The sequence below is a fragment of the Janthinobacterium sp. CG3 genome, from assembly GCF_000344615.1.
Taxonomy (GTDB): domain Bacteria; phylum Pseudomonadota; class Gammaproteobacteria; order Burkholderiales; family Burkholderiaceae_D; genus Janthinobacterium.
Genome location: NZ_KB467824.1, coordinates 4,205,760 through 4,263,430, shown reverse-complemented (window position 1 = coordinate 4,263,430; position 57,671 = coordinate 4,205,760). Strand labels below are relative to the sequence as shown.

The window sequence follows — 57,671 nt, the reverse complement described above, 5'->3', positions numbered from 1 at the left end:
TACTTCCGCCGCCAGCTCGACCTGCTGGGCGTGACGCTCAAGCTGGGCCAACGCGTCACGCGCGACGAATTGCTGGCCGGCGGCTACGACGACGTCATCGTCGCCACCGGCATCAAGGTGCGCAAGCCGCCGATTCCCGGCATCGACCATCCCAAGGTGCTGTCCTACCTGGACGTGTTGCTGCACAAGGTCGCGGTCGGCAAACGCGTCGCCATCATCGGCGCCGGCGGCATCGGCTTCGACGTCGGCGAATACCTGTTGCACAACCCGGGCCACGCGCTGCCGGTGGCGCTCGCCGACTGGACCGCGGAATGGGGCGTCGACCTGAACGCCAGCAGCGGCGGCGGCCTGGTGGCGCAGCAGCCGTTCGAGCCGCAGCGGCAGATTTTCCTGCTGCAGCGCAAAACCACGAAGGTCGGCGCCGGGCTGGGCAAGACCTCCGGCTGGGTCCACCGCGCCACCCTGGGCCGCAACGGCGTGCTGATGATGAGCGGGGTCCAGTACGACAGGATCGACGACCACGGCTTGCACATCACCGTCGGCGGCGAACAGCGCCTGCTGTCGGTCGACCATGTCGTCGTCTGCGCCGGCCAGGACAGCCTGACGGAGCTGATGCCGGCCGAGCCGCCGGCCGGCGGCCCGCGCTTCCACAAAATCGGCGGCGCCGCGCTGGCGGCCGAGCTGGACGCCAAGCGCGCCATCCGCGAGGGCGCCGAGCTGGCCGCCAGTCTGTAAGGCCGGCGGCGGATTTGTAAACCAGAGGCGTCACCCGGCGCGCGGCCGGTTCAGGCTCAATGCGCGTTGCCGTCCTTCTTGTTCGCCTCGAACACGTCGAGCACGTGCTGCGCCATGCCGTTGGCCAGTTCCTGCTCGCCGATGAAGACCTTGCCGGCGCGCTCGCTGCGCAGCAGCTCGGCCTCTTCCTCGTTGTCGGTCCGCACCACGCTGTGGATCCGCGGATTGAGCGCGCGCGCCGTCTCGATCATCGCGCGCACGTGGAAGCTGTCCGGCGTGGCGATCACCAGCATCGTCGCGTGCGTGATGTGGGCCTGGATCAGCACCGACGGCTCGCCGGCGTTGCCGGCCACCGCCGGTATGCCCTGCTTGCGCAACTGGTCGACGATGTCGCGGTTTTGCTCGGCCACCACGAAGTGGATGCCGCGCGCCGTCAGCGTTTCGGCGATGCGCCGGCCGACCCGGCCGTAACCGACCAGCACCACCTGGCCCGACAGCTTGCTCTGGTCGACCGATATCGGCAGCTCGGCCAGCGGGTCGGCCGGGCGCTCGAACTTGCGCGCCGTGTCGCCGCCGCCGATCCAGCGCAGCAGCGGCCGGGTGGCGGTAAACAGCAGCGGGTTGAGGGCGATCGACAGGATCGCGCCGGCCAGGATCAGGCTCTGGCCCTCGTGCGGCATCAGGCCCAGGGAAATGCCCAGCGCCGCCAGGATGAAGGAAAATTCGCCGATTTGCGCCAGGCTGGCCGAGACGACCAGCGCGGTCTTGAGGGGGTAGCGCAGCGCCACCACCAGCAGGAAGGCGGCGATGGATTTGCCGAAGATGATAATGGCGCACACCAGCAGCACGCGCAGCGGCTGCTCGACCAGGATGGACGGCTCGAACAGCATGCCGACCGAGACGAAGAACAGCACCGCGAAGGCGTCGCGCAGCGGCAGCGATTCCTGCGCGGCGCGGTGGCTCAACTCCGATTCGCGCAGCACCATGCCGGCGAAGAAGGCGCCCAGCGCGAAGGACACGCCGAACAACTCGGTCGAGGCGTAGGCGATGCCGACGGCGGCGGCCACCACGCACAGCGTGAACAGCTCGCGCGAGCCGGTGCGCGCGACCTGCCACAAAATCCACGGGAACAGGCGGCGCCCGACCACCAGCATGAAGACGACGAAGCCGGCCACCTGGCCGAAGGTGACGGCCAGCGTCTGCCACAGGCTGACGCCGGCGTTGGCCGGATCGACGCTGCCGCCCAGCGCGCCGGCCAGCGGCGGCAGCAGCACCAGCACCAGCACCGTGACCAGGTCCTCGACCACCAGCCAGCCGACCGCGATGCGGCCGTTGAGAGAATCGAGGATGCCGCGCTCCTCCAGCGCCCGCAGCAGCACCACCGTGCTGGCGACCGACAGCGCCAGGCCGAATACCAGCCCGCCGCCTATGCTCCAGCCCCAGAAATGGGCCATGCCCATGCCCATCGCGGTGGCCACGCCGATCTGCAGGATGGCGCCGGGCAGGGCGATGCGGCGCACGTCCCACAGGTCGTCGAGCGAGAAGTGCAGGCCGACGCCGAACATCATCAGCATCACGCCGATCTCCGCCAGTTGCCCGGCCAGCGCGGTGTCGGCGACGAAGCCCGGCGTGGCCGGCCCGATGACGATGCCGGCGGCCAGATAACCTACCAGCGCCGGCAATTTCATGCGCGTGGCGATGAAGCCGAAAACGAGGCCAAACCCGAGGGCGGCGGCGATGGTGGTGATCAGGCTGATGTTGTGGGGCATGCGTGGGCGGATCCCTATATGGCGATGGATGGGCGAACGGGAAGGCTGGCAAATGCCTAGCCGGCTTAGTATAAACCGCACCGCCCGGGGGCTCGGAGGCGCCGGCGACGTCGAACATCAAGCCAAGGCCGGACCCCGCCGGCGCCGCTTGCAGCCTTACAGCCTTACAGCTTGCGCACCACCACGCAGCCGATCGAATAGCCGGCGCCGAAGGAGCAGATCACGCCCAGCGCGCCGGCGGCCAGGTCGTCCTGGTGCTTGTGGAAGGCGATGATGGAGCCGGCCGACGAGGTGTTGGCGTAGCTGTCGAGGATCACCGGCGCCTCCAGCGGCTCGGCGTCGCGGCCCAGCACCATGCGCGAAATCAGCAGGTTCATGTTCAGGTTGGCCTGGTGCAACCAGTAGCGGCTCACCTGCGGCACTTCCAGGCCGGCCTTGGCGATGGTCGCCTTGATCATCTCGGCGGCCATCGGGCAGACGTCCTTGAAGACCTTGCGGCCCTGCTGGCGGAACAGCTTGTCGGCCTTGCCGTTGCCGGACTCGTCGAAGCGGTTCAGGAAGCCGAAGTTGTTGCGGATGTTGTTCGAGAAGCTGGTTTTCAGCGCCGTCTCGACGATTTCAAACTGGTGGTGCGAGCTCGCCGCGTCCTTGGCCTCGACGATAATCGCGGTGCAGGCGTCGCCGAAAATGAAGTGGCTGTCGCGGTCGCGCCAGTTCAGGTGGCCGCTGGTGATTTCCGGGTTCAGCACCAGCACCGCGCGGGCCTGGCCGCTTTTCACGGCCGCCACCGCGGTCTGGATGCCGAAGGTGGCCGACGAGCAGGCCACGTTCATGTCGAAGCCGTAGCCGTCGATGCCCAGCGCCTGCTGCACCTCGACCGCCAGCGCCGGGTAGGCGCGCTGCATATTGCTGCAGGCCACCAGCACCATGTCGATGTCGGCGGCGCTGCGGCCGGCGCGGTCGAGCGCGTGGCGGGCGGCGGCCACGGCCATTTCGGCCTGCAGCGACAACTCGTCGTCGCCGCGTTCGGCGATGCGCGAGACCATGCGCGCCGGGTCGAGGATGCCTTCCTTCTCCATCACGTAGCGGGCCTTGATGCCGGAGGCCTTTTCGATGAAGCCCACGCTCGACCCTTCGATCCCGGTAAGCTCGCCGGCGGCGATGGCGGCGGCGTTGTCGGCGTTGAATTGCGCCGCGTAGGTGTTGAAGCAGGTGACCAGCTCTTCATTGGAGATCGAAAATGGCGGCGTGTACAGTCCGGTGCCGCTGATGACGACTTGTTTCATGGATAAGCTTTCAAATTAGGTGGTAATGCACTGCCGATAAGTGAGACAAATTCTACACAAACCTGTTCGATCATAGAGATATTCATGGGACGGACCCTGTTTATTTCAATGTTGTACGTCGATTATAGGTGCTGGCCGCAGACGCAAACGAAACCAGGGGCTTCACCCCGGGGCCAGACCTGATGGTCTGGTCCCGGCTCGTTGCCGCTGGTTTTTTTGATTGTGGCGGCGCGCCAACGGCGCCGTCCATAAAAAACGGCGCCTCGAAGGCGCCGTCGTCACTTATTTTTTTCCGGGAATCTTCTTCGGATCGCTGACCTGCACGATCGCCGAGTCCGACTTGGCCAGTTGTACCGGCAAGCCCTTCAAATGGTTCAGCGCCTGGCCCAGCTGGAAGTCGTCCTTGCTGCCGTATTCCAGCGGCTTGCGTTTCTTCTCCATCGCGACGATGCGCATCTGCTCCTCCAGCTCGTCGCGCCCGCCCTTGACCGTTTCCTTGTCGCGGTCGTTGCTCAGGTGCTTTTCCAGGTCGGCTTCGCGGGTGCGCAGGCTGTTCAAGCCGTCGCCGTCGGCGTTCTCGTCAACCAGCAGGTCGGGCGAGATGCCCTTGGCCTGGATCGACCGCCCCTTCGGCGTGTAGTAGCGCGCCGTGGTCAGCTTGACGGCGGTGTCGGCCGTCAGTTGGCGGATGGTTTGCACCGAACCCTTGCCGAAAGTCTGGCTGCCGATGATGGTGGCGCGCTTGTAGTCCTGCAGCGCGCCGGCGACGATTTCCGAGGCCGAGGCCGAGCCGGTGTTGACCAGCACCACCATCGGCACGCTCTTGACCGCCTCCGGCAGCTTGGCCAGCGCGTCGGCCTCGCTGCGCAGCGCGTAATATTCGGCGCGGCCGTAGAAAATCTGTTTCGAGTCGGGCAACTGGCCGTTGGTCGAGACGATCGCCGCGTCCTTCGGCAGGAACGCCGCCGACACGCCGATGGCGCCCTGCAGTACGCCGCCGGGATCGTTGCGCAGGTCCAGCACCAGGCCCTTCAGGTTCGGGTCCTGCTGGTACAGTTCGGTGATCTTGGCGGCCATGTCGTCCACCGTCGGCTCCTGGAACTGCGCCACGCGCAGCCAGGCGTAGCCGGGTTCGACGATTTTCGCCTTCACGCTCTTCTGGTGGATTTCCTCGCGCGCGATGATGAACACCAGCGGCTGCGGCTCGTCCTTGCGGGCGATCGTCAGCGTCACCTTGCTGCCCGGCTCGCCGCGCATTTTCTTGACCGAGTCGTCCAGGCTCATGCCCTTGACCGGCGTGGCGTCGAGCCGGGTGATCAGGTCGCCCGCCTTGATGCCGGCGCGGTAGGCCGGCGAATCCTCGATGGGGGCGACGATCTTGATGTAGCCGTCCTCGCTCAGGCCGATTTCAATGCCCAGGCCGACGAACTTGCCCTGCGACCCCTCGCGCAGTTCGGCGTAGGCCTTCTTGTCGAGGTAGGCGGAGTGCGGGTCGAGCGACGCGACCATGCCGGTAATGGCCTCGGTCAACAGTTTCTTGTCCTCGACCTGCTCGACATAGTCCGACTTGATCAGGCCGAACACGTCGGCCAGCTGGCGCAACTCTTCGAGCGGCAGCACCGGCTCGACCTGCTTTTGCGCCATCGCGGAAAACTGCAGCGAGACGGCGACGCCGGCAATGACGCCCAGGCCCACCAGGCCGGTATTTTTGAGTTTGCCCATGTTTCACCTGTCGATGCTAAAAATACACGCCGGTCCGGAAGGAGCGGCGCTACGATCCAGTATAGCCCCGAATCTTTGCTAGCGTAATGGGCGCTACGATTTTGCTGACGCAACCCTACTGTACGCCGATTTGGCGCCGTCGCAAGACTGTTTTGCCGCTGTTTTGTCAGCGCCGCGGCGGCCGTGTAATGTTTTTGTTGAAGACCGTAAGAAATTGTAAATAGCCGCGCCGCGCGCCGGCCGCCGCCCTATAGTCGGCTTGCAACTTCCCTGTACTTGTAATGGTTTTTCGCCTGCGCCGATACCGACGCAGGCTTTTTTTTCGAATGATTTCCTAGCGCCGGGAGGGCGCCGCCGTGGCGCGGCATCCGCGCCAATGTCGATGGCGATGTCGATGTCGATGGCGATGTCGATGTCGATGTGTATCGTAAAGTAAAAAACGCCGCCCCGGGCCGCCGTTGCGCCGCCCTGGCGCATAGAATACGGCCATTGACAGTCCCAGCCGCCGCCATGACTTGGCACGGCGCCACCTCCTAATTCCACGACCCCATGAGTCCATTGATCCCCGCCGCCTGCTTGATTTTGCTGGGCGCCAGCGTCGGCGCGGCGCAAGCGGCCGGCCAGAGCGCGCCGGCCGCCGGCGCCGATCCGACGCCCGCCAGCCAGAGCGCGCCACCGCCCGCGCCCGCCGCCGACGCCAAGACGCCCGCGCCGGCGCAGGTGATCGTCAACGGCAGCCGCGCCAGCGACATGGACGCGCGCCGGCAGTCGACCGCCGGCAAGCAGATCTACGGCCGCGAGGAACTCGACCGCAACGGCGACAGCAACCTGGGCGACATCCTCAAGCGCCTGCCGGGCGTGACGATGGGCGGGCGGCCCGGGCGCGGCGGCGAAATCCGCATGCGCGGCCTGGGCAGCGGCTACACCCAGGTGCTGCTGAACGGCGAGCGCGCGCCGCCGGGCTTTTCGATGGATACGCTGTCGCCCGACCAGGTCGAACGCATCGAGGTGATGCGCGGCCCGGTCGCCGAGCACAGCACCCGCGCCATCGCCGGCACCATCAACATCGTGCTGCGCGACGGTTACCAGCAGCGCGACAAGCAACTCAAGCTGAGCGACACGATCGAGCAGGGCCTGCACGCGCCCAACGTTTCGCTGCTGGTGCCGGGCAAGGTTGGCGCGCTGACCTACACGCTGTCGGCGTCGGTGTTTGAAAACCGCCAGCAAGACGGCAGCGCCACGCACAACCGCGACACCGAGGCCGACGGCGACGTCGTGAAACAGCAGGACCTGTTCGAGCGGAGCGAACGGCGTGGCCGCGGCATCCACCTGACGCCGCGGCTGTCGTATAAATTCGACGGCGGCGACACGCTGAACTTCCAGCCTTTTTTAATGAGTTCGCGCAGCGACGGCGCCAGTAGCAGCGCGCTGACGCAAAGCATCGGGCCGCTGCCGCCCGAATACGCCGACGCGCGGGCGCGCTCGCAGGCGTCGAGCACCTTCCTGCGCGGCTTCGGCAACTGGCTCCACAAGTTCGAGGGCGCCTCCAAGCTGGACGTCAAGTTCGGCTTTGGCCGCGGCCGCAGCGCCAGCGAGGCCCAGCGCGAGCAGTTCGGCGACGGCGGCGCGCTGCTGAACCGCATCGTCGACAGCGACGCCACCCGCGACCGCAGCGCCAACACCGGCGGCAAATACACCACGCCGCTGGGCCGGGGCCACTTGCTGGCGGCCGGCTGGGACGCCGAATGGAACCAGCGCGAGCAAAGCCGCGTGTCGCTCGACAACGGCGCGCCGCAGTTCGCCGACTCGGGCGACAACCTGCAGGCCGACACGCGCCGCTTCGCCGGCTTCGTGCAGGACGAGTGGGACATCACGCCGCAATGGTCGGCCTACTTCGGCCTGCGCTGGGAAGGCATCCGCACCACCAGCAGCCGGGCCGGCGCCGACATCGCCAACCAGAGCCGGGTCTGGAGTCCCTTGCTGCACGGCGTCTGGCGCATTCCGGGCAGCGAAAAGGACCAGGTGCGCATGAGCCTGACGCACAGTTACAAGGCGCCGTCGCTGGCCGACCTGATCGCGCTGCCGTCGCTGTCGCGCCTGAACAGCGCGACCCGGCCCGACCGTACCGGCAACCCGAACCTGAAGCCGGAGCTGGCGACCGGCCTCGACGTGGCCTACGAACACTACCTGGGGCGCAGCGGCATCGTCAGCGTCAGCGGCTTCGTGCGCGACATCGACAATCTGATGCGGCGCGACACCACGCTGCAAAACACCGCGACCGGGCCGCGCTGGGTCTCGACGCCGACCAACATCGGCAAGGCGCGCACCAGCGGCATCGAACTGGAGGCCAAATTCCAGCTGGCCGAGTTTGTCGAGAACGCGCCGGCGATTGATTTCCGCAGCAACTACAGCCGCTTCTGGTCCGACGTCGACGGCATTCCCGGCCCCAACAACCGGCTCGACCAGCAGGCCAAGGCCAGCGCCAACGTCGGCCTCGACTACCGCATGAAGGATGTGCCGCTGACGCTGGGCGGCAGCTTCAACTGGAGCCCGGGCAGCACCGTCCGGACCAGCCTGAGCGAAACCGTGACCGGCGGCGCCAAGCGCGCGCTGGACCTGTACGGCCTGTGGAAGTTCAACCCGCGCACGCAATTGCGCGTTTCCGCGAGCAACCTGCTGGCCGACGACGCCGACAGCGGCCGGGTGGTCGACACCGGCGGCCTGGCGCAAATGGCGGAAACCAGCGCGCGCACCTACGCCGTCTGGAGCGTCCGGCTCGAAACCAAGTTCTAAGCGACAGCGCCGGGGTCAGACCAGCAGGTCCGACCCCGGGGTTACGCCCTTGGTTTGACGCGCAAGTTTGTCCCGCATCAATACGCCAAAAATCACCGCCACATCGAGACCTGGCCCCGCAGTGCAGGGGGCGTGCGCGTGGAAAATCGTCGGGGGCCGTGCTACATTGGCACCCGGCGCGCCCGGCCATTCCGCCCGGCGGCCTTTTCTTACCTGCCCCCTAAGGACACTTTGTGAAACGATATCTTTTGAGTGCGTTGACCATGACTCTGCTGACTACCTTGAGCCACGCCGCCGACACCGCGCAGTCCCAGCCGGCCGCCGCCGCGCCGCGTTCCGGCGTCGATGTGCAGTACATCGACGCCGGCGTGCGCGCGCAGGACGATTTTTTCGCCCATTTGAACGGCCAGTGGCTGAAAACGACCGAGATCCCCGCCGATAAGTCGAGCTGGGGCTCGTTCGCCAAGCTGCGCGACGATACGCTGCCGCAGTTGCGCGCCATTGTCGAGGCGGCCCAGCAGGCCGGGCAGGGCAGTGGCGCCAAGGCCGGCGCCGCCGCCGCCGAGCAGCAAAAAATCGGCGACCTGTACGCCAGTTATATGGACGAGAAGCGGCTCGACGCGCTGGGCGCCAAGCCGCTCGCCGGCGAGTTCAGCCGCATCCGCGCCTTGCGCGACAAGAAAGCGATTCCGGCGCTGGTCGCGCATCTGGCGCAGATCGGCGTGGCCGCGCCGTACGCCATCTATATCGGCCAGGACGCGCGCGCGTCGACCCGCTACGCCGTGTATGTCGGCCAGAGCGGGCTGGGCATGCCCGACCGTGATTATTACCTCGACGCCAAGCTGGCCGAGGTGAAGACGAAGTACCAGTTGCACGTCGAGAAGATGCTGGCCCTGGCCGGCGGCAAGCGCGCCGGCGCCGACGCCAAGGCGGTGGTGGCGCTGGAAACCGCGCTGGCCCAGGTACAGTGGACCAAGGTCGAGAACCGCGACCCGGTCAAGCGCTATAACAAGGTCGCGCTGGCCCAGCTCGACGCGCTCACGCCCGGCTACGATCTCCGCGGCGGCATGGCGGCGGCCGGCGTCGCCGCCAAGGTCGATTATGTGATCGCCAGCCAGCCCAGCTATCTGGGCGCCCTGCAAAAGATCGTCGAGCAGACCGACCTGGCGACTTGGCAGGCGTATTTCGAGTGGCAGTTGTTGCGCAGCTACGCGCCTTATCTGTCGAGCGATTTCGCCGACGCCCATTTCGCCTTTTACGGCACCACCATCACCGGTGTGACGGCGCAGCCGCCGCGCTGGAAGCGCGGCGTCGCGGCGGTCGAGGGCGCGCTGGGCGAGGCGGTCGGCAAGCTGTATGTGGCGCGGCATTTCCCGGCCGAGCGCAAGGCGCGCATGGAGACGCTGGTGCGCAACCTGATGCTGGCCTACCGCCAGAGCATCGACACGCTCGAGTGGATGAGCCCGGAGACCAAGCGCGAGGCGCAGGCCAAGCTGGCCAAGTTTACGCCGAAGATCGGTTATCCGAGCAAGTGGCGCGACTACGGCGCGCTGGCGATCGCCCGCGGCGAGCTGGTGGGCAATATGATGCGCGCCGCCGATTTCGGCTACAAACGCCAGTTGAACAAGCTGGGCATGCCGGTCGACCGCGAGGAGTGGGGCATGACGCCGCAGACGGTGAACGCCTATTACAGTTCGACGATGAACGAGATCGTGTTCCCGGCGTCGATCCTGCAGCCGCCGTTCTTCGACGCCGGCGCCGACGACGCCGTCAACTACGGCGCCATCGGCGCGGTGATCGGCCACGAGATCAGCCACGGCTTCGACGACAAGGGCAGCCAGTCCGACGGCGACGGCAATCTGCGCGACTGGTGGGGCGCGCAGGACCGCAAGAACTTCGCCGCCAAGACCGACGCGCTGGTCCGGCAGTACAGCCGCTACAGCCCGCTGCCGGGCTACCAGGTGAACGGCGAGCTGACGCTGGGCGAGAACATCGCCGACAACTCCGGCCTGGCGGTTGCCTACAAGGCTTACCGGCTGTCGCTGGGCGGCCAGGAGGCGCCGGTGATCGACGGCCTGAGCGGCGACCAGCGCTTCTACATGGGCTTTGGCCAGGTCTGGCGCAGCAAGATGCGCGAGCCGCAGCAGATCGTGCAGATCAAGTCCGATCCGCATTCGCCCGGCCAGTTCCGCGCCAACGGCACGGTGGTCAACCAGCCCGGCTTCTACGACGCGTTCGACGTCAAGGAAGGCGACAAGATGTATCTGGCGCCGGAGCAGCGCGTCATCATCTGGTAGGCCGAGGCGCCGGCGGCGCGCGCACGCGCTCGCGCGGCCCCTTGCCGGCGCCCAGCAGCAGCGCGAAGTCGTGCGGCGGCAGCGCCGCCGAAAACAGGAAGCCCTGGGCGTAGTCGCAGCCGGCGGTTTTCAGCCAGTGGCGCTGTTCGGCCGTTTCGACGCCTTCGGCGATCACTTTCAGGCCGAGTTTGTGCGCCATGACGATGATGGTTTCGGCAAAGACCCGGCTGTCGCCGTCGGCGGCCGTGTCCTGCACGAACGACTGGTCGATTTTCAGGTAGTCGACCTTGAATTTTTTCAGGTAGGCCAGCGACGAGTAGCCGGTGCCGAAGTCGTCGATGGCCAGTTCGATGCCGGCGCTGTGCAGGTCGTCGAGCTTGGTCCTGACCCACGGCAGGTCGCTGAGCAGCACCCCTTCGGTGATTTCCACGCTCAGGCAGTTGCTCTCGGGGCCGCTGCGCGCCAGGTAGGTGTCCCAATTCTTCATCCGCGCCTTGCTCATGAATTCCACCGGCGACTTGTTGACGCTGATTTGAAACGGCGCGCCCAGCCATTCGCCCCATTGGCGCGCGGTGGCCGCCGCCTGCCCCAGCACCCAGTCGCCGATTTCGCCGATCAGGCCGGTCTCCTCGGCCAGGCCGATGAATTTGTCCGGCAGCATGAGGCCGGTCTGCGGATGGCGCCAGCGCAGCAGCGCCTCGGCCTTAACGATGCCGCCGCGCGCCAGGTCGACGATGGGCTGGTAGTACACCGCCAGCTGCTGCTGCGACAGCGCGCGGCGCAGCTCGTCGATCATCTTCAGGCGCACCCAGGCCGCCTCGCGCATGCCGGCGGTGAAGAAGCTGAAGCGGTTGCGTCCGCTGTTCTTGGCCACGTACATGGCCTGGTCGGCGTTGCCGAGCAGGTTTTCGGGCTTGTGCGCGTCCTGCGGGTAGAGCGTGATGCCGATGCTGCAGGAAATTTGCACCTCCTTGTTGCGCACCTTGAAGGGCAGGGCCAGGGCGTCGAGGATGGCCTGGGCCAGGATTTCGACGTGGCCGATCCTGCTGACGTCGCCGAGGATGACGGTGAACTCGTCGCCGCCCAGGCGCGCCACCGTGTCGGTGTCGCGCACGCAGGCGCTGATGCGCTGCGCCACCTGCCGCAGCAACTGGTCGCCGGCGTCGTGGCCGAGGCGGTCGTTGACCTCCTTGAAGCCGTCCAGGTCGATGAAAAACAGCGCCAGCGGCAGGCCGCTGCGCCCGGCGCGTTTGACTTCTTGTTCGAGCCGGTCGCGGAACAGGCTGCGGTTCGGCAGGTTGGTCAGGAAGTCGTAGGTGGCGCTGCGGCGGATGCGCTGCTCGGTTTGCTTGCGCTCGGTGACGTCGCGCGCGCTGCCGGCGATGGCCTCGACCTTGCCCTGCCGGTTGGTCACCGGCACCAGCAGGAAGTCGTAGGTCGCGCAGGTCGCCCGGTCCCCGCCCTCGAGCGGATACGGCATTTCGTCGCGGTGGATGAGCTTGCCGTCGATGACGCGCCGGAAGTACTGGCGCAGGTCGGCCGCCGCCGGCGCGCCCAGCTCGGCCAGGGTCTTGCCGACGATTTGTTGCAGCGAGCGCTGGTACACATTGGTCAGCGCCTTGTTGGCGTAGATCAGCCTGCCGTCCAGGTCGAAAATATAGTTCAGGTCGGGCGACGACGACAGCAGCGTGTCGAACAGGCGGGTGAAGCGCTCGCTGTCGCTGGCGTAGCGCGCCAGCGACTCGCTCAGGGCCTGGTCGAGCGCCTCGTTGAAGCGGGTCAGCTCGGCGACGGCGGCGCGCTCGCCGGCCGCGACGGTGTTACGCCATAGCCGCAGCACGCTGGCGCGCAAGGCGCGGTATTCGGCCATCGCGTCGTTGATGCTGAAACCCTCGGCGACGCGCGCCGCGCCGTGCATTTCGGCCTCGCTGGCGGCCTTGCCGCGCGGTCCGCGGCCCTTGGATTTTTCATCCTGCTGCAGGTCGCTCTGCGCCTGGTCGAGGTCGTCGGCGATCGCGCCCAGGATACCCCGGGCGTGGTCGCGCAGCGCCTCGGTGTCCATGCCGCGCGCCGACGGGATTTGCTTGGCAAACTGTTCCCACTGCTCCAGGATGGAATCGGTCCGCGCGCGTATAAAGTCCGATAGTGTCATGTGCTTTGCGTGCCGTGGTCGTACCATCGTTAGACCGCGGTAGCGTAATTAGTTCGGGCGCCGCGCGGCGCGCGCCGTGGTCTTTTCGTCTTTATGGCAAGCTGGCTAACGGTATGGCGCGGCTCTATGATACAGTCGAAAAATCCGGCCAGCCGATCCGAACGCTGGTCAGGAATCTCAGGCGTTACCGCTGTTAAACTTGATAAGGAATGATGTGAAACGATATTTACTTAGCGCATTAACTTTGAGTCTGCTGGCCGGTGTTGCCGGCGCGGCCGACGTGGCCAAGCACGCCGTCGCCAAGAGCGCCCCGGGCGGCGCGGCGCCGGTGTCGGGCATTGCCGTCGAGTATGTCGACGCCGGCGTGCGCGCGCAGGACGATTTCTTCAACCATTTGAACGGCAAATGGCTGGCCGCGACGGAAATTCCGGCCGACAAGGCGAGCTGGGGCAGCTTCGCCAAACTGGCCGACGACACCCAGCCGCAGTTGCGCGGCATTATCGAGGCGGCGGCCGCCAACCCGAACCGCGCGGCCGGTTCCGACGCCCAGAAAATCGGCGATTTTTACGCCAGTTACATGAACGAGCAAAAACTTGAGCAACTGGGCCTGGCGCCGGTGGCGCCGTTCCTGGCCCGCGTCGCCGCGCTGAGCGACAAGAAGCAGATTCCGGCGCTGCTGGCGACCTTCAGCAAAATGGGCGTGGGCGCGCCGTACGACTTCGGCATCCACCAGGACGCCAAGGATTCGACCAAGTACGTGGCCGACTTCGCCCAGGGCGGCCTGGGCCTGCCCGACCGCGACTATTATCTGGAGGCCGACAAGGCCCCCCTGCGCGCCACCTACCTGAGCCACGTCGAGAAGATGCTGGCGCTGGGCGGCGACGGCAACGCCGCCGCCAACGCCAAGGACATCGTGGCGCTGGAAACGGCGTTGGCCAAGGTGCAGTGGAGCAACGTCGAGAACCGCGATCCGGTGAAGGCCTACAACAAGCTGGAACTGGCGCAACTGGCGGCGTTGACGCCGGGCCACGACTGGCAGCCGTATCTGGCCGAGGCCGGCATCAGCGGCAAGGTCAGCTACGTCATCGTCAGCCAGCCGAGCTACCTGAAGGGCTTCAACGCGGTGCTGGAAACCACCCCGCTGGCGGTGTGGAAGGCGTATTTCCAGTGGCACCTGCTGCACAGCACCGCGCCCTACCTGAGCAAGGCCTTCGTCGACGAGAACTTCGCCTTTTACGGCACGGCGCTGACCGGCGTGACCGAAATGCGGCCGCGCTGGAAGCGCGGCGTCGGCGCGGTCGAGGCGGCGCTGGGCGAGAGCGTCGGCAAGCTGTACGTCGAGCAATACTTCCCGGCCGAGCGCAAGGCGCGCATGGAGGTGCTGGTGAAGAACCTGATGGTGGCTTACAAGCAGAGCATCGACAAGCTCGACTGGATGAGCCCGGCCACCAAGAAGCAGGCGCAGGACAAGCTGTCCAAGTTCACCACCAAGATCGGCTATCCGAACAAGTGGCGCGACTACAGCGCGCTGACGGTGACGCAGGACGACTTGCTGGGCAACGTGCTGCGTTCGCGCGCGGTCAGCCACGCGCGCGAAGTCGACAAGCTGGGTAAGCCGATCGACCGCGACGAGTGGGGCATGACGCCGCAGACGGTGAACGCCTATTACAACCCGGAACTGAACGAGATCGTCTTCCCGGCCTCGATCCTGCAGCCGCCGTTCTTCGACGCCAACGCCGACGACGCGGTCAACTACGGCGCCATCGGCGCGGTGATCGGCCACGAGATCAGCCACGGCTTCGACGACCAGGGCGCGCAGTACGACGGCGACGGCAATCTGCGCGACTGGTGGAGCAAGGCCGACCACAAGAACTTCGCCGCCAAGACCAAGCAACTGGTGGCGCAGTACAACGCCTTCAGCCCGGTCAAGGGCCACCACGTCAACGGCGAGCTGACGCTGGGCGAGAACATCGCCGACAACTCCGGCGTGGCGATCGCCTACAAGGCCTACAAGCTGTCGCTGGCCGGCAAGAAGGCGCCGGTGCTTGACGGCTTCACCGGCGAGCAGCGCTTCTACGCCGGCTTCGCCCAGGTGTGGCGTATGAAGATGCGCGAGGCGCAGCAACTGGTGCTGCTGAAAACCGACCCGCATTCGCCCGGCCAGTTCCGCGCCAACGGCACCATGCGCAACCAGCCCGGCTTCTACAGCGCCTTCGGCGTCAAGCAGGGCGACAAGATGTACCTGCCGCCGAAAGAGCGCGTCATCATGTGGTAAGCCGGTTTCCGGTGTGAGGTAGAGCTGCCGCCCGGTTCGCGCCGGGCGGCATTTTTTATGGGCGCGCGATGTGTTGCGCCGGCAGGCGGTCTTGTTTCCTCGTTGACAGCGCGGATTGAAGCGATTATATCTATACGGCAACGTAAACAAGCGTCGCACCATCCACCGCGCGCCATTCGAGAGGAAGTATTTTGACAGACATGTTCCGCACCAGCCAATCCCGTTTCATCACCCTGTTCAGCCTGGTTTTCGTGGTGCTGCTGGTGATGACGCTGGCCGTCATCCATTTTTTCGTCACGCCGGACCTGAAGCGCACCGAGGGCATGGTGGTCGGCTTTGACGTGAGTAAAATTTCCACCAAGATCACCGAGCAACTGCGGCAGGTGGAGGCGCAGCAGCGCAGCATCACGCAGACGGTGGCGCTGATGGACAGCGCGGCCATCGACGTCTTGCTGCCGGGCCTGGTCGACCAGTACTCCGACCCGAACGTCTTCGGCGGCGGCATCTGGCCGCTGCCGAAGAAGCGCGATCCCGAGCGCGACAAGTTCAGCACCTTTTTCGCCCGCGACGCCGCCAACAAGCTGGTCGTCAACACCCATTGGAATTCGCCGGAGTCGCTGAAATACTTCGAGCAGAGCTGGTATTTGGGCGGGCTCAAGTCGGCCAAGGGCCATTGCGACTGGGCCAAGGCCTACAAGGACGACGCCAGCGCGCAGCCGCGCACCAACTGCGCCATGCCGATCTACAAAGACAACGAGCTGTACGGCGTGGCCACCATCGACGTCACGCTGGGCTTCTTCAACCGCCTGGTGGCCGACATGGAGGCGGCGATCCACGGCCAGATCCTGATCGTCGAGCGCGACGGCAAGATTGTCAGCAACAGCTCCCACATCAAGGGCGAGATCGTGCTCAAGAAGGTCGACGACCTGGCGGCCAGCTCGCCGATGGCGGCGGAAATCGCCCGCCTGCTGCCCAAGCTCGACGCCCAGGGCGCGGCGGAATCGGCCTACCGCGACGACGGCAGCCACCACACGCTGTTCCTGAAGGCGATTCCGGGCAGCCCGTGGGTGCTGGCGACCGGTTTGCCGACCAGCCAGCTGACCGAGCAAAGCGAGCGCATCCTGGGCAAGCTGGGCATGGTGCAAATTCCCATCGCGCTGCTGCTGCTGGCCATGTTCATCGGCTGCATCCGCCTGTTCATGGGCCGCCTGGGGGTGCTCAAGGCCAACATCGACGCGCTGTCGGCCGGCGACGCCGACCTGACGCGGCGCCTGCCGGGCGGCGGCGGCAGCGAGTTCAACGACGTTGCCGGCAGCTTCAACAATTTTATCGAACGGTTGCAGCAGATGATGCGCGAAATCGGCCGCAGCACCGGCTCGATCGCGCTGGCCTCGCGCGAAATCGCTAGCGGCAACCAGGACCTGTCGGCGCGCACCGAAGGGCAGGCCAGCGCGCTGGAGCAGACCGCCGCGTCGATGGAGGAGCTGACCGGCACCGTCAAGCAAAACGTCAGCAGCGGCCACGAGGCCAACCGGCTGGCGCTGGACGCCTCGAAGGTGGCGGCGCAGGGCGGCGCGGTGGTGGCGCAGGTGGTCGACACGATGGGCGCGATTGAACGCTCGTCGAAGAAAATCGCCGACATCATCAGCGTCATCGACGGCATCGCCTTCCAGACCAATATCTTGGCGCTGAACGCCGCCGTCGAGGCGGCCAGGGCCGGCGAGCAGGGCCGCGGCTTCGCGGTGGTGGCGTCGGAGGTGAGGAATTTGGCGCACCGCTCGGCGGCGGCGGCCAAGGAAATCGGCGCGCTGATCGTTGAATCGGTGCACAACGTCGATACCGGCACTAAACTGGTCGACCAGGCCGGCGCCACCATGCAGGACATCGTTGCCGGCACCAACAAGGTGGCCAACATCATCGGCGAAATCCTGCTGGCGAGCCAGGAGCAGGAAACCGGCATCGGCCAGGTCAACCAGGCCATCGTCCAGCTCGACGACACCACCCAGCAGAACGCCGCGCTGGTGGAGCAGGCGGCGGCGGCGGCGCAGTCGATGCAGCAGCAGACCAGCAAGCTCGAGCAGATTATCGGCGGTTTCAAGCTGTAACGCGCCGCGCGCGTCGGGCGCCGCCGCCGATTCGGGGTCAGACCCCAGGTGTAACGGCTCGCGTTTGAACGCGGTCGTGCTCGCATTCGCCGCCGTTTTCGGCTCACACTACCTGAAGATCGTCTCGTTAAAATCTAGACGACCAGGCGACAATGGCTCGGATATGCCGCATCTAGCCATTTGGGACGCACAAAACGTCTCATGTCGGCGTCACGCATCGGTAGACCAATACGCTACAATTCATCCGCCACGGTCGCTCATCAACCGGCCAGTGGCGGCCCGGTGTGTGACGAATGCAAGTCGACGCGGTTTCCAGGTGCAACATAATTCTGACATAAGGCGTTTCCATGGCCCTCACCCAATTTGCAATGATCATCAAAGGACCGGGTTACGACCCAGCTATCCATCGCGCCTCAATAAATTCGCCTCTATTTTCCACGACCATTGTCTGCGTTTCGTCGTTTGAAGAGGCCGTTGTTGCCGCGCAAAGCTTGACTGAGCAGGGTATCCAATTGATCGAGTTGTGCGGTGGGTTTTCCAAAGAACAAGCATCTGCTCTACACGTTTCTTTGGCGATTACAGTTCCAGTCGGTGTGGTGCAATACTCCTTCGAGGAGCAGCAAAGTCTTGCTAAGCTTTTTGGCAAGCCAGCGTCACCTCACTAAATGGGCAACGGTGAGCCCACTTCCGGGAAATCGCTACGTCCGCTCTGGGGCGGCTCATTTGCAGGTATTGCGAACCGTTAGACCTAGGGGTCCGGCCTCCGGCCCGTCACCCTTGGTCGGTGTTGGTATTCAGCCTCACAGCGCCGCAACAAACATAAAAAAAGCCGCCCGGTTGCCAGGGCGGCTTTTTTAGCAACGCGCCGGTTAAACCGGCGCCAATCGATTATTTCTTGACTTCAGCTGCTGGCGCTGCCGCGGCTGCGGACGCGTCGGCAGGGGCCGCCGCGGCGGCTGGTGCCGGAACCGCTGGCTCCTTGAACTTGGCGCCGGAACCGTTGGCCATGTACACCACGGCGCGCGCGACTTCAACATCGTCCAGATCCGGGTTGCCGCCTTTGGCTGGCATGGCGCGGATACCTTCGATAGCGTGCTTGAGCAGCGTGTCGTAACCTTGGGCAATGCGGCCCGACCAGGCGGCGTTGTCGCCCAGTTTCGGTGCGCCGGCGGCGCCGGTGGCGTGGCAGGCGGCGCAAATGGCGGTGTACACGGCCTCGGCGGCTTGCAATTGCTTCGGCGCGTTCGAATCCTTGAGCGTGAAGCCCTCGTCGGCAACCGGGCGCAGACGCTCGGCGACCACTTGCGGGTCTTGGCTGTCGGAACCGCGGCCGGTCAGTTTTTCAGCAGTGACGTATTGCACCAGCAAAACAATACCGATGACGGTGACGAGGAAGAAGCCTGCAACTGCAGCAACGAGTTGCTTAGGCGTTCTGATGGCGGATTCGTGTTCGTTGTGTGCGTCGCTCATGATTTCCTTACAATTTTCGAGGCTGGTGGCAGTGCGGCGTATCGTTTTTGCATGTCTCGATGCAAACCTTCGCCAAACCCGCGATTATAGACTCAAAGAATCCGCTTTGGAATGCAATTTCCCCGAGATACGACACTTTCCATGGACGGACGCGCAGAAAGGCGGTATCCTTCGGTTCACTTCAGATTTTCCCCAGCGCGGCTGTAGCTCAGTGGATAGAGTATTGGCCTCCGAAGCCAAGGGTCGTGGGTTCGATCCCCGCCAGCCGCACCAGTTTTAGCAGTGAAATCAATGGGTTACCGTATCGCTGGTGGACGGCATGCACCGTTGCGATGCGTCATTATACCGATTCGTTGCTCTCAAACTGCTCTCGCTATTGACCATCCCCGGAACGACATTTCCTTGTTCTTCAGGTGCATTTGAGTTAATGCATTAGTTTGTGTCTCCCAAGCCCATGGTGGGCGTGCAAGCCGTCCTAAGCGCCCTCTTGGCCGTGCTCAGCATTGCCGCACCCTACCCCCCCATGCCTTGATTTTGAAGCATTTCGGCCTGTTACAGTGTTCTTGGGTAGCGACCCACCGGGGGGGGACCTCTGGCGTATGGGAAAACACACTCACTCGTCAAATCTCCAACAACAGCAACAGAATCGGTCTTTACCCCTCATTTTTGAATGAACCGCAAAACGTTGATACCGGGGGTCTTTTTCTACGGCCAAAAGAATTTCCAAGGACCAGCGCACCAGTTGACCTCATTGCTGCACTTTGCTGTGGTCAGCACACCACCGCCAGCAGCACACAACCCAATGGTCCTTCAGAAATCCTGAGACCGTGTTACCAGCATTGCGCGACTGCTCATGCGATCGTGCTTTCGTTTTGTGTTGAGGCTGTGGTACGTTGTACTAGGCGACCACAATAATTGCTTCTATTAAGGACAGGACTATGGCGATGGATGAACCGAAAATTGATGCTAAAACTTATGGGGTTAAGCATGATGGTAAGGTCATCGGGTGGATACCGAATACAGGGGACGGAAAGACTGACGCTGCGGCTGCGATGAAGGTATTGAAGGACGCTGGTCTCTACGTACCGACAACTCCGTTTCAGGCCATGTTCCGGCAAGCGCTATCGTTCTGCACGACTGCAAGCTACCTTTACAAGAAAGACTTAAGTGGGCAGCCTGTGAATCACTACAGTGCTGTTCCGTTCGTCGTCAACGCCGCGCTAGCGATTGAGCTTTACCTGAAGACTCTCTCAGCGGTGCATGGCAAGCCGTTACGTGGACATGAACTGCTCAAGTTGTTCGACAATCTACCTGCGGTGGCTATCGCAGAAATAGAGGCCCTGTGCCCTGCTGCTGCCGTTGGGCACAAAGTTAAGAAAGGTAGGTCTTATCGTGACTGCCTTCACGCGATGAACGATGCGTTCGTTGATTGGCGCTACCTTTACGAAAAGCAATCGACGGATGAGATAGTCTTGAACGAGGTAATTTTTTTACTTGATGCTGCTCACCACGCGTGTAGCGCATATGACAAGCCTAGCGGCTCCCCTAATGCCACTTAGGTAGTGCAGCTAAGAAGCTTGGCGCAGCTTACTGAAAATTTCAATTCGCAATCAGAGCATGTCTTCCCTGTTGAGCGTGTCAGCATAGGGTGTACCTCAGCATCACACATTTACCTGACAGTCTGCATCACGATTTGTGTCAGTTTAGGATTGGCATAAGATTTAGTTGACACATTTGAGTCATGGTCTTAGAATCTATCCTGACACTAACGCACAGGAAGACACCATGAAGACCGCAACCAAGCTCACAGGACAGACCATCGGATACATTCGGGTTAGTTCGCTTGACCAGAACACAGAGCGCCAGCTTGACGGCCTTCAGTTAGACCAAGTTTTCACCGACAAGGCATCCGGCAAGGACACAGACAGGCCACAGCTTCAGGCCGCTATCAAGCACGCTAGAGCGGGTGACACGTTCGTGATTCATTCCATGGATCGTCTTGCTAGGAATTCCGAGGACATGCAACGCATCGTCAGGGAACTCAAGGCCAAGGGCGTTACCGTTCACTTCGTCAAGGAAAAGCTCACGTTCACCGCTGGCACAGACAACGCAATGGATGAACTCATGTTCTCGATGCTTGCGGCGTTCGCACAGTTTGAGCGGTCGCTGATCCGTGAGCGCCAGCGTGAGGGTATCGCTGTGGCAAAGGCTAAGGGTGATGTGTACCTTGGTCGGAAGCCTGCACTGAATGCTGAACAGGTCGCGGACCTTCAGGCTAAGGCCGCAACGGGTGCAAAGAAGACCGCGCTTGCTAAGGAATTCGGTATCAGCCGTGAGACCCTTTACCAATATCTTCGCCAAGCTGCATAAGGGCGCTCAGGGGCGTTAAACGGGGCTGCGCTAGGGTTGGGGCAGTCTCAAACATTGAAGCCCACCAAGGCCGCATAAGCCTGTCTGCGTATTCCGGTCAACGTGACCGCTCATTCCGGTCTATCGTGACCGCTGCGCATGAGTTGATGTTACGCGGTTAAATTGTAATGTCTGCGGTTACGATGGGTCGATATTTCTCTCCTTTTTAACTGTTTTTGGCCGTTCGGCGCGCAGCGAATCGCCGGTCAGCGTGAAGCGGTGGTTGCGCTGCATGATGCGGTCGAGCACGGCGTCGGCGATGGTGGCGTCGCCGATCCACGCGTGCCAGTGCTCGACCGGCAACTGGCTGGTGATGATGGTGGCCTTGTTGCCGGCGCGGTCGTCGAAAGAGGCACCGTGCGCCGTGCGCGACATTCCGTTCTTCGTCTTGTTCAGGAAGATCGACCGGCGTTCAATGTCAACGTCCTCCCAACGGATACCAAGGATTTCTGAACGACGCATTGCCGTTTCGACCGCCAGCGGAACAATGTGCTTCAACTCCATGGAATGACTCGCTTGTACGATCAGGTCTATTTGATTCGGTCTGATTCGAGCCCCATTACTTCGCGGCAGGGCAGGGCGTGCAGTCTTCGGAACACCATTGGGAAGCACAATCCCCCATTCGGTCGAGGCAATGACGAATGCACGGTGCAGCAGATTCAGTTCATGCGTGACGGTCTGTGGCGACCTCAGGACCAGCCTGTTGCGCTTGTAGTCAACACAGCAGGCAGACAGCGGCCATGCCGCCGTCGATCATGGCTGGCGGAACCGCAGCACCGGTGACGGTTTCGCACGCACGGCATGCGTGTTGCGGATAAACATTGGCGATGCACGAAGAGGCGCGCCAACTCCACGTCCAACTGCCCCGTGACGCTGTCTTGGCATTCTTACAATCCATAAGCTGAAGAGCATCCTCGTACCATGAGGTCGCCTTATTTTGTTGCGCGTTGAGCGAAATCGTCTATAATTGCATCTTTACACCATGTGTAAAGTTGTACATTTCGATAAATCCTGATACCATACTTAGAGACATGGAGACATGGAAGTTACGTTCAAGAACAATGTGCACGATCGACTGGAGACAGAGCTTACCTACACGGCAGGCTTCGCGACTCCAATTGTTACGATGTATCGAAAACGGATGCAGATCATTCGTGCCGCCCCTGACGAACGCACATTTTATGCGTTGAAATCGTTACATTTCGAGAAGTTGAAGGGCAACCGAGCCGGGCAGTATTCGATGCGCCTTAATGATCAATGGCGACTCATCATCGAATTTTCTGTTGACCCAACGGGCAAGAGAGTCGTGATCATTGATATTGCGGACTATCATTAAAGGAGAGGAGAGAAAAATGGGTGCACGCATCCCCGCCGAAATTTTCCCGCCTGGAGAGTTCTTAAAAGATGAACTAGAGGCGAGAGGGTGGACTCAAGTGGAGTTCGCTGAGATTATTGGAAAAGATACGCGTTTGATAAGCGAAGTGATCAGTGGAAAACGGTCAGTTACGCCAGAGACTGCCATGGCGCTTGGCGAGGCACTTGACACAGGCGCGGAATTTTGGATGAATTTAGAGAGCCAGTATCAGCTTTCGAAAGTTCGACCAACTCAGACTTCGATCGCAAGAAAAGCAGCGTTGCATGGAAAATTTCCGGTTCACGAGATGATAAAGCGAGGCTGGATTGAGGCCAATAAAAATATCGAAATATTGGAGAAGCAAGTATTTGATTTCTTTGGAGTTGCTGCCAATGATGAAATTCCGTCATTCATGCACGCGGCAAAGAAAACTTCTTATAGTGACGCATCAATGCTGCAAATTGCATGGCTATGCAGAGCACGAAGTGCCGCCATGTCGTCGCCTGCTGAGAAGTATTCGGAAAGCAAGTGGAGCGTAGTGTGGGCTGAACTGCGAGAACAATTGGAGTTCATCGATGGAGTACGGAATGTTGCGTCTATCTTGCAAAAAGCCGGAATTAAATTTGTAATAATCGAACCTCTTCCTGGGTGCAAGATCGACGGCGCATGTTTTTGGCTTAACAAAGATACCCCAGTAATTGCACTTTCCTTGCGGTTTGATCGGGTTGACAATTTTTGGCATTCTCTATTTCATGAACTTGACCATGTGAAGCATAAAGAGGGTATGTCGCAACCGGTGATAGATATCGATATATTTAGTACGGAGCTAGGAGGGATGCCACCTATCGAAGTCCGGGCGAATGAGGCAGCATCACAATTTTTAGTTCCCAAGAAAGACTTAGAGGGGTTTATCGCGCGCGTTAACCCATCGTTTTCTGACGACCAAATTGTCGGATTTTCGCGACGAATGCGCGTTCATCCCGGGATTGTGGTCGGTCAGTTACAAAACCGCAAGTTGATTCCATATAGTTTCCATAGAAAATATCTAGAAAAAGTTCGCGCATTAGTTACTAGATCGGCTGTTACAGACGGTTTTCGCCAAATGTTAAATGATTGATTGTAATTTCACTTTCGAGGTATGAATGACTACTAAGAACGAATATTTACAGCAACTGGTTCCGCAATATCAAGCGGCAGGGAATAAATGGCCCGCCTCAACTCGCGAAGTTGCCCGTTGGGCCATCAGCACCGGAAAATGGGCACCTCATGCTTCTGCGATAGAAAGCCAATGCGCCGAAGAAATCGGACGCGCTCTTCGCGATGAATATGTCACCGATGAACAGGGGCGGCGCGTACGCACAAAGCATGCTGCCATTTATAACGCTGGCCCGGAACAATTCGTCTTATGGGATGATATTCGAACAGCGTCGCCTAAGCATATGAAGTTGGCTTTTCAGCAGCGACGAGTGCAAATTTTGGGTGACTGTAAACAATTAAAAAATGACGTGGATAGTTACAACGAAAATCAAAATTCTGAATTGGCTATTCAAATCGTATTCGATTTTGGAATAGATTTGGAAGAGTTGCAGTATGCGCGAGAGATTCGCAAAGAACGGCGCGGTTACGCGAATTAATGCTTGATAAGGTGTTTTCGTCTGTTAAGTATTAATTTATGAGGAATTAAAATGAAAAACTATCACATTACTAAATCGGCGGACGGAAATGGTTGGGCGCTCAAGAAGGAGGGGGGCGAGCGCGCCAGCTTGAAAGCGAGTACTAAAGCTGATCTGGTAAAAGCCACAAGTGAATTCATGCGGGGTAAGGAAGTTTCAGTAAAGATTCATAAGCAAGATGGAACCATCCAGGAGGAGCGCACTTACCCTGGAACGTCTGATCCATCCATCACACCAGGTTGATCTCCTGCATGACTAGGTGAATGTCAATGAGCCAGAGACGATTGTGGGATGATTAAATTTATTGTAAGCTTATGAGCGAAAAATCACACCGCATAGCATTCTCTTATTTCCTTGAAAATTGGACATATTCGAGAAATTTGAAGGAGATTTTATTGGATAAGGGCGAACAAATTTCTCCGGAGGAATATCGTTCCGAAATGAAAGGCGCGGTTTTTTGTCCAGAATGTACCACTCCTCTGAGCCGCACCCCAGAAGAGAACGATATACTTTCGAATTCGCGGACAGCTCATTTTAAACACAAGAAGACCTACCGACATATATATTGCTCACTCCGAGTTTCTAAATCGTCGGGCTTGCAATACCACAGTGAGGAAGAGGTTCGGAGGGCAGTCCAGAATAAAGATCTTGTCCTGATCGGCGGCTGGGCTGAGAACCCACCTGAAATACAAGATGGCGACGACCTAAACGATCTAGAATTTCGTCAGACACAAATCGAAGACCCTGATGGCCCTTCCACGGAAGTGCCCCTTGCCAGGCACACGGGGAAAAAGGTTTTGTTACCTACGAAGATATCCAGTGTTCTAGCAATTTGTAGAAATTTTGATAGAAATATTCACCGTGCGTTCTTTTTTCCCGACAGTCAATACGCTTTGCACCTCAGGAGCGTGTTGTTCGACGTGGCTCGACTGAAAGAAGATAGCCTCCCAGCGAGAGGAAATCTCTACTTCGGAAGAATAGTTAAATATTCGCAATTGAGTAGCAGAAATATAATATATTTAAAGGTCGAAAATTTTCCGGAATTAAAAATTTATACGTGGCCGAAATTTGATGACCGAAAGAGAATACATTCTAGTTCGATTGGAAGAGTTTTGTTATTTTACGGTGTCGTGACTGAGAAGGGTGAGGGGATTCCTCGCTGTATGACCCAGTCGTGGGGGCAATACAGCTTGTTGCCCCCGCAGTATGAGAAATATCTGCCGTAGAGATAATGGTTATTTTAGCTTTTTAGCCAAGTCTTCTGCGCGAAGATGGGTGTAACGTTTGAGCATATCCAACGTCTTATGACCGGTGATGGCGGCCACCTCCATCACGTTTAATCCTTTTTCAAATAGCCGGCTGGTCGCTTCGTGGCGCAAATCATGAAAGCGAAGTCCGGCGATATCGGCTCGGTGGGTTGCGCAAGCCCGTTCGAACGCTTGACTCATCGATTCAGCTTGTAGCGCAAACACTCGGCCGTTCTTCTTTGTGCCGAAACTCTTTAGCGCCTTGATGGCAGCTTTGGACAAGGGAACCGTGCGAGGGACATCAGTCTTTGTTTTGGGCAGGTGTGCAATCTGCTTTTTTAGGTCTATTTCTTCCCATATTAGGGAGGCTAACTCGTTCCGCCGCATCCCCGTTTCGACCGCTAAGGTGACGATAGTTCGCAGTTCAGATGATTCGGTAGCATCGAGAATCTTGACGATTTCCGCCGTGGTCACTCGGCGGTCACGACCTCTCGGCTTGGCTGGCTTGCGGACTTGTGCGGTCGGTAGCCCACCAGGCAGCGCGATTCCCCAATCCATAGACGCGGTTTTTAGAACGCGGTTCAGCAGGCTTATTTCGTGAATGACCGATTGAGGACCAACGACTTGTAGTCGCTGGTCTCGGAACTTTGCCACCTAGCTAGAGGCATGTCGTTATACATAAGTCAGCCCAGCCCGTCGCGGAGCGAGCGTAGTGTCTCGGCGGCAGCGAACACTTGATCAAGCCCGCGCCAGATTGTCTTGGCGCCCGGCTCGCCGTCGCTCTTGCGGCCGAGGAATCCGCCCAGCTGCGCAATCAGTCGCACAACCTCATTCAATGTCGGTGGATTGGCGGGCATCTTTTTCTTGGTCAATAGGTAGGCGCCGCGGATCTCGTCGGGATCGAAGAACAGCGATGCGTCCAGGTCTGGGCACGTTCGTCCCTTGCGCATCAGATACGTCACGCGCCAAGCTACCACCATGAACAAGGCCAAGGCACGCTCGAGGCGCTCAAAGCTCGACAGCTGTAGCGCCTCGACTTCGCAGCCGTTTTTCAGAACATGGAAATAAATTTCTATTTCCCAGCGCGCCCGATACCAGTTGATCAGTTCGACCGCTTGTTCTTGCGACGCGACGGTGCGGTTCGTCAGCAAACGCCATTCGATTGGCTTGACGCCAGCGGGCGCCCCTACTTCGCGCGCCACGACACAGGTGACGGTGATGCGCCCCTTGTTCCCATCCTTGATCTCGACCTCGCGCGCCCACAGTTGCTGGCGCACGGCACGCCCCTTCTGGTTTTCCCGCGAGCCGACGGCGAACGCGATCTCGCCCAGCGGCGCCCCTGCCGTCGTCGCCTCCCACAATTTGGCGCCATCCTCGTCGGGCAGGCAGCGGTTATGCTTGGCCCGCACCAGCCAGTCGGCCGGGGTGCCCAGATCGCGGGCGCAGCGCATCATTTCCACCATGTCCGCTTCGCGGTCGGCCACGTACACCAGTCGCGTTTCCGGCATTTTCGCCGCTATCTCCGCCACGCGCTGGTAGCCTTCAACCCAGCGCTTGCTCTCGATCAGGCCCGACCTGACGCCATCGGCGCCGCGCTTCTCGCGCGCCCACATCCACGCGTCGAGCACGCCAAGGGGCTCGCGCTGCGCCGTGACCACGTAAGTCGGGTGCAGGTACATGCCGCGCCGCGCTTCGTAATTGAGCGGCCCGAGCCCGTCGATCTCCTGTCCGTTGAAATCGAGCTCCGTTGAATCCTGGATGCACAACACCACCGGCTGAGCGCGCATGCGCTCCTCGGTACGCTCCCAGTGCGGGGCAAGTATGGCTTCCCATTCCACTTCGGCATTGCCCAAGAAGCGGTAGGCCGCGCAGGTTTCGCCCCAGCTATCACACGCATCCGGGATGCTGGCCGTCGGATTGGCCGAAAATCGTTCCATCATTCGCTTCGCCCTCTTGTTGAGGCGGGCATCGCCAAGATCCAGTCCCGCGAATTCTTGTTCCGTCCACTGTTGTGCTACCTTGGTCACGCGTCCGCCGAAATTCCGAGAGTAAACGCGAATTCGGCAAAGTTTACAACCCCTCTGCGCAACCCATTGAATGTAAACGGTTTTTCGGGGGCGTGTTAGTCGGCGCGGGAGATGTGTATAACGCTATGACGTAGAGCGCGTCACCCTATGGCATGAGAATTTTCTACAGACGAAGCGTATGACGGCAGCTAGACGCTCGATATTATCCACTTAGATATTTCTCTCACCTCGCTCAACCTCCCCGATTTAGGTTTGGTACAAATTCGCCCTCGCTGCTAGCTCTTCTTGGGAAAGCTTAGATTCCTCGCGGACGTGGCGAAAAGCAAGCCCTTTAGTCGGGTGGTCTCCACTCGGAGTTGGCGTCCGTTTTCCCACCTTGCTTGGGCAAGTCAAGTAGGATCTACCGACGGTGGCGGTTGCAGGGGGCTGGGTGTTTACCGACGCCGCCGATGCTTGCCTGTTCACCTTACTGGAGGAATGGGATTTGATTGCCGCCCACCAGATCCACATCGGGCGCTTGGTAACGTCCGGCGCCTGCGCCGGTATCGTCGCGCATTTGGCCAACGACCCGGTGAGTCATCACTACAAGCGGCGTTAGCACTCCGCTGCGCCGCACGGCTTGCTACACTGTCGGCCATGAGCGAAACATTCACCGTAAAAATTGAGCCGCAGGGCTGGCAGTTCGAGGCCGGCGCCGCCGAGTCCTTGCTGCTTGCCGCCGAGCGGGCCGGCGTGCGCCTGCTCAGCTCCTGCCGCAACGGCACCTGTCGCACCTGCCTGTGCCGTATGCTCGACGGCCGCGTCGGCTATCGCGTCGAGTGGCCGGGTTTGAGCCGGGAGGAAAAGCGCGACGGTTATATCCTGCCCTGCGTGGCGCTGGCCGAATCGGACCTGACGCTGGAAGCGCCCGGCGCCAGGAAGCGCTAGGAGGGAAGTAGCGACCAGCGCCGGCTAGGCGCCGCCGCGCAGGCGCAGCAGCAGCGCCTCGACGCTGTCGCTCATCGGCAGCCCGTGCTGGCGCAGCAGTTGCACGTGCAGGACCAGGTTTTCCAGCACCAGTTTGGCGGCCACGGCCAGCAAGGCCAGGTTGCGGTCTTCCTCGCTGAAACTTTCCATCGCGGCGGCCATCTCACACAGGTGGTTGGCGATCAGGCCGCGCAATTCCTGGTCGTTGAAGGGCAGGTCGGCGAAGTCGATCGGGTCGCTCAGCTCCACTTCCTGCATGAGTATTTCGAGTTGTTGCGGGGTAATCGACATCAGGCGGCTCCGGTTATCCACGTGGCCCCATTTTATGGCAAAGTGACATCGGCGCGGCCGTGATTCGCGCTAGAATTTGCTCTAGCGCGGCGCGCCTGCGCCGCGCCACGGTTGGAGGCGGGATGGCGCAACTTCATTTTACGCAGCAACTGGCGCGCTTCATGGCGCTGCCGCAGGTGCAGACCGACGCCGCGAACTTGCGCGCCGGCCTGGACACGGCCTTCGCCGCCCATCCCCGGCTGCGCGGCTACGTGCTCGACGAGCAGGGCCATTTGCGCGACAACGTCGTGATTTTTATCGACGGTCTGCGCAGCCGCGAGCGTATCCTGTTGAATGATCCGCTGCATGCGGACAGCAAGGTGTACATCCTGCAAGCACTCTCTGGAGGCTAGTCATGACCGAACGCGCTTATTTGGCCACCCGCAAGGGTTTGTTTGAACTGGCCGTCGACACCGGCCACTGGCGGCTGGCCGCGCTGTCCTTCCTCGGCGACCCGGTCTCGATGGTGCTGGCGGACCCGCGCGACGGCGCCTTGTACGCCGCCCTGAACCTGGGCCACTTCGGCGCCAAGCTGCACCGGCGCGACGCCGGCGGCGACGCCTGGACCGAGATCGCCACGCCGGCCTATCCGCCCAAGCCCGACGACAGCGCCGACCCGGTCGAGTGGAAGTTGCGCTTTATCTGGTCGCTGGCCGCCGGAGGCGCCGACGAGCCGGGCGTGCTGTGGGCCGGCACGCTGCCCGGCGGGCTGTTCCGTTCGGCCGACCGCGGCGACTCGTGGCAACTGGTGGAGGCGCTGTGGAACGTGCCGCAGCGCGCGCAATGGTTCGGCGGCGGCTACGACACGCCGGGCATCCACAGCATCTGCGTCGATCCGCGCGACAGCCGCAAGCTGCTGGTCGGCGTGTCCTGCGGCGGGGTCTGGCGCAGCGCCGACGGCGGCGCCAGCTGGAGCTTGAGCGCGACCGGCATGCGCGCCGATTACATGCCGCCGGAACAGGACGAGAACGAGGCGGTGCAAGACCCGCACCGCGTCGTGCGCTCGGACGGCGCGCCGGACTTGCTATGGTGCCAGCACCACAACGGCATCTGGCGCTCCGCCGACGACGGCAGGCAATGGGACGAGGTGCGCGAGGTGCCGCTGTCGAATTTCGGCTTTGCGGTGGCGGTCCATCCGCGCGACGGCGACGTCGCCTGGTTCGTGCCGGCCGCCGCCGACACGTTGCGCGTGCCGGTCGCCGCCGCGCTGGCCGTCACGCGCACCAGCGACGGCGGCAAATCGTTCTCGATTTTCCGCAGCGGCTTGCCGCAGGAGCATTGCTACGATTTGATGTACCGCCACGGCCTGGCGGTGGCCGGCGACGGCCGCACGCTGGTGATGGGCTCGACCACCGGCGGGCTCTGGCTGTCGGCGAATGGCGGCGAACACTGGCAGACGGTGTCGACCACGCTGCCACCGGTGTACGCGGTGTGCTTCGCCTAGGCGCAAGCGGCGAAGAAGCTAGGCGTAATAGGCCAAAAACATGTCGACGGCGGTCTCGACGATCTGCCGCTGCATGGCCGCGTCCGGCACCGGCAGGCCCAGCGTCACCTGCGGCCAGAACGCGAAGGTCTTCAACTGCCCCTGCAGCACGTGCGAGGCGAACTGGACATCGGCCGGCTTCAGGCGGCCGTCCTGCTGCGCCGCACCGATCCAGTTGCTGATGCCGCTGTCCTTCTCGCTGATTTTCGCCACCATCGCCTGGGCCCGCTCGGGCGAATGGATGGTTTCGGCGATCGCCACCCGCGCCAGGTCAAGGAAATTGCCGTCGGTCAGCATTTGCATCTTTTGCCACATCAGTGCCAGCAACTGCCCGCGCATCGGCGCGTCGGCGCGGTAGGGCACGGGCGGCTGCGTGGCGCTGTTGTCCCACAGGCGCGTCAGGATTTCGGAGAACAACTCGTCCTTGCTGGGGAAATGGTTGTACACGGTGCGCTTCGACACGGCGGCGGTGGCGGCGATCTTGTCCATGCTAGTCGCCTCGAAGCCGTTGGCGCGGAACTCGGCAATGGCGGCGTCGACGATGGCCAGGCGCTTGCGGTCGGTCAGGCGTTGCGGTGATGACATGGGAAGCATTCTGCGATAGGTGAACAAGTATTTTACACCCGCCGGTTTACTTTGCTTAAAATAGGAACTACACTGTGTAGTGTATATAAATTTCAGGCACACATTTGCGCTCCATCCTGCGCCGCAGTCTCATTGGGAGTCTTGATCACCATGCGCTATTCCACCGCCCCCGCCGCCGACCTCGCCCTCGAGCGCGCCTTCGCCACGCCGGCCTCGCAGCGGCAGGACGGCAAATACCGCAACGCGGCGCCGCGCCACAAGCTGGGCTGGGTGAAGACCATGAAACTGATGGCGACGTTCCTGTTCAACAAACCGGCGCACACCGTGCCGAGCAAGCCGATTCCGGTGCATGCGCTGAGCCGGGCGCAACTGCTGGCGGCGCCCGACCACAGCCTGTTCCGCCTGGGCCACTCGACCATGCTGCTCAAACTCAACGGCAATTTCTGGCTGACCGACCCGGTGTTTTCCGAGCGCGCCTCGCCGGTGCAGTGGGCCGGCCCGAAGCGCTTCCACCAGCCGCCGATCAGCATCGCCGACCTGCCGCCGATCAAGGGCGTGATCTTGTCGCACGACCACTACGACCACCTCGACCACGCCGCCATCCTCGAACTGGCGGCCAAGACCGAGCACTTCGTCACGCCGCTGGGCGTGGGCGACACCCTGATCGAATGGGGCGTGCCGGCCGCCAAGGTGCGCCAGATGGACTGGTGGCAATCGACCAGCATCGCCGGCGTCACACTGGTGGCGACGCCGTCGCAGCACTTCTCCGGCCGCAGCCTGTTAGACGGCAACAAGACCCTGTGGGCCTCGTGGGTCATCCAAGAGCGCGACCTGAACGTGTTCTTCAGCGGCGACTCCGGCTACTTCGACGGCTTCCGCACAATCGGCGAACAATACGGCCCCTTCGACGTCACCCTGCTGGAAACCGGCGCCTACGACAAACAATGGCCGGACATCCACATGCAGCCGGAAGAAACCTTGCAGGCGCACCTGGACCTGAAGGGAAACTGGCTGCTGCCGGTACACAACGGCACCTTCGACCTGGGCCTGCACATCTGGCACGAACCGTTCGACCGCATCGTCGCGTTGGCGGCCAAGCGCGGCGTGGCGATCGCCACCCCCGAAATGGGTGAAACCGTCAACCTGCGGCAGCCGGACCCGGGCCGGAAATGGTGGCTCACAGTCGTCGAACAAGAAACCGCCCAGTGACGGTCGACGCCTTGTTGGCGGGCAAAAAAAAGCAAGGCTGGATAGCCTTGCAAAAGGTACTTCGGAGTGAAACTGGCGCTAAGGCTTAGAAGCGGTACAGCACCGACGCTTCGATCGCGCGGCCGAACAGCGGACGGGCGTTGATCGGGCCGCTGCCGCCGGTGGTCAGGCGCGAGTTGCCTTCGGTGAGGCCGATGGTGTTGTTGACGTTGGTCGCGTTGAGCCGCAGTTCGATGTTCTCGCCGATCGAGGCCAGCATGCCCAGGTCGAGCGTGCGGTAGGCCGGCAGGTATTGCAGGTTGGCCTGGTCGGCCCAGCGCTCGCCAATCGAGGTGTAGGTGCCGTACAGTTTCAGCGCGTTGTCGCCCAGCGGTATGGTGTACGTCGGCGTCAGGCGAAATTGCAGTGTCGGCTGGCGCTGCACGGTGTTGTCGACGGTGGCCGGATTGTCCTTGTATTTGGACACCTGGTAGTCGCCGGTCAGGGCGATTTGCAGGTTTTGCAGCGGCCGCACCGCCACTTCGAATTCCAGGCCGTTGCCGCTGGAGCCGCTCACCGAGTTCAGCGTGGTGCCGTTGGCCAGGATTTGCGAGAAGGCGATGCCCTTGAACTCGGTGTGGAAGGCGTTCACGTAGGCGCTGTAGAACTTGCTGGCGGTCTTGAAGCCGATTTCCAACTGGGTCACTTTCGGCGTCGGCAATACGCTGCGGTCGTTGGCCGTGGCCCGGCTACCGGCGCCGCGCAGGTCGTCGAAGGAGACGAAGGTGTGGCCGGTGTTGGCGCGCACGAACACGCTGCTGTCCTTGGCCAGTTTGTAGTTGCCGCCGACGGTGAAGGAATTGGCCGAGTCGGTCCGGTCAATCGCGGTGTTCGAACCCGACGGCATCGAGGTGTTGTTGTTGTAGAGCGTCAGCGGGTTGCCGTCGGTGTCGCCCGAGCGCAGGTTCGAGATGCTCGCGTTGAGGCGCTGGCGCTCGCGGCGGAAGCCGGCGTCGACCTTGACGCGGTCGTTGATTTTCCATTCGTCGGCCAGGAACAGGGCGGTGTTGCAGCCGTCGTAACTGGCCACCGGCGCGTAGTTGATCGGGCCTTCCTTGCCGCGGTTGGCGACGATGGCGCCGTTGTCGAGCTTGACGTTGATCAGACTGGCGTTGGGCACCGCGCTCATCAGGTGGCTGTTGCCCAGATACCAGACGTCGTCGGACGAGTAGTCGGCGAGGTAGGCGCCCACCGTGACGGTGTTGTCCTTGAACAGTTCGCGGCTGACGCGCAGCTCGTCGCTGAACGATTTCAATTTCTTTTCCACCGACCACAGGCCGGCCTGCACCACTTGCTGGTCGGCCGCCACGGCGGCGCCGTTCAGATAGCTGGCCGCGGCCGAGCCGGCCAAGCGGCCGCCGGCGGCCGCGACCACGGCGGCGTTGCCGTTGGCCGAGCGGATGGCGGCGGCGTTGTAGTCCGCCATCGACAGCGGGTTGTTGCCGGTGAACATGGAGATGGTGTTCAAGTCGCCGTCGAAGTGGTTGAACTTGTTCGTCACGTTCCATTCGCCGATTTTCTGCTCGTATTCGGCGCCCAGCACGCTCGCCTTCAGGCCGCGGCCGTCGGCCAAGTCGCGCGCCAGCGTCGTGCCGGGCGCCGTTTCCAGCGTGAATTGGCGCATTTCGGCGCTCATCAGCGTGCCTGTCAAAGGGTCGAAGCCGGGGAAGGCGCTGATGCTGTGGCCGTTGTCGGCCGAGACCAGCGGCACCCCGGTATAGAAGGCGTTCTTGTCGCGGGTGGCGCGGGCGTAGACGCTCACTTCGCCCTGGGCGAGCTTGCGCGTCAGCGTGCCGCTCAGCTGGCGGCCGTCGTCGGCGCGGAATTGCGCGTCGCGCACGCCGTTGGTGACGCGGTAGAAGCCGCCGAGCGAGGCGTACCAGCCTTCGCCGAGCTTGCCGCTGTAGAAGGCGTCGACGCGGCGGGTGTTGCCGGTGCCGGTGGTGGCGCGCACGCTGCCCTCGGCCGTGTCGCCGCCTTTTTTCAGAATGAAGTTCATGGTCGCGCCGGGCTGGCCGTTCGAGTAGATGGTGCTCGGACCGCCGCGCAGCACTTCGACGCGCTCGATGGTGTCGTCGAGCCGGAACACCGACGAGCCTTCGTAGAACGACAGCGTCGGCGGCGGGAAGATCGGGCTGCCGTTCATTTGCACCGAGACGAACGGCGAGTCGCTGCCGGACGGGAAGCCGCGCACTTCGATGTTGGCGCCGGACTGGCCGCCGGTCGATTCGGCGTAGACGCCGGGCACCAGTTTCATGATGTCGGCGGTGCTGCTGGGCGCCGCCGATTTGAGTTGTTCTTCGTTGGCGGTGGTAATCGAGTACGAGGAGTCGATCTTGCGCACGCCGCCGGCGGCCGAGGTGCCGGTGACGACGACTTGCTGGACTTCGGCGGCGAGCGCGTCCTTGGCCGGCGCGGCCGCCTCGGCGTTCTGCGCCTGGGCTTGTGGCTGGTTGATCAGTGTCAGCACGGCGAGGGTCACCGCGGACAGCGCGAGGGTGTTGTGGCTTTTCATATGCATACCTTCTTTTTTTGTAATCATTTGTCGTCTCCCGGACGGCGCCCCAGGCGGTTCCCGTCCCCATCTTGCGCACTCCCGCCGGTCTGCGGCGGACCCGCCGGATTTTTGGCGGATGCGAAAGAATGGCCATTGAATCAAGAAATGATATCGATGTCAATCCAAATGATATCGATGTCATTAAATGAGACAACTTGCAAAAACCTGTCATAATGCGTCCGCAGTCCTGCTACAGTTCCGTACCAACCAAAGAGTGATGAATGCCTTCGAACAACATCGGTGTGCGCAAAAGCGAGTCCGGCCTGACGATGGAAGACCTGGCCCGCCTGGCCGGGGTCTCCAAGATCACGGTTTCCCGGGCGCTGCGCGACAGCCCTTTGGTGACGCTGGAGACGCGCGAGAAAGTGCGCCGGATCGCCAACGAGCAGGGCTACCGCTTGAACGTGAGCGCGCGCAATTTGCGCATGCGCCGCAGTTACTCGGTGGCGGTGGTGGTCGAGATGACGCCCGTCAAGGGCCGGCCGATGTCGGACCCGTATCCGCTTGAGCTGCTCGGCGGTATCACGCAGGAGCTGACGACGGCCGGCTACAGCGTGGTGCTGACCTCGAAGCAGTTGATGGACACCGCGCCGGTGCAGGGCGCCGACGGTTTGATCCTGCTGGGCCAGGGTTCGCACGGCGAGGCGGTGCGCTTCCTGCAGAAGGCCGGCCTGCCGCTGGTGGTGTGGGGCGCGCCGGAGGCCGGCGCCGACTACATCGTGGTCGGCAGCGACAACCGCAAGGGCGGCGTCAGCGCCGCCAAGCGCTTCCTCGAACAGGGCCGCAAGCAGTTGATTTTCCTCGGCGACGTCGACCATGCCGAGGTGCAAGAGCGCTGCGCCGGTTTCATCGAGGCAATGGGCGGCCAGGCGATGGTGCATATCGTGCGCCCGAAGGCCTTCACCTTCGAGGCCGGTTTCGACAGCGTCGCGGCGCTGTTGAAAAAGAAGGGGGCCGGGTTCGACGGCCTGTTCGCCGCCAGCGATTTGCTGGCGATGGGCGCGATCCGCGCGCTGGCCGAAAAGCGGTTGCGGGTGCCGGAGGACGTGTCGGTGATCGGTTACGACGACACGCCCGGCGCCGCCAGCTTCGTGCCGCCGCTGACCAGCGTGCACCAGTACCTGCGCGACGGCGGGGTGCTGTTGGCGCGAAAAATGTTGGGCCTGATTCACGGCGACAACGTCACGTCTGAGATGCTGCCGACCACCTTGATGGTGCGCCAGACCTGATTGAGGTGGCGCGGCGCGCTGGATGGGACTTCGCTTGCGCCGGAGCGTCGGCTGACGCCGTGCCGGCTAAGCCGACCTACGGGACGCGCTTGCTGTAGTTTCTCCTTGTAGTACACCACGAACAAAACCGGCCTTGTCTTTTTTGCATAAAATTCAAACCGGTTTGAATTATTCAACCCAGCGTAAAAGGAATGTACCGTGCACTCGTCCGCCAAGCCCAAACACAGCTATCCCCTCGATGCCTGGTGCATCCGCGAGACGTCGTTTGATACGCAATCGCATTTTCTCGATGAAACCTTGTTCGCGCTGGGCAACGGCTATATCGGCCTGCGCGGCAGCCACGAGGAGGGTTACAGCGGACCGGCCGGCACCTCGCTCGACGGCACCTACCTGAACGGTTTCTACGAGTCCGAGCCGATCCACTATCCGGAGGCGGCGTTCGGCCTGGCCAAGACCAACCAGTTCATGCTCAACGTGCCCAACGGCAAGGGCATCGGCCTGTGGATCGAGGACGAGCGCTTCGACCTGCTGCAGGGCACTGTCGAAAAATACGAGCGTACGCTGGACTTCCGCACCGGCGTGCTGCACCGCGCGCTGCAATGGAAGTCGAAGAAGGGCCGGCGCGTGTCGATCGTCAGCCGGCGCGTGGTGTGCTTCGAGCACAAGCACCTGTTCGCGATGGAATACGTGGTGACGCCGCTGAATTTCTTCGGCCGCGTGCGGCTGGTCTCGACCCTCGACGGCGCCGTCAAAAACCTCGAGGCCGGCGACGACCCGCGTATCGGCTCGTCCGTCTCCGGCCCGGCGCTGCACCTGGTCGACAGCGACCAGGAGGAACATTTTTCGGCGCTGTTGCAACGCACCGGCAACAGCGGCTTCTCGCTGGTCAGCGCCACCGCGACCGAGTTGCGGCACGCCGGCCCGCACGCGCTGCGGCTGCTGAAAAACGGCCAGCGCCTGGAGCAGTCCTACGAGGTGCAGGCCGACGAGGGGCAGGCGGTGCGCCTGACCAAGTTCGGCTGCTATTACTCCTCGCGCGACTATCCGGCCAAGGAATTGATGTGGCGCAGCCGCGACGCGCTGGCGCAGGCGCAGGCGAGCGGCTTCGACGCGCTGCTGCTGGAACAGGCGCAGTACCTGGCCGATTTCTGGCAGCGGGCCGACGTCGAAATCGCCGGCGACGACGCGCTGCAGCAGGGCATCCATTTCAACCAGTTCCACCTGCTGCAATCGGTGGGGCGCGACGGCAAGACCAATATCTCGGCCAAGGGCGTCACCGGCGAGGGCTACGAGGGCCACTATTTCTGGGACACGGAGATTTATATCTTCCCGTTCTTCCTGTACAGCAAGCCGGACATCGCCAGGAAACTGCTGGAGTACCGCTACGCCGGCCTGGGCAAGGCGCGCGAACGCGCCCGCCAGATGTCGCACGACAAGGGCGCGCTGTATCCGTGGCGCACCATCGCGGGCGAGGAATGCTCGGCCTACTTCCCGGCCGGCACCGCGCAATACCATATCAACGCCGACATCGCCTATTCGATCAAGCTGTACTTCGAGGCCACCGGCGACGACGACTATATGCTGCGCTGCGGCGCCGAAATCCTGATGGAGACGGCGCGCATCTGGCTCGGCATCGGCAGCTACGACCGCGGCGGGCGCTTCTGCATCAACCAGGTGACCGGGCCGGACGAGTACACGGCGCTGGTCAACAACAACTACTACACCAACGCGATGGCGCGCATGCACCTGAACTTCGCCGCCGACGTCGCCGCGCGCATCGCCGCGGCGCAGCCGGGCGAGTTCGCGCGCATCGCCGGCTTGATGGCGCTGGACGCCGCCGAGCCGGAGGAATGGCGCCGCGCCGCCGGCCTGATGGCGCTGCCCTACGACGTGGCGCTGCAAATCCACGCCCAGGACGACAGCTTCCTGTCGAAAAAAGTGTGGGATTTCGCCAACACGCCGAAGGAAAACTACCCGCTGCTGCTGAACTACCACCCGATGGTGATCTACCGCCACCAGGTCTGCAAGCAGGCCGACGTGGTGCTGGCGCTGCTGCTGCTGAGCGAGGAATTCTCGCTGGAGGACAAGCGCCGCGACTTCGACTACTACGAGCCGGTCACCACGCACGACTCGTCGCTGTCGTCCTGCATCTACAGCATCATCGCCTCGGAGATCGGCTACCACCGCAAGGCCTACGACTTCTTCATGGAGACCGCGCGGCTGGACCTGGACGACACCCACGGCAACACCCACTACGGCGTGCACACGGCGGCGATGGCCGGCACCTGGATGGGCGTGGCCTATGGCTTCGCCGGCATGCGCGTGGTCAAGGGCGCGCTGCGCTTCGCGCCGACGCTGCCGGCGCAGTGGCGCCACTACACCTTCAAGATTCACTTCAAGGGCGCGCTACTGCAGGTGCGGGTCGAACCCGGCCGCACCGAGTACCGCCTGCTGCAGGGCGAGGCGCTGAGTTTTGCGCACCGCGCCGAGGCGCTTGAATTGACACTGTCCGCGCCGGTGCTGTCGCGCGCGTAAAACCAAAGGGGAAAAACCATGCGTCCAAGCCGATTCAAAGCTGTTATCTTCGATCTCGACGGCGTCATTACCGACACCGCCCACTACCACTTCCTGGCCTGGAAGCGGCTGGCGGAAGCGGTCGGCGTGCATTTCGACTGCGCCTTCAACGAGCAACTCAAGGGCATCGACCGGATGGGATCGCTCGACCTGATCCTGGCGTCGTCGGGGCGCGCGTTCATGCCGACGCAAAAGCTGGCGCTGGCCGAGGCCAAGAACCTGCACTACCGCCAGCTGATCGAGACCATGTCGGCCAACAACCTGCTGCCGGGCGCGATGGAGGCGCTGATGAAGGTCCGCGCGGCCGGCATGAAGGTCGGCCTGGCCTCGGTCAGCAAGAACGCCTTCACGGTGCTGGAGCGGCTCGGCATTACCAGCGACTTCGACTACGTGGTCGACGCCTCGCGCATCGCCAGGGGCAAACCGGACCCGGAGATTTTCCTGAAGGCGGCGGCGGAACTGGGCGTGGCGCCGGCCGACTGCCTCGGCGTCGAAGACGCGGTGGCCGGCGTGGCGTCGATCAAGGCGGCCGGCATGTACGCGCTCGGCGTCGGCCTGCCCGAGGTGCTGACGCAGGCCGACCTGGTCATTTCCGGGCTCGACCGGTTCGACCTGAACGTCTACCAGTAAGCTAAGGCGCCACATCAATTTTCCTCATACTAAAAAATACAATAATAAGAAAAACCAATATGACAAACCTACGGAGACACCGTGAAAAACCAACGCATATTTTTTATCCTGTTCCTGATCTATTTCGTCTTCGCCATCCTGCTCAACAGCGTCGGGACGGTGATTTTGCAAGTCATCGGCAACTATGACGTGAGCAAGGCCGGCGCCAGCGCGCTGGAGGGCTTCAAGGACTTGCCGATCGCCGTCGTATCGTTCCTGCTGGCCTCGTTCCTGCCGCGCATCGGCTACAAAAAGGCCATGCTGGCCGGGCTGGCCATCGTCACCGGCGCCTGCGTCGCGATGCCCCTGTTGCCGTCGTTCCTGACCACCAAGATGCTGTTCCTGTGCGTCGGCGTGGCGTTCGCGCTGATCAAGGTGTCGGTGTATTCGACCTTGGGCCTGATCGCCAACGACCGCCGCCAGCACGCCAGCATCATGAACACGCTGGAGGGTTTTTTCATGGTCGGCGTGCTCAGCGCCTACTGGGTGTTCGGCTACTTCATCGACTCCGGCGACCCGAAGTCGCAGAGCTGGCTGCAAGTGTACTGGCCGCTGGCGGCGCTGTGCGCGCTGACCTTCCTGCTGTTGCTGGCGACCCCGTTCGACGAAGCCGGCGCGCAGTTGCCGGCCGGGCGCAGCGTTGCGCAAGACTTCGCCGCGATGATCAAACTGTTCTTCAAGCCGTTGGTGTGCGTGTTCGTGCTGACCGCCTTCCTGTACGTGCTGATCGAGCAGAGCGTCGGCACCTGGCTGCCCACCTTTAACAATGAAATCCTGAAACTGCCGACCGCCATGAGCGTGGAAGTGACCAGCATCTTCGCCGCCTGCCTGGCCGTCGGGCGCCTGTCGGCCGGCGTGTTGATGCGCAAGCTGAACTGGTATCCGGTCATGAACGGCTGCGTCATCGGCATGGCCGCGATGGTGCTGCTGGCGCTGCCGCTGACGCACAACGTGGTGCTCGACCCGAACGTGACCTGGGCCACGGCGCCGGTGGCGACCTTCCTGTTTCCGCTGATCGGCCTGTTCATGGCGCCGATTTACCCGGGCATCAACTCGGTCATGCTCAGCTCCCTGCCGAAGAACCAGCACTCGTCGATGACCGGCTTGCTGGTGATCTTCTCGGCCTTGGGCGGCACCACCGGTTCGCTGGTCACCGGCTACGTATTTGGCAACTTTAGCGGCCACTTCGCGTTTTATCTGACCCTGGTGCCGATTTCAATTGTGCTGATAACGTTGTTTTTCTTCAAAAAGGCGGTAGAAGAGGGGCAGGCGGAGGCCGGGCAGTCGGCTATAATCGGCACCCGGGGCTAGGTTTTTCGACATCCTAAGCCCACATCCAGACTGTTCCCAAATGAATCTCAAGAGCCTCGCAATCGCCCTCGGCATGTCGAAAACGACCGTAAGCCGCGCTTTGAACGGCTATCCGGAGGTCAATTTCCGCACCCGCGAGCGGGTGCTGGCGGCCGCCAAGGAAGTCGGCTACGAGGCCAATCCAATGGCCCGCAGCCTGGCGGTGGGGCGCTCGAACGTGGTCGGCATCATCTACCCGTTGTTGCCGACCGACCTGGGCGACGCCATGTTCCTCGGCGTCGTGGCCGGCATGTCGGAGGCGCTGGAGGCGAAGAAGATGAACCTGATCATCGCCCCGGTGTCGCCGCACAACGAGCAGCCCTCGTACGAGCACATGGTGCGCGGCAAGCGCGTCGACGGCCTGGTGGTCGGCCGCACCCTGGTGCACGACGAGCGCATCGCCTACCTGAGCCGGGCCGGCTTTCCCTTCGTCGCCCACGGCCGCACCCAGAGCGAGACGCCGTACGCCTGGTTCGACTACGACAACGAGGCCGGCATCCGCCTCGGCGTCGAGCGCCTGCTCGGGCTGGGCCACCAGCGCATCGCCCTGGTCAGCGCGCCGCTCGAACTGAATTTCGCGCGCCAGCGCAAGGACAGCTTCGTGCGGTCGATGGCCGCGGCCGGCCTGGCGATCGACCCGCGCCACCTGATCGAGAACACGCTGGACCGCCGCACCGGCTACCAGGCCATGCAGCAATTGCTGGCCTGTTCGCCGCGGCCGACCGCCGTCATCGTCGACAACCACCTGTCCGGCGTGGGGGCGGTGCGCGCGCTGCTCGACGCCGGCATCGACATCGGCAAGGACATCTCGGTGATCGTCTGGGGCAGCGTCGAAGACACCCTGGTCGGCTCGAACGTCACCACCATCGACCAGCCGGAGCCGCGCCAGGCCGGCGCCAAGATGATCGACATGCTGCTGTCGCTGCTAGGCGGTACCCCGCCGTCGCAGTTGCAAGTGCTGTGGCAGCCGATCCTGCTGCCCGGCGTCACCGTCGGCGTCTGCACGCAGCGCGTGTAGCGGGCGGTTGGCGTTCATAAAAAACGGCGCCTGACCAGGCCGCACTCCTGCGTGCCGCGCTCCAGCATCAGCCAGAAGTAAGCGGTGAAACTGCTGCGCACCAGTACTTCGTACGTGGGCGCCGCGTCGGTTTGCCACAGCCAGACCGAGGTTTTAAAGAACAGCGAGCCGGCGCTGGAGCCGGTTTGGAACACCCGCGGATGCAAGTCCAGCGGGCAGCCCTGGGCCAGCACCTCGCGCACCGGCGGGCCGCTCAGGTGCAGCACGGTATACCCGCCGCTGACGTCGGTCACCGCGTGGTGGATGCCGGCCAGCGCCGTGCGCAGCCGCGCTTCGATGGCCGCCGCCCGGCCCTTGGGGCCGACGACAAACCACTCGTCCGGGCCGGCCCAGACCAGCCGGAACACGGCGTCGGCCACGCTGGTGCAGGGTTGCACCGGCAACTCCAGGTTCAGCGCCTGCGCCACCGCAGCGCGAAACGCCGGGTCGTCGGCGTTGCCGCGCAGGTTGACGATCGCCAGTCCCGTGTGCCAGCCGGCCAGCAAGGCCCGGTCCGACGCGGCGGTGGTGGCGGCCGGCGAGCCGGCGCCGGGTAGCGCCGCGCGCTGTAGGGTTTCAAACATGTTGACGCTCCGATTGAGGATCGAGGAAGACCGGGCTGGTGATGGTGGCGGTGGCGCTGCGGCCGTCGCGCATCGAGACGTGCACGCGTTCCCCCATCCGGCTCGCACCGCCCTTGACGAGCGCCATCGCGATCGATCGGTCGAGCGTCGGACTCATATAGCTGGAGGTGACGTGGCCCACCATGGGCGCCGGAATGGTGCGCGGCGCGTCGTTCAAAATCTGCGCGCCTTCGGACAGGACGAAGCGCGGGTCGTCGGTCAGCAGGCCGACCAGCTGCTTGCGGTCGGCGCGTTGGGTGTCGGCGCGCGCCAGCGAGCGCTTGCCCAGGCAATCCTTGGTCTTGGTCACCAGGCCGCCCATGCCGAGATCGATAGGGCTGACCGAGCCGTCGGTGTCCTGGCCGATGATGATGTAGCCTTTCTCGGCGCGCAGCACGTGCATGGTTTCGGTGCCGTAGGGCGTGACGCCGAACTCGGCGCCGGCGCCGTGCATCGCCTCCCACACCCGCAGGCCGTCGTTGGCCGCCACGTTGACCTCGTAGCAGCGCTCGCCGGAAAAGCTGATGCGCATGACGCGCGCCTTGACGCCGGCGAGCGTGCCCTCGCGGTAGGACATGAAGGGGAAGGCGGCGTCGTCGAAGTCGATATCCCGGCAAATCTTCTTCAGCAGGGGCCGGCTCTTGGGGCCGGCCACGATGCTGGTCGACCAGTGGTCGGTGGCGCTGGTCAGGTAGACCTTCAGGTGCGGCCATTCGGTTTGCAGCCAGCGTTCCATCCAGGCCAGCACGCGCGCCGCCCCGCCCGAGGTGGTGTGCATCAGGTAGTGGTGTTCGGCCAGGCGCACCGTCACGCCGTCGTCGAAGACCATGCCGTTTTCATCGAGCATCAGTCCGTAGCGGCACTTGCCGATCTCCAGCTTGGACCAGGCGTTGCTGTACACCCAGTTGAGCAGCGTGGTGGCGTCCGGCCCCTGGATGTCGATCTTGCCCAGCGTCGAACCGTCGAGCGTGCCGACGCCGTTGCGCACCGCCAGCACCTCGCGTTTGACCGCCGCGTGCAAGTCCTCGCCGTTCCTCGGGTAATACCAGGGGCGCTTCCATTGCCCGACATCCTCGAACAGCGCGCCATGCCTGACGTGCCACTCGTGGATCGGGGTGGTGCGGATCGGATCGAACGCGTCGCCCAGCTCCAGCCCGGCCACGGCGCCGAAGGTGACCGGCGTGTAGTTCGGGCGGAAGGTGGTGGTGCCAACCTGCGCAATGGTCTTGCCGAGCGCTTGCGCGGCGATGCCCATGCCGTTGATGTTGCCGGTCTTGCCCTGGTCGGTGCCAAAACCCATCGCGGTATAGCGTTTGACGTGCTCGATCGATTCGAACCCTTCGCGGATGGCGAGGTGGATGTCGGAGGCGGCCACATCGTTTTGCAAATCGACGAACTGTTTCGGGGCGCGACTCGCGCCGCGCGCGTGCGGCACCAGCCAAAGCGGGCGCAGCTCGCCGGCGTCGCTTGAGGCGACGTTGGGGGCGCCCTTGTCGACGGCCGTGAAGCCGAGCTTTTGCACGCTGGCGACGCCGGCGGCGAAGCCGTCCCGGGCGCAGTCGCGCAAGGTCAGCATGCCTTGGCAGGCGCCCGCCGAGCGCTCCGATTGGGCCGGCTTGCCGGGCAAGAAGGCCGCCCGTTGCTCGTCCCATATGGCCTTGCTGCCGGCCTGGCATTGCAGGTGGATCACCGGGCTGAAGCCGCCCGACAAGGCCACCAGGTCGCAGGCCAGCGTGCTTGCGGCACCGCTTAAACGTCCTTGCGCGTCCATCGCCTGCACCATGACGGCGCTGACGCGCTTGCCGCCGCGCGCCTCGGTGACGACGTGGCCGGCCAGGATCTTGATGCCGGCGTTGTTGGCGCGCTGGCTCAGCGAGCCGCTAGCCGTGGCGCGCGCGTCGACCACCCGAACCTCGGCGCCGGCGTCCTTCAGGGCCAGGGCGGCGTCGTGGCCCGCGTCGTTGTTGGTAAAGACCACGGCGTTGCGGCCCGGCAGCACGGCATAGCGGCGCACATAAATCGACACGGCGCCCGCCAGCATCACGCCCGGCAGGTCGTTGTTGCTGAACACGAGCGGGCGCTCGTGCGCGCCGGTGGCCAGCACGACTTGCTTGGCGCGCACCCGCCACAGCCGCTCGCGGAACAGCGGCGCCTGTCCGCTCGGAAGGTGGTCGGCGCGGCGCTCGGCCAGCGCCAACAGATCGTGGTCCAGGTAGCCGAAGGCCGTGGTGCGTGGCAACAAGATGAGCTCGGGCATCGCGGCCAGTTCGGCCAGCGCGCGCGCCACCCACTGCGCCGCCGCGAGCTGGTCGACCATCTCGTTGCTCGACAGCAGCCAGCCGCCGGGTTCGGCCTGTTCGTCGCACAGGATCACGCGGGCGCCGGAGCGGCCCGCCGCCAGCGCCGCCGTCAAGCCGGCGATGCCGGCGCCGACCACCAGCACGTCGCAATGCGCGTAACGCTTGTCGTAGCGGTCCGGATCGCCCTCGGAGGGTGAAGTGCCGAGACCGCTCGCGGCGCGGATGTGCTTTTCGAAAAAGTGCCAGGCCGCCTGCGAGGCCATGAAGGTTTTGTAATAAAAGCCGGTCGGTATCAGGCGCGAGAACAGGCCGCCGAGCGCCTTGACGTCGAACTCGACGCTCGGGCTGGCGTGGATCGAGCGCGCGTTCAAGCCCTCGACCAGGGCCACCTCGGTCATGCGCGCGTTGGGCACGGTGCGGGCGCCGTCGAACAACTGCACCAAGGCGTTCGGCTCCTCGACGCCGGCCGACAGGATGCCGCGCGGACGGTGGTACTTCCAGCTGCGCGCGACCAGCGACACGCCGTTGGCCAGCAAGGCCGACGCCAGGGTGTCGCCCTCCAGGCCCCGGTAGGCGCGGCCGTTGAAGGTGAAGTTCAGCACGCGCCGGCGGTTGACCCGGCCGCCGCTGGACAGGCGCGCGCTCATTGCGCGGCCCGGGCGTGGACATGGGCGGCGGCCGCCGCCGGCGCCGGCTCGCCGATCTTCCAGACGGCCTCGAAACGGTAGCTCACGGTGTCGCGCAGCGCGTTGAACCAGCGCCCGCAGCCGCTTGAGTGGCGCCACTGCTCGTGGTGCAGCCCCTTGGGGTTCCGGCGCATGAAGACGTAGTCGCCCCACTCGGCGTCGGTCATGGTGTCGCTGGCGGCGGGACGGACGATGCCGCCTTCGCCGCCGCAGGTGAATTCGGTTTCGGCGCGCGCGCCGCACCAGGGGCAGTTGATTTGTAACATGGTAGTGATTCCTAGTGTGCGACGCCGGCCGCGCCGTGCTCGTCGATCAGGCGGCCGGTGTGGAAGCGATCCAGGCACAGCGCTTCATTGAGCGCGTGCGGCCGGTCTTGCGCGATGGTGTGCGCCATGGCCCAGCCCGAGCCGGGCGTGGCCTTGAAGCCGCCGGTGCCCCAGCCGCAGTTGATGTACAGCCCTTTGACCGGCGTCAGCCCGATGATGGGGCAGGCGTCGGGCGAGACGTCGACGATGCCGCCCCACTGGCGGTTCATGCGCACGCGGGAAAACAGCGGGAACATCTCGACAATCGCCTGCAACGTGTGTTCGATGGTGTGGTAACTGCCGCGTTGCCCGTAGCCGTTGTACTGGTCGACGCCGGCGCCGATGACCAGGTCGCCCTTGTCGGACTGGCTGATGTAGGCGTGGATGGCGTTGCTCATCACCACGTTGGGGAAAATCGGTTTGAGCGGCTCCGACACCAGCGCCTGCAGCGGCCGGCACTCGATCGGCAGGCGGATGCCGGCCATGCCGGCCACCACGCTGGAGTGGCCGGCGGCGACGATCGCCACTTTCTTGGCCTGGATAAAGCCTTTGGCGGTCTCGACGCCGACCACCGCCCCGCCATTGCGGCGGATGCCGGTGACTTCGCAGTTCTGGATGATGTCCACGCCAAGCGCGTCGGCCGCCCGCGCGTAACCCCAGGCGACGGCGTCGTGGCGCGCCACGCCGCCGCGGCGTTGCAGCGACGCGCCGAGCACCGGGTAGCGGGTGTTCAGGTTAATAAAGGGAATCATCTGCTTGATCTGCGCCGGCGTGACGACCTCGCCGTCGACGCCGTTGAGCCGGTTGGCGTTGACGCGGCGCTCGATGTCGCGCATGTCTTGCAGGCTGTGGCCCAGGTTCATCACGCCGCGCTGGCTGAACATGACGTTGTAGTTGAGCTCCTGCGACAGCCCTTCCCACAGCTTCATCGACTTTTCGTACAGCGCCGTCGATTCGTCCCACAGGTAGTTGGAGCGCACGATGGTGGTGTTGCGCGCCGTGTTGCCGCCGCCCAGGTAGCCGCGTTCGACCACCGCGATATTGCGCAGGCCGTGCTCCCTGGCCAGGTAATACGCCGTCGCCAGGCCGTGGCCGCCGGCGCCGATGATGACCACGTCGTATTCACGCCTGGGATCGGGCGAGCGCCATTGTTTTTCCCAGCCCTCGTGGTAAGACATGCTGTTGCGCAGCAGCGACCAGATAGAAAATTTTTGCATAGTAGCTTCCGGGTATCAGCACTCAACGATGTTGACGGCCAGCCCGCCGCGCGAGGTTTCCTTGTATTTGGTTTTCATATCGGCGCCGGTCTCGCGCATGGTCTTGATGACCTTGTCGAGCGAGACGAAATGCGTGCCGTCGCCGCGCAGCGCCATGCGCGCGGCGTTGATGGCCTTGACCGAACCCATGGCGTTGCGTTCGATGCAGGGGATTTGCACCAGGCCGCCGACCGGGTCGCAGGTCAGCCCGAGGTTGTGCTCCATGCCGATTTCCGCGGCGTTTTCGACCTGCTCGGGCGAGCCGCCCATGGCCTGCACCAGGGCGCCGGCGGCCATCGAGCAGGCCACGCCGACTTCGCCCTGGCAACCCACCTCGGCGCCCGAAATGGAGGCGTTCTCCTTGTACAGGATGCCAATCGCCGCGGCGGTCAGCATGAAGTCGACGACGCCCTGGTCGTTGGCGCCGGGCACGAAGCGCGTGTAGTAATGCAGCACCGCCGGCACGATGCCGGCGGCGCCGTTGGTGGGCGCCGTGACGACGCGGCCGCCGGCGGCGTTTTCCTCGTTGACGGCGAGGGCGTAGAGGTTGATCCAGTCCATGATTTGCAGTGGGTCGCTCAACGCCGCCTCGGGATGCGCCGTCAGGTCGCGGTACAGGTCGGCGGCGCGGCGCTTGACCTTGAAGCCGCCGCGCAGCACGCCCTCGGTGGCGATGCCGCGCCGCACGCAGGCCTGCATGACGCCCCAGATGTGCAGCAGGCCGGCGCGCACCGCGTCGGCGTCGCGCCAGGTCAGCTCGTTGTGCCACATCAGCTGGGCGATGGACAGGCCGCTGTCGCGGCAACGCTGCAACAACTCGTCGCCGCTTGAAAACGGATAGGGAACCCTTTGCTGGTGTGGCAGCAGCGCCGCTTGGCCCTGCGCGTCCTGGTTGACGACGAAGCCGCCGCCGACCGAGAAGTAGGTTTTCTCCAGCAGGGTCGCGCCGCCGGCGTCGTAGGCGTACAGGCGCATGCCGTTGGGGTGGAAGGGCAGGCTTTTGCGCAGGAACAGCAAGTCTTCCCGTTCGTCGAACGCGACCGGGTGCGAGCCGAGCAGATTCAGGCTGCGCGACTCGCGCACGCGCTGCACCCGCGGCGCGATGGCGTCCGGATCGATCAGGTCGGGCGCTTCGCCTTCCAAACCCAGCAGCACGGCCCGGTCGCTGCCGTGGCCCTTGCCGGTGGCGCCGAGCGAGCCGTAGAGTTCGCAGCGGACGCGCTGCACGGCGTCCAGCCAGCCGCCGTCGCGCAGCGCGCCGGCGAACATGCAGGCGGCGCGCATCGGTCCGACGGTGTGCGAACTGCTCGGGCCGATGCCGACTTTGAACAGGTCGAAAACGCTGAGTGACATGGAGTGGCTCATGGTGTTCAGCCGTACACGGGGAAGGCGGCGGTCAGTTCGGCCACGGCCGCCCGCACGCGTACCATCAGCGCCTCGTCGTCCGGGTGGTCCAGCAAGTCGGCGATCAGGTGTCCCACCTGGCGCGCCTCGGCCTCCTTGAAGCCGCGGGTGGTCATGGCCGGCGAGCCCAGGCGCACGCCGCTGGTCACCAGCGGCTTTTCCGGGTCGTTCGGGATCGCGTTCTTGTTGACGGTGATGTGGGCCCGGCCCAGCAGCGCCTCGGCGGCCTTGCCGGTCATGCCCTTGGCGCGCAGGTCGACCAGCATGACGTGGCTTTCGGTGCGGCCCGAAACGATGCGCAAACCGCGTTGCACCAGCGTCTCGGCCAGCGCCGCGGCGTTTTTCACCACCTGCCGTTGATATGCCTTGAATTCAGGTTGCAGCGCCTCCTTGAAGGCGACCGCCTTGGCGGCGATGACGTGCATCAGCGGGCCGCCCTGCAAGCCGGGGAAGATCGCGCTGTTGATCGCCTTTTCATGCTCCGGGCGCATCAGGATAATGCCGCCGCGCGGACCGCGCAGGCTTTTGTGGGTGGTGCTGGTGACGATGTCGGCGTGCGGGATCGGGCTGGGATATTCGCCCGCCGCGATCAAACCGGCGTAGTGCGCCATGTCCACCATCAGCAAGGCGCCGACGTCTTTCGCCACCTTGGCGAAACGCTCGAAATCGATGCGCAGCGCATACGCCGAGGCGCCGGCGATGATGATCTTGGGACGGCTCTCGTGGGCCTTGCGCTCCATCGCGTCGTAGTCGATTTCCTCCTTGTCGTTGAGGCCGTAGCTGACCGCGTTGAACCACTTGCCGCTCATGTTCAGCGCCATGCCGTGCGACAGGTGGCCGCCCTCCGCCAGGTTCATGCCCATGAAGGTGTCGCCCGGCTTCATAAAGGCCATGAACACGGCTTCGTTGGCCTGCGCGCCCGAGTGCGCCTGCACGTTGGCCGCCCAACCATGGGTATCGGCGTCGAAAAGCCGCTTGACCCTGTCGATGGCGAGCTGTTCAGCCTGGTCGACGAATTCGCAGCCGCCGTAGTAGCGGCGGCCGGGATAGCCTTCGGCGTACTTGTTGGTGAGCTGGCTGCCTTGCGCGCTCATCACCGCCGGCGAGGTGTAGTTCTCGCTGGCGATGAGTTCGATGTGCCGCTCCTGGCGGGCGTGTTCCCGTTGGATGATGGCCGACAGGTCGGGGTCGACGGCTTGGAGGGTTTGCTGGCTATAGCTGAACATGGTGTGGGCCCTATGTGGATCGGAGGAGTCGATGTGGCTCAAATCTTCGCAGACAAGCGTGGCGGGCGCCGTGAGTAATGCGTCAACAAATACGCGTATTACGACATCGCTGCGCGAATTTTATTGAGTGCGGGAGGGGGGGCGCGGCGGCCGCGCCGGGGCGCGCAGCTCGCGCGGGCTGGCGCCGAGGGATTGTCTTACCGTCCGGGCGAAGTGCGCGCTGTCGTGGAAGCCGCACTCAAGTCCGACCTGCTTATTTGACCACGTGGATGGTCTTGGTATACGGCAGATCCTCGCCCTCGACCCACCAGTTGGCCCAGATGCGCTTTTCCGCCGACTGCTGCGGCAGGTCGGGCTCCAGGCTGAGGAAGTTGCGCGCGCCGATGTAGCGGTGCGAGGTGCCGGGGAATTCAAACATGGTCGCGGTGATGCCGCGGTCGACGGTCTCGACGCGGGCGCCAACGTGCTCGAGGTAGAACAGCGCCATCGCCGGCGGCGCCGGGTGGACGATGCCGGACGAGGTCAGCTGGTTGATGACGTTGGCGTTGGCCGGCACGTCGCGGCGCTGCGCCTGGATCACGCCGACGGCGCCGACGTGGACGTCGCCCGACAGTACCGTGACCCGGCCGCCGGTGCCGGCCGACCAGTCGAGCAGGCGGTGGATCAGGCGCAGCCGTTCCTGCCGGTGCGAGCGGCTCAGCCAGTGGTCTTGCAAATCGTCTTCCAGTTCCTGCCGGCCCGGCAGGGCGCACAGCAGCGTTTCCAGCGTCGAGAAGTCGGGGTGGACCACTGGAATGCTCGACATCACCAGCAGGTGGTCGCAATTTTTTTGCTTGTCGAGCCAGGCGTAGGCGGCGTGCCACGCCGCGGCGCCCATCACGGTGGTTTTGCTGCGCTCGCTGCGCAGGTCCAGCGCCAGGATGGCGTAGCCGCCGACCCGCAGGCCGTAGCTGAAGCCGGGCTGGTTCGGCAGCAGCGGCAGCGGCGGCGTGGCGGCGTTGGCGTGCAGCTGGAACAGCTGGAAATACGCGCGGGCGATCGCGTAAATGCCCTGGTACACCGGGCTGGCCTGCTGCTCGGCCGGGTAGGAGCCCCAGCCGTCGAAGATGTCGTGGTCGTCCCACATCATCACCGTCGGCACGCTCGCCATCATGGCGGCCACTTCCGGCTGGCTCCAGCGTTCCAGGTAGTTTTCAAGGAAAAAGCCGTCGACTTGCGCGCGCAACTCGTCGGGGAAGGGCGCGGCGTTGCGCTCGCGGCCGGACAGGCCGGCCCATGTCTTCAGGCCGCGCAGTTCCTGCCACATGCTGTCGCTATAGATCTGGTCGCCGCCCATCAACAGCAGGTGGTAGGGCCGCTCACCGTGGCGCAGCCGCATGGTGGTCCACAGCGCGTTCTTGTCCTGCACCTGCTTCATCAGCTTGGCGTCGGAAAAGCCGTTGCAGGAGGTGTAGGCGCAGGTCGGCGCGCCGCCGGCGGGCGGCACCATAAAGATATACTCGACGCTACCGACGGTGTAGCGTATTTCCTGCTGCGCCGCTTTCTGCGCAATCGCGAAGCGGTAACGCCAGACCGTGTACCCGCTCTTTTGCTGGCGCCGCTCGCCGAGCGAGACCGCGCCGATCGCATCCCATTTGTCGCCGTCGTAGACCAGCACCGCCGGCGCGGGTTCGCCGCCGCCGCAGACTACCAGCGCGCTGACGCTCCAGAGGTCGTCGTCGACGCCGCAAAATTTCAGAATCGGTCCCAGCGCAACAGCCATCGCAATCTCCGTCATATTAGCGGTGAATGCGCTAACGTCGTGTCGTAGGCAAGCCGCCGCGGGCGCGGCGGCTTGTTAATTCCTACATATTACGACGATATTGGCCGCCGACCTCGAACAAGGTCGAGGTGATCTGCCCCAGCGAGCAGACGCGCACGGCGTCCATCAGGCGCTCGAAGACGTTTTCGTTGTCGATCGCCGCCTGCTGCAGCGCCGCCAGCGCGGCCGGCGCGGCGTCGGCGTGGCGCTGGTGGAAGTCCGCCAGGCGCGTCAGCTGCGACTGCTTTTCGTCGTCGGTGGAGCGGGCCAGCTCGATTTTCTGCGGCGCGTCGCCGGCCTTCGGGTTGCGGAAGGTGTTGACGCCGATGATGGGCAGGGTGCCGTCGTGCTTCTGGTGCTCGTACAGCATCGACTCTTCCTGGATCTTGCCGCGCTGGTAGCCGGTTTCCATCGCCCCCAGCACGCCGCCGCGCTCGGCGATGCGCTCGAACTCCTGCAGCACCGCCTCTTCGACCAGGTCGGTCAGCTCGTCGATGATGAAGGAACCCTGGTTCGGGTTCTCGTTCTTCGCCAGACCCCATTCGCGGTTGATGATCAGCTGGATCGCCAGCGCGCGGCGCACCGATTCGTCGGTCGGCGTGGTGATCGCCTCGTCGTAGGCGTTGGTGTGCAAGCTGTTGCAGTTGTCGTAAATCGCAATCAAGGCCTGCAGCGTGGTGCGGATGTCGTTGAAGTCGATTTCCTGGGCGTGCAGCGAGCGCCCCGAGGTCTGCACATGGTACTTGAGCTTTTGGCTGCGGTCGTTGGCGGCGTATTTGTCGCGCATCGAAATGGCCCACAGGCGCCGCGCCACGCGGCCCAGCACCGTGTATTCCGGGTCCATGCCGTTGGAGAAGAAGAACGACAGGTTGGGCGCGAAATCGTCGATGTGCATGCCGCGCGCCAGGTAGGCTTCGACGAAGGTGAAGCCGTTCGACAGCGTGAACGCCAGTTGCGAGATCGGGTTCGCGCCCGCCTCGGCGATGTGGTAGCCGGAGATCGACACCGAGTAGAAGTTGCGCACTTCGTGGTGCACGAAGTACTGCTGGATGTCGCCCATCACCTTGAGCGAGAACTCGGTCGAGAAGATGCAGGTGTTCTGGCCCTGGTCTTCCTTCAGAATGTCGGCCTGCACCGTGCCGCGCACGTTCTGCAGCACCCAGGCGCGGATCTTGGCCGCTTCGTCGGGGCTCGGCTGGCGCTTGTTCTCGACGACGAATTTGTCGACCTGCTGGTCGATGGCGGTGTTCATGAACATCGCCAGGATGGTCGGCGCCGGGCCGTTGATGGTCATCGAGACGGAGGTGCTCGGGCTGCACAGGTTGAAGCCGTCGTACAGCACCTTCATGTCGTCCAGGGTGGCGATGGAGACGCCGGAGTTGCCGACCTTGCCGTAGATGTCGGGCCGCTCGGCCGGGTCGGCGCCGTACAGCGTGACGGAGTCGAACGCGGTCGACAGGCGCTTGGCGTCCATGCCGGTCGAGACCAGCTTGAAGCGGCGGTTGGTGCGGAAGGCGTCGCCCTCGCCGGCGAACATGCGGGTCGGGTCTTCGCCCTCGCGCTTGAAGGCGAACACGCCGGCCGAGAAGGGGAACGAGCCGGGCACGTTTTCCAGCATCAGGAAGCGCAGGATCTCGCCGTGGTCTTCATAGCGCGGCAGCGCCACCTTGCGTATCCTGGTGCCGGACAGGGTGTGCTGGACCAGGCGGGTGCGGATTTCCTTGTCGCGGATTTTGACGACGTAATCGTCGCCGGCGTAGGCCGCCTGCATGTCCGGCCACATCGCCAGCAGCTTCTTCGAATTGGCGTCGAGGGCGTGTTCGCGCTCGGTGATCAGGCCGTCGAAGTCCAGCACCGGCTTGTTGGCGGCGGCCAGCATGCGCTTCGACTCGGTCAGTTGCTGGCGCTCGCGCGCCAGGCCGACCTGCTTGGCCGTGTGGCGGTGGTAGCCGCGCACGGTGTCGGCGATTTCGGCCAGGTAGCGGCTGCGCGCGGCCGGCACGATGACGTGCTTGGCGCTGGAGTGCTTGGCGTCCACCGGCGGCAGCTTGCCGGGCTTGGTTTGCAGGCCGAACCGCGCCAGCGACGGCAGCAGGCCGTGGTACAGCGCGGTCACGCCGTCGTCGTTGAAGCGCGACGCCTGGGTGCCGTAGACCGGCATCTCGTCGGGGCGCCTAGTCCACATTTCGCGGTTGCGCTGGTACTGCTTGGCGACGTCGCGCAGCGCGTCGAGCGAGCCTTTGCGGTCGAATTTGTTGATGACGATGAAGTCGGCGAAGTCGAGCATGTCGATTTTTTCCAGCTGCGAGGCGGCGCCGAATTCCGGCGTCATCACGTACATGCTGACGTCGACGTGCGGCACGATGGCGGCGTCGCCCTGGCCGATGCCGGAGGTTTCGACGATGACCAGGTCGAAGCCGGCCACCTTGCAGGCGGCGATGACGTCGGGCAGCGCCTGCGAAATTTCGGAGCCGGCCTCGCGCGTCGCCAGCGAGCGCATAAACACGCGCGGCTGGCCGGCGCCCCACGGGTTGATGGCGTTCATGCGGATGCGGTCGCCCAGCAGCGCGCCGCCGGATTTGCGGCGCGACGGGTCGATCGAGATGATGGCGATGTTCAGCGTGTCGCCCTGGTCGAGGCGCACGCGGCGGATCAATTCGTCGGTCAGCGACGACTTGCCGGCGCCGCCGGTGCCGGTGATGCCCAGCGTCGGCACGCGCAAGGTCGCGGCGGCGGCCAGCAGTTCGGCGCGCAGTGCCGGCGTGGCCTTGTCGTTTTCCAGCGCCGTGACCAGTTGCGCCAGCGGCCGGTGGCGCGCGCCGATGTCGCCTTCGCGCAGCGGCGCCAGCGAGGTCGGCGAATAGGTCGACAGGTCGATGTCGCACAGCTGGATCATCCACTGGATCATGCCGACCAGGCCCATGCGCTGGCCGTCTTCCGGGCTGAAGATGCGCGTCACGCCGTAGGCGTGCAGGTCGGCGATCTCGTCGGGGACGATGACGCCGCCGCCGCCGCCAAACACCTTGATGTGGGCGCCGCCGCGCTGCTTAAGCAGGTCGATCATGTACTTGAAGTACTCGACGTGGCCGCCCTGGTAGCTGGAGATGGCGATGCCCTGCACGTCCTCGGCCAGCGCCGCCGTGACCACCTCGTCGACCGAACGGTTGTGGCCCAGGTGGACCACCTCGACGCCGTTCGATTGCAGGATGCGGCGCATGATGTTGATCGAGGCGTCGTGGCCGTCGAACAGCGAGGCGGCGGTGACGAAGCGCACCTTGTTGGCCAGCTTCGGTTGCTCCGGCGCGGCGGGGATGGTGGTGGCGTTGGAAAGGTCGTTCATGATGTCCTTGGAATGGGCGCGATCTGAGTCGTTGTAAGTTATATGACGTTAACGTAAACGTCAAGTTAAACCAGAGGCGGGGCGCGGCGGCGATGAACAACCGCGGCGCCACCGCGGGGCCGGACCCGGACGGTCTGAGCCCGGCGTTGGCGCCGCGGTTTTTTGCCGGCTCAGGCGGCGTGCTGGTGGTCGTTGCCCGACAGCTTGGCCAGCAGGCGCGCCTTCTCGACGCGGTATTCGGCGACGGCCTTTTCCTTGACGTGGCCGAAGCCGCGGATTTTCTCCGGCAGGTTCGCCAGGTCCACCGCGACCGCGTGGTTGTCGGCGTTCAGCTTGCCCAGCAGGGCCTCGACCATCTGGCGGTACTCGACGATTAGCGCGCGTTCCATCTTGCGCTCTTCGCTGTAACCGAAGATGTCGAAGGCGCCGCCGCGCAGGCCCTTGGCCTTGGCCAGCAGCTTGAAGGCGCTCCACATCCACGAGCCGAATTCGGCCTTGACCAGGTGGCCCTTGGCGTCCTTCTTCGAGAACAGCGGCGGCGCCAGGTTGAACTTCAGCGAGAAGTTGCCTTCGAACTGCTGCTGCAACTGCTCGACGAAGCGGCCGTCGGTGTACAGGCGCGCCACTTCGTATTCGTCCTTGTAGGCCATCAGCTTGAAGTGGTACTTGGCGACGGCGGTCGACAGCTTGTTGCCCAGCGCCAGATTGGCCTCGGCCGCGCGCACCCGTCCGACCAGCTCTTCGTAGGTGGCGGCGTAGCCGGCGTTCTGGTACCCGGTCAGGAACTCGACGCGCTTCTTGATGACGTTTTCCAGGCTTTGCGGCATCTGCACGACGATGGACTGGGTTGGCGTGGCGATCTTCTCGACGCGCTTCAGGTCGACGGCGGCGCGGCGGCCCCACAGGAAGCTCTTCTTGTTGGAGGCGATGCCGACGCCGTTCAACTCGATGGCGCGCAGCAGCGCCGCCTCGGTCAGCGGAATGCGCCCCTTTTGCCAGGCGTAGCCGAGCATGAACAGGTTGGCGGCGATCGAGTCGCCCATCAGCGCCGTGGCCAGCTTGGTGGCGTCGATGAAGTCGGCGCTGTTGTGGGTGGCGGCGCCGACCGATTCGCTGATCAGCGCGCGCACTTCGGCGCTCGGGTACTGCCAGTCGGCGTTCTGGGCGAAGGTGCCGGGCGGCTGCTCGTGCAGGTTGACCACGGCCATGGTGCGGCCCGGGCGCATCTTCGAGATGGCGTCCTGGGCGCCGGCGGTCAGCATGTCGCAGCCCAGCACCAGGTCGGCTTCGCCGGTGGCGATGCGCTGGGCGCGCAGGTGCGCCGGCGAGCGGGCCACCTTGACGTGCGAGGTGACCGAACCGTTTTTCTGCGACATGCCGGTCATGTCCAGCACCGAGGCGCCCTTGCCCTCGAGGTGGGCGGCCATGCCCATCAGCGCGCCGACGGTGATGACGCCGGTGCCGCCGATACCGTTGATGAGGATGTTATACGGCGCGTCGCATGGCGGCAGCAGCGGTTCCGGCAGCGCGCCGAAGCCGTCGTCGGCGTTGTCCTTGTTGGCGTCAACCTTGACGCCGGTCCTGGTCTTCTTCAGCGCGCCGCCCTCGACCGTCACGAAGCTCGGGCAGAAACCCTTCACGCACGAGTAGTCCTTGTTGCAGGACGACTGGTCGATGGTGCGCTTGCGGCCGAATTCGGTTTCCTTCGGCAGGATCGAGGTGCAGTTGGACTGGATGCCACAGTCGCCGCAGCCCTCGCAGACGGCCTCGTTGATGACCATGCGCTTGGCCGGGTCGGGGAACTCGCCTTTTTTCCGGCGCCGGCGCTTCTCGGCCGCGCAGGTCTGGTCGTAGATCAGCACCGACAAGCCCTTGACCTCGCGCAGTTCGCGCTGCACCGCGTCCATGTCCTTGCGGTCGTGCAGCGTCAGGCGCGCCGGCAGCGCGCCGCGGTCGCTGTAGCGGCCCAGGTCCTCGGTCACCAGCGCGATGCGCTGGATGCCCTCGGCCGCCATTTGCTGCGCCATCAGCGGCACGGTGATCTGGCCGTCGACCGGCTGGCCGCCCGTCATCGCCACCGCGTCGTTGTAGAGGATCTTGTAGGTCATGTTGACGTTGGCCGCCATCGCCGCGCGGATCGCCAGGTAGCCGGAGTGGAAATAGGTGCCGTCGCCGAGGTTCTGGAACACGTGCGGGATCGTCGAGAACGCCGCCTGGCCGATCCACGGCGCGCCTTCGCCGCCCATGTGGGTGGTCAATTTGTTCATGTCGGGGTAAATCGAGGTGGCCATCACGTGGCAGCCGATGCCGGCCAGCGCCAGGCTGCCCTCCGGCACCTTGGTCGAGGTGTTGTGCGGGCAGCCGGAGCAATAGAAGGCCGGGCGGAACGGCGTGTTGACGGCCTTTTTCAAGACCGCGTCCTTGGCGTCGAGGAAGGCCAGGCGCGCCTTGATCAGCTCGCAGGTCACTTGGTCCGTGATCAGGCGCGAGACGCGGCTGGCGATGACGCGCGCCACTTGCGAAACCGAAAAATCGGCCTTCGACGTCAGCAGCCACTCGCCGCGCGGCGCCACCCATTCGCCCTTTTCATCGAACTTGCCGATGACGCGCGGACGCACGTCGTCGCGCCAGTTGTACAGTTGTTCCTTCAACTGGTATTCGACGATCTGGCGTTTTTCCTCGACCACCAGGATCTCGTCGAGGCCCTGGGCGAACTCGCGCACGCTGTCCGGTTCCAGCGGCCACGGCATGGCCACCTTGAACAGGCGCATGCCGACGTCGGCCGCCATCTGCTCGTCGATGCCCAGCTCCTCCAGCGCTTCCAGCACGTCCAGGTAGGACTTGCCGGAGGCGATGATGCCCAGCTTGGCGTTCGGGCTGTTGATCGTCGTGTGGTTGAGTTTGTTCTCGCGGGCGTAGGCCAGCGCCGCGTAGATCTTGTAGTCCTGCATCAGCGCTTCCTGGTTGCGCGCCTGCTGGCCCAGCGGAATGCTCGACAGGCGCGCGTTCAGGCCGCCCTCGGGCATGACGAAGTCCCGCGGGATTTTGACGTCGACGCGGAACGGGTCGGCGTCGACCGAGGCGCTCGACTCGACCGTGTCGGCGAGCGCCTTGAAGGCGACGGTGCAGCCGGAAAAGCGCGACATGGCCCAGCCGTGGATGCCCAGGTCCAGGTATTCCTGCACGTTGCACGGGTACAGCACCGGAATCATCGAGGCCGAGAACAGGTGGTCGGACTGGTGCGGCAAGGTCGACGAATAGGCGCCGTGGTCGTCGCCGGCCACCAGCAGCACGCCGCCGAGCTTGGAGGTGCCGGCGTGGTTCATGTGCTTGAAGACGTCGCCGCAGCGGTCCACGCCCGGGCCCTT

43 protein-coding genes, 1 tRNA gene and 2 pseudogenes (2 of these 46 cut by a window edge) are annotated in these 57,671 nt (G+C 63.7%); 24 read left to right on the top strand and 22 right to left on the bottom strand.

Annotated elements, in window-relative coordinates; genetic code table 11:
- On the top strand, nucleotides 1-735 hold the 3' portion of the coding sequence (locus JANGC3_RS0118835) for an NADPH-dependent 2,4-dienoyl-CoA reductase (RefSeq protein WP_017878040.1). The gene continues 1,293 nt to the left of window position 1, outside the view; 735 of the gene's 2,028 nt are visible here — the last part of the coding sequence; the start codon falls outside the window, past its left edge; its stop codon occupies nucleotides 733-735.
- A gap of 56 nt (nucleotides 736-791) precedes the next feature.
- On the opposite strand, the gene ybaL is transcribed toward JANGC3_RS0118835, so the two are convergent.
- The 4 genes from ybaL to JANGC3_RS32840 all read right to left on the bottom strand — a co-directional run bounded on the left by ybaL (nucleotide 792) and on the right by JANGC3_RS32840 (nucleotide 6,034).
- Nucleotides 792-2,504, bottom strand: coding sequence for a YbaL family putative K(+) efflux transporter (ybaL, locus tag JANGC3_RS0118830; protein WP_017878039.1), 1,713 nt, complete (start codon nucleotides 2,502-2,504; stop codon nucleotides 792-794).
- 164 nt (nucleotides 2,505-2,668) lie between these two features.
- Nucleotides 2,669-3,790, bottom strand: a complete 1,122-nt coding sequence (locus JANGC3_RS0118825) for a beta-ketoacyl-ACP synthase III (protein ID WP_017878038.1) — start codon at nucleotides 3,788-3,790, stop codon at nucleotides 2,669-2,671.
- A 282-nt stretch (nucleotides 3,791-4,072) separates the two neighbouring features.
- A complete protein-coding gene (locus JANGC3_RS29615) occupies nucleotides 4,073-5,512 on the bottom strand; it encodes a S41 family peptidase (protein WP_017878037.1) in 1,440 nt (479 codons plus the stop codon).
- Nucleotides 5,513-5,605: 93 nt separating this feature from the next.
- Nucleotides 5,606-6,034 carry a hypothetical protein gene (locus tag JANGC3_RS32840; RefSeq protein WP_232429733.1) on the bottom strand — a complete coding sequence of 143 codons (429 nt, stop codon included), beginning with the start codon at nucleotides 6,032-6,034 and terminating at the stop codon, nucleotides 5,606-5,608.
- 27 nt (nucleotides 6,035-6,061) lie between these two features.
- On the opposite strand from JANGC3_RS32840, the gene JANGC3_RS0118815 reads away from it, so the two are divergent.
- Nucleotides 6,062-8,305 (top strand): TonB-dependent receptor plug domain-containing protein, encoded by a 2,244-nt coding sequence (locus JANGC3_RS0118815; protein WP_026133175.1) that lies wholly within the window; start codon nucleotides 6,062-6,064, stop codon nucleotides 8,303-8,305.
- Nucleotides 8,306-8,568: 263 nt separating this feature from the next.
- Entirely contained in the window at nucleotides 8,569-10,602 is a 2,034-nt protein-coding gene (locus JANGC3_RS0118810; protein ID WP_198292040.1) for a M13 family metallopeptidase, read from the top strand.
- Here the strand turns inward: JANGC3_RS0118810 and JANGC3_RS29610 are convergent.
- A complete protein-coding gene (locus JANGC3_RS29610) occupies nucleotides 10,592-12,754 on the bottom strand; it encodes a putative bifunctional diguanylate cyclase/phosphodiesterase (protein WP_051068330.1) in 2,163 nt (720 codons plus the stop codon). The two genes, JANGC3_RS0118810 and JANGC3_RS29610, sit on opposite strands and share 11 nt — an antisense overlap.
- Nucleotides 12,755-12,968: 214 nt before the next feature.
- On the opposite strand from JANGC3_RS29610, the gene JANGC3_RS0118800 reads away from it, so the two are divergent.
- The 3 genes from JANGC3_RS0118800 (at nucleotide 12,969) to JANGC3_RS32835 (ending at nucleotide 17,799) form a co-directional block, all read left to right on the top strand.
- A complete protein-coding gene (locus tag JANGC3_RS0118800) occupies nucleotides 12,969-15,029 on the top strand; it encodes a M13 family metallopeptidase (protein WP_026133173.1) in 2,061 nt (686 codons plus the stop codon).
- 200 nt (nucleotides 15,030-15,229) lie between these two features.
- Nucleotides 15,230-17,134: a methyl-accepting chemotaxis protein gene (locus JANGC3_RS34155; protein ID WP_017878033.1), complete on the top strand. Its 1,905-nt coding sequence runs from the start codon at nucleotides 15,230-15,232 to the stop codon at nucleotides 17,132-17,134.
- A 347-nt stretch (nucleotides 17,135-17,481) separates the two neighbouring features.
- Nucleotides 17,482-17,799: a DUF6506 family protein gene (locus JANGC3_RS32835; RefSeq protein WP_157406734.1), complete on the top strand. Its 318-nt coding sequence runs from the start codon at nucleotides 17,482-17,484 to the stop codon at nucleotides 17,797-17,799.
- A gap of 223 nt (nucleotides 17,800-18,022) precedes the next feature.
- Here the strand turns inward: JANGC3_RS32835 and JANGC3_RS0118790 are convergent, their stop codons facing one another.
- Complete coding sequence (locus JANGC3_RS0118790) at nucleotides 18,023-18,604, bottom strand: c-type cytochrome (RefSeq protein ID WP_026133172.1); 582 nt, start codon at nucleotides 18,602-18,604, stop codon at nucleotides 18,023-18,025.
- A gap of 197 nt (nucleotides 18,605-18,801) precedes the next feature.
- Here JANGC3_RS0118790 and JANGC3_RS0118785 point away from each other — a divergent pair.
- The 3 genes from JANGC3_RS0118785 to JANGC3_RS0118775 all read left to right on the top strand — a co-directional run bounded on the left by JANGC3_RS0118785 (nucleotide 18,802) and on the right by JANGC3_RS0118775 (nucleotide 20,974).
- Nucleotides 18,802-18,877: transfer RNA gene (locus JANGC3_RS0118785), tRNA-Arg, on the top strand.
- 665 nt (nucleotides 18,878-19,542) lie between these two features.
- Nucleotides 19,543-20,163 carry a HEPN domain-containing protein gene (locus tag JANGC3_RS0118780; protein ID WP_017878031.1) on the top strand — a complete coding sequence of 207 codons (621 nt, stop codon included), beginning with the start codon at nucleotides 19,543-19,545 and terminating at the stop codon, nucleotides 20,161-20,163.
- Between the two features lie 226 nt (nucleotides 20,164-20,389).
- Entirely contained in the window at nucleotides 20,390-20,974 is a 585-nt protein-coding gene (locus tag JANGC3_RS0118775; RefSeq protein ID WP_017878030.1) for a recombinase family protein, read from the top strand.
- A 177-nt stretch (nucleotides 20,975-21,151) separates the two neighbouring features.
- Here JANGC3_RS0118775 and JANGC3_RS33890 read toward each other — a convergent pair.
- A pseudogene (locus JANGC3_RS33890) lies at nucleotides 21,152-21,358 on the bottom strand (ATP-binding protein); the annotation flags it as partial.
- A gap of 27 nt (nucleotides 21,359-21,385) precedes the next feature.
- A pseudogene (locus JANGC3_RS34150) lies at nucleotides 21,386-21,625 on the bottom strand (tyrosine-type recombinase/integrase); the annotation flags it as partial.
- A gap of 427 nt (nucleotides 21,626-22,052) precedes the next feature.
- Here JANGC3_RS34150 and JANGC3_RS0118765 point away from each other — a divergent pair.
- From JANGC3_RS0118765 to JANGC3_RS32820, 5 genes are all read left to right on the top strand, one after another.
- Nucleotides 22,053-22,349, top strand: coding sequence for a type II toxin-antitoxin system RelE/ParE family toxin (locus tag JANGC3_RS0118765; protein WP_017878028.1), 297 nt, complete (start codon nucleotides 22,053-22,055; stop codon nucleotides 22,347-22,349).
- A 16-nt stretch (nucleotides 22,350-22,365) separates the two neighbouring features.
- Complete coding sequence (locus JANGC3_RS31775) at nucleotides 22,366-23,484, top strand: HigA family addiction module antitoxin (protein ID WP_026133171.1); 1,119 nt, start codon at nucleotides 22,366-22,368, stop codon at nucleotides 23,482-23,484.
- A 25-nt stretch (nucleotides 23,485-23,509) separates the two neighbouring features.
- Entirely contained in the window at nucleotides 23,510-24,001 is a 492-nt protein-coding gene (locus tag JANGC3_RS31770) for a hypothetical protein (protein WP_081611915.1), read from the top strand.
- Between the two features lie 51 nt (nucleotides 24,002-24,052).
- The gene (locus JANGC3_RS31765) at nucleotides 24,053-24,283 is read left to right on the top strand and encodes a DUF2188 domain-containing protein (protein WP_081611914.1); all 231 of its coding nucleotides are present in this window, start codon (nucleotides 24,053-24,055) and stop codon (nucleotides 24,281-24,283) included.
- Nucleotides 24,284-24,354: 71 nt separating this feature from the next.
- A complete protein-coding gene (locus JANGC3_RS32820; RefSeq protein WP_157406731.1) occupies nucleotides 24,355-25,266 on the top strand; it encodes a hypothetical protein in 912 nt (303 codons plus the stop codon).
- Between the two features lie 9 nt (nucleotides 25,267-25,275).
- Here JANGC3_RS32820 and JANGC3_RS31760 read toward each other — a convergent pair whose 3' ends face one another.
- Nucleotides 25,276-25,845, bottom strand: coding sequence for a site-specific integrase (locus tag JANGC3_RS31760; protein ID WP_081611913.1), 570 nt, complete (start codon nucleotides 25,843-25,845; stop codon nucleotides 25,276-25,278).
- Nucleotides 25,846-25,970: 125 nt separating this feature from the next.
- Nucleotides 25,971-27,314: an IS4 family transposase gene (locus tag JANGC3_RS0118745; RefSeq protein WP_017875972.1), complete on the bottom strand. Its 1,344-nt coding sequence runs from the start codon at nucleotides 27,312-27,314 to the stop codon at nucleotides 25,971-25,973.
- Nucleotides 27,315-27,744: 430 nt separating this feature from the next.
- Between JANGC3_RS0118745 and JANGC3_RS32815 the strand changes: the two genes are divergently transcribed.
- Nucleotides 27,745-27,912, top strand: coding sequence for a hypothetical protein (locus JANGC3_RS32815; protein ID WP_017878025.1), 168 nt, complete (start codon nucleotides 27,745-27,747; stop codon nucleotides 27,910-27,912).
- 38 nt (nucleotides 27,913-27,950) lie between these two features.
- The gene (locus JANGC3_RS0118735) at nucleotides 27,951-28,241 is read left to right on the top strand and encodes a 2Fe-2S iron-sulfur cluster-binding protein (protein ID WP_017878024.1); all 291 of its coding nucleotides are present in this window, start codon (nucleotides 27,951-27,953) and stop codon (nucleotides 28,239-28,241) included.
- Between the two features lie 24 nt (nucleotides 28,242-28,265).
- Here JANGC3_RS0118735 and JANGC3_RS0118730 read toward each other — a convergent pair whose 3' ends face one another.
- Nucleotides 28,266-28,571: a hypothetical protein gene (locus JANGC3_RS0118730; protein ID WP_026133170.1), complete on the bottom strand. Its 306-nt coding sequence runs from the start codon at nucleotides 28,569-28,571 to the stop codon at nucleotides 28,266-28,268.
- A gap of 122 nt (nucleotides 28,572-28,693) precedes the next feature.
- Here JANGC3_RS0118730 and JANGC3_RS0118725 point away from each other — a divergent pair, with 122 nt between their 5' ends.
- Together JANGC3_RS0118725 and JANGC3_RS0118720 are read left to right on the top strand one after the other, a co-directional pair.
- Nucleotides 28,694-28,963 (top strand): MoaD/ThiS family protein, encoded by a 270-nt coding sequence (locus tag JANGC3_RS0118725; protein WP_017878022.1) that lies wholly within the window; start codon nucleotides 28,694-28,696, stop codon nucleotides 28,961-28,963.
- A 2-nt stretch (nucleotides 28,964-28,965) separates the two neighbouring features.
- Nucleotides 28,966-30,054: a WD40/YVTN/BNR-like repeat-containing protein gene (locus tag JANGC3_RS0118720; protein ID WP_017878021.1), complete on the top strand. Its 1,089-nt coding sequence runs from the start codon at nucleotides 28,966-28,968 to the stop codon at nucleotides 30,052-30,054.
- Nucleotides 30,055-30,072: 18 nt separating this feature from the next.
- Here JANGC3_RS0118720 and JANGC3_RS0118715 read toward each other — a convergent pair whose 3' ends face one another.
- Nucleotides 30,073-30,678 carry a TetR/AcrR family transcriptional regulator gene (locus JANGC3_RS0118715; RefSeq protein ID WP_017878020.1) on the bottom strand — a complete coding sequence of 202 codons (606 nt, stop codon included), beginning with the start codon at nucleotides 30,676-30,678 and terminating at the stop codon, nucleotides 30,073-30,075.
- Between the two features lie 150 nt (nucleotides 30,679-30,828).
- Here JANGC3_RS0118715 and JANGC3_RS0118710 point away from each other — a divergent pair, with 150 nt between their 5' ends.
- Nucleotides 30,829-31,887 carry an MBL fold metallo-hydrolase gene (locus tag JANGC3_RS0118710; protein WP_035788830.1) on the top strand — a complete coding sequence of 353 codons (1,059 nt, stop codon included), beginning with the start codon at nucleotides 30,829-30,831 and terminating at the stop codon, nucleotides 31,885-31,887.
- A gap of 85 nt (nucleotides 31,888-31,972) precedes the next feature.
- Here the strand turns inward: JANGC3_RS0118710 and JANGC3_RS0118705 are convergent, their stop codons facing one another.
- Entirely contained in the window at nucleotides 31,973-34,447 is a 2,475-nt protein-coding gene (locus tag JANGC3_RS0118705) for a TonB-dependent receptor domain-containing protein (RefSeq protein WP_232429732.1), read from the bottom strand.
- 257 nt (nucleotides 34,448-34,704) lie between these two features.
- Here JANGC3_RS0118705 and JANGC3_RS0118700 point away from each other — a divergent pair, with 257 nt between their 5' ends.
- The 5 genes from JANGC3_RS0118700 to JANGC3_RS0118680 all read left to right on the top strand — a co-directional run bounded on the left by JANGC3_RS0118700 (nucleotide 34,705) and on the right by JANGC3_RS0118680 (nucleotide 41,323).
- A complete protein-coding gene (locus JANGC3_RS0118700; RefSeq protein ID WP_017878017.1) occupies nucleotides 34,705-35,712 on the top strand; it encodes a LacI family DNA-binding transcriptional regulator in 1,008 nt (335 codons plus the stop codon).
- Between the two features lie 198 nt (nucleotides 35,713-35,910).
- Nucleotides 35,911-38,247 carry a glycoside hydrolase family 65 protein gene (locus JANGC3_RS0118695; protein WP_026133168.1) on the top strand — a complete coding sequence of 779 codons (2,337 nt, stop codon included), beginning with the start codon at nucleotides 35,911-35,913 and terminating at the stop codon, nucleotides 38,245-38,247.
- An 18-nt stretch (nucleotides 38,248-38,265) separates the two neighbouring features.
- Nucleotides 38,266-38,916, top strand: a complete 651-nt coding sequence (gene pgmB / locus JANGC3_RS0118690) for a beta-phosphoglucomutase (RefSeq protein ID WP_017878015.1) — start codon at nucleotides 38,266-38,268, stop codon at nucleotides 38,914-38,916.
- Nucleotides 38,917-38,997: 81 nt separating this feature from the next.
- The gene (locus JANGC3_RS0118685; protein WP_017878014.1) at nucleotides 38,998-40,266 is read left to right on the top strand and encodes an MFS transporter; all 1,269 of its coding nucleotides are present in this window, start codon (nucleotides 38,998-39,000) and stop codon (nucleotides 40,264-40,266) included.
- Nucleotides 40,267-40,306: 40 nt separating this feature from the next.
- Nucleotides 40,307-41,323, top strand: a complete 1,017-nt coding sequence (locus JANGC3_RS0118680) for a substrate-binding domain-containing protein (RefSeq protein WP_017878013.1) — start codon at nucleotides 40,307-40,309, stop codon at nucleotides 41,321-41,323.
- A gap of 14 nt (nucleotides 41,324-41,337) precedes the next feature.
- Here JANGC3_RS0118680 and JANGC3_RS29605 read toward each other — a convergent pair whose 3' ends face one another.
- From JANGC3_RS29605 to JANGC3_RS0118635, 9 genes are all read right to left on the bottom strand, one after another.
- Nucleotides 41,338-41,946 carry a sarcosine oxidase subunit gamma gene (locus JANGC3_RS29605; RefSeq protein WP_017878012.1) on the bottom strand — a complete coding sequence of 203 codons (609 nt, stop codon included), beginning with the start codon at nucleotides 41,944-41,946 and terminating at the stop codon, nucleotides 41,338-41,340.
- Nucleotides 41,939-44,932, bottom strand: coding sequence for a sarcosine oxidase subunit alpha family protein (locus JANGC3_RS0118670; RefSeq protein WP_017878011.1), 2,994 nt, complete (start codon nucleotides 44,930-44,932; stop codon nucleotides 41,939-41,941). The genes JANGC3_RS29605 and JANGC3_RS0118670 overlap by 8 nt, the downstream gene beginning before the upstream one ends.
- A complete protein-coding gene (locus JANGC3_RS0118665; protein ID WP_017878010.1) occupies nucleotides 44,929-45,237 on the bottom strand; it encodes a sarcosine oxidase subunit delta in 309 nt (102 codons plus the stop codon). Before JANGC3_RS0118665 ends, JANGC3_RS0118670 begins: the two co-directional genes overlap by 4 nt.
- Nucleotides 45,238-45,248: 11 nt before the next feature.
- The gene (locus JANGC3_RS0118660; RefSeq protein ID WP_017878009.1) at nucleotides 45,249-46,493 is read right to left on the bottom strand and encodes a sarcosine oxidase subunit beta family protein; all 1,245 of its coding nucleotides are present in this window, start codon (nucleotides 46,491-46,493) and stop codon (nucleotides 45,249-45,251) included.
- A gap of 15 nt (nucleotides 46,494-46,508) precedes the next feature.
- Complete coding sequence (locus JANGC3_RS0118655) at nucleotides 46,509-47,885, bottom strand: L-serine ammonia-lyase (RefSeq protein WP_017878008.1); 1,377 nt, start codon at nucleotides 47,883-47,885, stop codon at nucleotides 46,509-46,511.
- Nucleotides 47,886-47,902: 17 nt separating this feature from the next.
- Nucleotides 47,903-49,162: a serine hydroxymethyltransferase gene (gene glyA, locus JANGC3_RS0118650; RefSeq protein WP_017878007.1), complete on the bottom strand. Its 1,260-nt coding sequence runs from the start codon at nucleotides 49,160-49,162 to the stop codon at nucleotides 47,903-47,905.
- Nucleotides 49,163-49,415: 253 nt separating this feature from the next.
- Nucleotides 49,416-50,924 carry an alkaline phosphatase D family protein gene (locus JANGC3_RS0118645; protein ID WP_017878006.1) on the bottom strand — a complete coding sequence of 503 codons (1,509 nt, stop codon included), beginning with the start codon at nucleotides 50,922-50,924 and terminating at the stop codon, nucleotides 49,416-49,418.
- A gap of 82 nt (nucleotides 50,925-51,006) precedes the next feature.
- A complete protein-coding gene (gene icmF / locus JANGC3_RS0118640; RefSeq protein WP_017878005.1) occupies nucleotides 51,007-54,303 on the bottom strand; it encodes a fused isobutyryl-CoA mutase/GTPase IcmF in 3,297 nt (1,098 codons plus the stop codon).
- Between the two features lie 170 nt (nucleotides 54,304-54,473).
- Nucleotides 54,474-57,671, bottom strand: partial view of an indolepyruvate ferredoxin oxidoreductase family protein gene (locus JANGC3_RS0118635; RefSeq protein WP_026133167.1) — the 3' portion only. The gene runs 402 nt beyond the window's last position; only the last 3,198 of its 3,600 coding nucleotides appear in the window; its start codon lies beyond the right edge, outside the window — the gene reads right to left on this strand; its stop codon occupies nucleotides 54,474-54,476.

Coding starts and splice junctions, on each gene's coding strand:
- ybaL (WP_017878039.1), bottom strand. CDS start 2,504: ATGCCCCACAACATCAGCCTGATCACCACCATCGCCGCCGCCCTCGGG.
- JANGC3_RS0118825 (WP_017878038.1), bottom strand. CDS start 3,790: ATGAAACAAGTCGTCATCAGCGGCACCGGACTGTACACGCCGCCATTT.
- JANGC3_RS29615 (WP_017878037.1), bottom strand. CDS start 5,512: ATGGGCAAACTCAAAAATACCGGCCTGGTGGGCCTGGGCGTCATTGCC.
- JANGC3_RS0118815 (WP_026133175.1), top strand. CDS start 6,062: ATGAGTCCATTGATCCCCGCCGCCTGCTTGATTTTGCTGGGCGCCAGC.
- JANGC3_RS0118810 (WP_198292040.1), top strand. CDS start 8,569: ATGACTCTGCTGACTACCTTGAGCCACGCCGCCGACACCGCGCAGTCC.
- JANGC3_RS29610 (WP_051068330.1), bottom strand. CDS start 12,754: ATGACACTATCGGACTTTATACGCGCGCGGACCGATTCCATCCTGGAG.
- JANGC3_RS34155 (WP_017878033.1), top strand. CDS start 15,230: ATGTTCCGCACCAGCCAATCCCGTTTCATCACCCTGTTCAGCCTGGTT.
- JANGC3_RS32835 (WP_157406734.1), top strand. CDS start 17,482: ATGGCCCTCACCCAATTTGCAATGATCATCAAAGGACCGGGTTACGAC.
- JANGC3_RS0118790 (WP_026133172.1), bottom strand. CDS start 18,604: ATGAGCGACGCACACAACGAACACGAATCCGCCATCAGAACGCCTAAG.
- JANGC3_RS0118780 (WP_017878031.1), top strand. CDS start 19,543: ATGGCGATGGATGAACCGAAAATTGATGCTAAAACTTATGGGGTTAAG.
- JANGC3_RS0118775 (WP_017878030.1), top strand. CDS start 20,390: ATGAAGACCGCAACCAAGCTCACAGGACAGACCATCGGATACATTCGG.
- JANGC3_RS0118765 (WP_017878028.1), top strand. CDS start 22,053: ATGGAAGTTACGTTCAAGAACAATGTGCACGATCGACTGGAGACAGAG.
- JANGC3_RS31775 (WP_026133171.1), top strand. CDS start 22,366: ATGGGTGCACGCATCCCCGCCGAAATTTTCCCGCCTGGAGAGTTCTTA.
- JANGC3_RS31770 (WP_081611915.1), top strand. CDS start 23,510: ATGACTACTAAGAACGAATATTTACAGCAACTGGTTCCGCAATATCAA.
- JANGC3_RS31765 (WP_081611914.1), top strand. CDS start 24,053: ATGAAAAACTATCACATTACTAAATCGGCGGACGGAAATGGTTGGGCG.
- JANGC3_RS32820 (WP_157406731.1), top strand. CDS start 24,355: ATGAGCGAAAAATCACACCGCATAGCATTCTCTTATTTCCTTGAAAAT.
- JANGC3_RS31760 (WP_081611913.1), bottom strand. CDS start 25,845: ATGGATTGGGGAATCGCGCTGCCTGGTGGGCTACCGACCGCACAAGTC.
- JANGC3_RS0118735 (WP_017878024.1), top strand. CDS start 27,951: ATGAGCGAAACATTCACCGTAAAAATTGAGCCGCAGGGCTGGCAGTTC.
- JANGC3_RS0118730 (WP_026133170.1), bottom strand. CDS start 28,571: ATGTCGATTACCCCGCAACAACTCGAAATACTCATGCAGGAAGTGGAG.
- JANGC3_RS0118725 (WP_017878022.1), top strand. CDS start 28,694: ATGGCGCAACTTCATTTTACGCAGCAACTGGCGCGCTTCATGGCGCTG.
- JANGC3_RS0118720 (WP_017878021.1), top strand. CDS start 28,966: ATGACCGAACGCGCTTATTTGGCCACCCGCAAGGGTTTGTTTGAACTG.
- JANGC3_RS0118715 (WP_017878020.1), bottom strand. CDS start 30,678: ATGTCATCACCGCAACGCCTGACCGACCGCAAGCGCCTGGCCATCGTC.
- JANGC3_RS0118710 (WP_035788830.1), top strand. CDS start 30,829: ATGCGCTATTCCACCGCCCCCGCCGCCGACCTCGCCCTCGAGCGCGCC.
- JANGC3_RS0118705 (WP_232429732.1), bottom strand. CDS start 34,447: ATGCATATGAAAAGCCACAACACCCTCGCGCTGTCCGCGGTGACCCTC.
- JANGC3_RS0118700 (WP_017878017.1), top strand. CDS start 34,705: ATGCCTTCGAACAACATCGGTGTGCGCAAAAGCGAGTCCGGCCTGACG.
- pgmB (WP_017878015.1), top strand. CDS start 38,266: ATGCGTCCAAGCCGATTCAAAGCTGTTATCTTCGATCTCGACGGCGTC.
- JANGC3_RS0118680 (WP_017878013.1), top strand. CDS start 40,307: ATGAATCTCAAGAGCCTCGCAATCGCCCTCGGCATGTCGAAAACGACC.
- JANGC3_RS29605 (WP_017878012.1), bottom strand. CDS start 41,946: ATGTTTGAAACCCTACAGCGCGCGGCGCTACCCGGCGCCGGCTCGCCG.
- JANGC3_RS0118670 (WP_017878011.1), bottom strand. CDS start 44,932: ATGAGCGCGCGCCTGTCCAGCGGCGGCCGGGTCAACCGCCGGCGCGTG.
- JANGC3_RS0118665 (WP_017878010.1), bottom strand. CDS start 45,237: ATGTTACAAATCAACTGCCCCTGGTGCGGCGCGCGCGCCGAAACCGAA.
- JANGC3_RS0118660 (WP_017878009.1), bottom strand. CDS start 46,493: ATGCAAAAATTTTCTATCTGGTCGCTGCTGCGCAACAGCATGTCTTAC.
- JANGC3_RS0118655 (WP_017878008.1), bottom strand. CDS start 47,885: ATGTCACTCAGCGTTTTCGACCTGTTCAAAGTCGGCATCGGCCCGAGC.
- glyA (WP_017878007.1), bottom strand. CDS start 49,162: ATGTTCAGCTATAGCCAGCAAACCCTCCAAGCCGTCGACCCCGACCTG.
- JANGC3_RS0118645 (WP_017878006.1), bottom strand. CDS start 50,924: ATGGCTGTTGCGCTGGGACCGATTCTGAAATTTTGCGGCGTCGACGAC.
- icmF (WP_017878005.1), bottom strand. CDS start 54,303: ATGAACGACCTTTCCAACGCCACCACCATCCCCGCCGCGCCGGAGCAA.